Genomic DNA, 57,671 nt, shown 5'->3' on the forward strand with positions numbered 1-57,671 from the left:
ATGTACATATTTTATTATACAATTATTTTAATGACACAGTTCACGGGACACCCTCAACAAAATAAGAACCTTCTTTCGAAGCTATTAATTTCTTTCCTTTAAATAACTCTAATTTTATATATGGTGATTTAACTTTGTTATCAGGATTATTGGAAACTAAAACCTTTATTTGTGTAGAGTGGTGTTTTCTTTGTTTAATTTCTATTTCACTATTACCTTCTATTTCATATCTATTATTACCTCCCACACCTTCATAAGTTAATATTAAATATGTCTCTTTAGGATTTGTTGTTACTTTTAATCTGTAAGTACTAATAGGGTTCAACTCTTCGTCTTTTGAACAAGAATTAAAACTCATAACACACATTAATACTATAAATATAGCTAATAATTTTTTCATGTTTTTGTTTATAATTTCCACAAACATACATTTTAAAAGTCTAAAATATATGTCAAGATATGTCTTGTTTGTTACAAATTGAGAATTTCTATTTCACTTTTAATCTTAAGAAAGCAAAATTGGTAAAGTGAGAGCAATATAAATTATAGGTATACATCTGATATTGTGATACTAGTGACATCTATATTTTCTAGAATCATTATTAATCTAATAGAGAAACTGAATCAATAACATACTGGACTGAACTATAACTAAACGAATAAAAATAGGTCTCTTAAAAAAACAAAAGGCGAGTCAAAATATTGACTCGCCTTTATTGGATTTAAAAACTGTTGTTTCCTATTTCAGTTTCTTGATACCCATATTGTATAATGTAAATGCTTGTAAGTCTACGTGCTCTTGTATTTGTTGAGCAATAGATTTACCAGCACCATGTCCTGCATTCGTTTCAATACGAATTAACATAGGGTTATTACCTGTATTTTTAGCTTGTAACTCAGCTGCAAACTTAAAGCTGTGCGCTGGTACTACTCTATCATCATGGTCTCCAGTAGTTACCATTGTAGCAGGGTATGCTACAGCTTTCACATTGTGTAGAGGAGAATATCCTTTTAAGTACTCGAACATCTCTTTACTATCTTCTGAAGTACCATAGTCATACGCCCATCCTGCACCTGCTGTGAATGTGTGGTAACGCAACATATCTAATACTCCTACTGCTGGTAAAGCTACTTTCATAAGATCAGGACGTTGAGTCATAGTAGCTCCTACTAATAACCCTCCATTAGATCCACCTTTAATAGCTAAGAAATCAGATGAAGTATATTTATTGTCAATTAAGTACTGACCTGCAGCGATAAAGTCATCAAATACATTTTGTTTTTGTAATTGAGTACCTGCTACGTGCCATTCTTTACCATACTCTCCACCACCTCTAAGGTTTGGTACAGCATATACACCACCATTCTCTAACCAAATAGCATTAGCAATGCTAAATGAAGGAGTCAAGCTAATATTAAACCCTCCGTAAGCATATAGCATAGTAGGATTCTTACCATCTAACTTAAGACCTTTTTTATGTGTAATGATCATCGGTACTTTAGTTCCGTCTTTAGAAGTATAGAATACTTGTTTAGACTCATATTGAGAAGAGTCAAACTTCACTTTAGGTTGCTCATATACTTTAGACGTACCATCTACTGGATTGAAAGCATAGATACTTCCTGCAGTGATATAGTTCGTGAAAGAATAGTACAATGTAGTGTCTGATTTTTTACCACCAAAACCACCAACAGTTCCAACTCCTGGTAATTCTACTACTCTCACTTTCTTACCTGTATAGTCATACTGCTCTACATACGCTACAGCATCTTTTAGGTAGTTAGCGAAGATATATCCAGCTCCTGTTGAAGGTGTCAATACATTCTTCGTTTCTGCGATAAAGTCAACCCAATTCGCTTGTCCTGGGTTCTTAGCATCTACAGTTACTACTCTTGTGTTAGGTGCTTTATAATCTGTTACGATATATAATTTACCATCTTTACTATCTAATACTCCATTACTACTGTCGAAGTTATTTACTACAGTAACAATAGGGCTATTCGCTACAGTTAGATCTTTCACATAAAGCTCATTTCCATAAGTAGAATTAGCAGCTGTAATAATTAAATATTTATTATCACTAGTCACTCCTCCACCTACGTAACGTCTCTTCTGATCTTTTCCGAAGATTAGAGCATCCTCTTTCTGAGCCGTACCTAATTTGTGGTAATATAATTTATGTTGATCTGTCTTCGCAGATAATTCACTACCTGTTGGTTTATCATAACTAGAGTAATAGAACCCTTCATTACCAAACCAAGAAACGCCACTAAACTTCACATCTACTAATGTATCACCTATCACTTGTTTTGTTTCTGCATCTAGAACGATAATCTTTCTCCAGTCACTTCCACCTTCAGAGATAGCGTAAGCTACTTTAGAACCATCCTCAGAGAAATCAATACTTCCTAATGATGTAGTACCATCTTTAGAGAATGTGTTAGGATCTAAGAATACTTCTTCTTTACCAGCTTCATCTTTGCGGTATAAAATAGACTGATTCTGTAACCCGTCATTTTTAAAGAAATAAGTGTATTTACCTTCTTTAAATGGAGCACCGATCTTCTCGTAGTTCCATGCCTCTTCCATTTGTTTCTTTAGGTCATCTCTAAAAGGAATCTGAGCTAAATAATCAAAAGTAACTTGGTTCTCTGCTTTTACCCAAGCAGCAGTTTCTTCTGATCTATCATCTTCTAACCATCTATATGGGTCAGCTACTTCTACACCGAAGTAAGTATCTACTACCTCACCTTTTTTCGTGTCTGGGTACTTTAGTTCTACATTTGCTTCTTCCGTAGCTCCTTGCTTACAAGAAACTATGATTGTAGCAACTAGTAAAGTCATAAGTGTTTTTCTCATAAATGTTTAAGTTAGTTATTGTTTTCTTAAATAATAAGTTAGTAAATATATCCATAAATATATAAAGAGCAAGGAGGAATCCTCCTTACTCTCTATATATTAACATTATTTCCTATTATTAATGCTTGTGTTCATGGTCGTGATCATGATCTCCCTCTCCTGGGTTTACAATATTCACAGTTCTAAATTCCATAGCTTGGTTACCTGCCTTATCTAATACTTTTACTACAAAGTGGTATTCACCTCTCTTTGCCTCTTTGTCTATTAAGATTTCGTGGTGATGTATATGTGCATTTCGCTGTCCATAGATATCATCCCAGCTATTTTTATATTTAAACGATTTGCGGTGTGCGTTCTCTTCATCATCGTGATCATGGTCATGATCGTGGTCAGCATGTCGTACAGATACACTGTGTGTATGCGTATGCCCCTCAGCTGAGTGAATGTCAATATCATAAGACCCTAAGGCGATATTATCTGATACATCCATATCAAAGTGGATAGTCTCTCCTGCTTCTAATTTAGCTCCTTCTTCTGGTGCGTTTAACACGATCACAGGTTTTTGAGTATCTACATCTGAATCACTCTTCAGACATGATGTAAATAATATACTACTTAATAAAGTTACGCTTGCTATATATTTTAATTGTTTCATTTTTTTAATGTTTAAAAATCCAGATTGTGACTTTATACTTAACCTAGCACAATCTGGAGAATGAGTTAAATGTCTTTGTTCTTACCTAGTGCAAAATTAGTTAACTCTTCTGCAGGTGGTCCTCTTAACCAATAAAAAGGAAACAGACACTCTTTATAGCTGACTACTACCTCGATTACTAATTCATCGTGTACTCTCTCGACCCATAACACTAGTGTGGAGACTATGTGTTCTATAGCAGGTGAGAGCTTACATATATACTGCTCACAGTAGTGAATCGTATTACTATCTACATATTCTAATTTAGCTGACTTCTGCCCAAAGTGATGATCAATGATGACATAGTGAAGAGTATTGTTCAGTATAGGTACTAAGAATAAAGTACACCATAGCGAACATACTATAGCACGTATGTTCTTATCAGTCATATCAGAATGGTACTTGTATCATCAATTGTATTGAACGTCCTAACTCAGGTATACCTAATGGTCTGTAGAAACTCGTATGATTTAATATCTTCGTATCGAACATATTTGAGATAGACAGTGTAGTACGCGCCTTAAACTTACCGAACTGTACTGTAGAAGACACCCCTGCACCGAAGCTCTGACTACTAGGTGTCACTTCTTCTCCCTGTGCAATACGTTCTTGCTCAGCATACCACTTCCCGTTAAAGTACACTTCTGACTCTTTAAACATATCCGTATCTCTAAAGCTATATCTAACCTCTCCGAATACATTCATCGGAGGAGTGAATGGCAATGGATAAGCTCCGTTCTGCCCATTAGACACTTGCTGATTATAGATATACTCAAGTACTGCTGATATATTTAGACGATCAAAAAAGCGTTTCTCTACTTTCCATTCAAAACCGCTAATGATAGCTTCTGACTGGGTATATTCATAAATCTGCCCACTATCTGGTAGTATAGAGAACTTACCTGATGGCTTTAGGTAGATATAATTAGAAAAGTAATATAAATAAGGGCTAAACGTCGTATTAAACGTAGGAGTCTTAAACTCTGCTCTAAAGTCTAATGCAATCCCCTTCTCTGGATCAAGATCAGGATTCCCTTTCTCATGTCTAAAAGCTCCGTGGTGAACACCATTAGATGCTAACTCAATAGCAGTGGGGAATCTAAAGTTAGTACCCACGGTAGCTCCAAAATTAAAGTTGTCGTTTAGCGTATACTTTGCACCTACCATTCCATTCACACTATTGAAGTCTCTATCTGTAGTCGTACTTCTCTGTGCATATTTATTAGCTAGCTGATCTGCATAGCCCTGTTCTTTTAAATAGTCAAATAAGAATTGATCATAAAACGGCTTAACATGTACACTTGCATAGTCAAAGCGTGCTCCTCCTTCTAAAGTCAATTTATCATTCACGAAATACTCATACATCCCGAATACACCTGTACTCTGTCTATTAAACTTGGGTAATAAGAATCCGTATCCATCAATGGTATTATTCTGAAAATTCTGTTGTACTCCTAATGTCAACTTATGGTTGTTATTAAATAGATGTTCATACTTCACAGAAGCATCTACTGTATTTAATACAAACTGTAACTCTAGATTAGGGTTAGAACTTGGTGGTGTTTGATCATCAAAGTGAGAGTGAAACAAGCTGTGCTCTTGTCTTCTATTATTTTGATAAGCGACCATAAAAGTCCACTTATCTTGTAATGAACTATCCCATGTAGTCGTATTCACTACCTTAAAGTGATTGACGTTCTGACGTGGGTATTCTATATTGCGGTGATTCCCGTCATCTGCTACAGATGCCACATTAGGCAATCCGTGAGATCCTGGAAAGAATCCACTCTTGTCATAAACATTACTAATGCTCAGGATATTTTTAAAGTTATTATCCACATATCCTATTTGTCCATATAGTGCAAAGTTCTTAGAAGCAGTATTCTTCATTCTATTGCCATAGATAGGAATCACAGTATTTAAATAGTTTATCTCAGACACAGGTACACGATAGTCCCCTGCATCTTGACCTGTTGCTTTAAACTTATAGAAGAACTTCTCATCTCTTCCCTTTACCTGTACGGAAGCACCATACGAATCGTTAACTGTCTTGCCAAACATAGTAGCACTTCCACTAAATGAGTGTACCTCTGGTACCTTCTCATTATTAATCTTAATCACACCTCCGATTGCATCACTCCCATACTCAATAGTACCTACCCCCTTTATCACTTCTACTTCTTCAGTACTGAAGGCATCTATCTCTAATCCATGGTCTGCTCCCCACTGTTGACCTTCTTGTTTGGCCCCATTCTCAGCGACAGCTACACGGTTAAATCCAAGTCCTCGAATAATAGGTTTAGAAGCTCCTGCCCCTATCTCCATAGCATTAACCCCTGGTACTGATGTCAAGGTTTTAGCAAATGAGCCTGAAAAACTCTCTACTAATTGCTTATTACTAACTACCTCAGTATTCGCAATCGTCTTTAGCCCATGTGTCGATACAACTACTTGGTCTAGCAGTGTATTGTCCTCCTTAAGGTGCAAATCTAAATACATATCAGACTTCACTGTAAGCAAGGTATCAACAGTCTTATAACCAAGATATTCAACTAATAAACGGTGTTGACCTGCAGATACAGGTGTAGATATAAATTGTCCCTTCAGGTCAGTTCCAGACTGTAATCCCGAAAAAGTTATATTACTCCCTACTAATGCTTCTCCATATATGTCTGATACCTTACCCTTTACAACATATTGTTGTGCGTAAGTACCAATAGAAGCCACTAGTGAAAGCATAAGAATAGATATTCTCATTTAATCGCTAATAATTTAATTGTACATAAATAATCTATCCCTTTGCAAAGATTGCAAAAGACTTAAACAATAATTTATGCTGATACAGGGGGTGCCCTAAGGGAAAAGAATACCTGAGAAAGAGGTATAATAGATAGTGATACAATATCCTGAACTGATCTGGCTACATCATAAGTAATGAACTCTACAGACAATACATCTGAAGTGATAGCAGGGTTAAGTATAGTATCACAGACAAAACACTTGTCTAGCTGACTATGTGCTTCCTTAAAAGTAAGTTGATCCGATAGATCTCCTCTACTTTCATTAAAATGAGCATGTGTACTGTGTTCTTTTTCATACTCTACTGAAGAAACAATATGCTCAAAACTATGCATAAACTGAAAAACGATGGTAAACATAATGGCTACCACCAACAATATTCTTGATATGTTTTTCTTTGCTTGCATACTGCAAATATAGACAAGAATGCTAGAAATAGACAATATGAATGATAATATTTAATAATTAGTTCATATTGAGAGTCAATATGAACTAATTATTATTCGATTAATCTCTTTTATAAACAAGGTATTTATTCATTTTTCTACTCTAAAACAATACTTCTTACAATTCTAGCTTTCTCAATACATAACATATTTTAAATCAGAATCATAAACTAAAATCAAATATTCTAACAACAATAAAACAACCTCCTTCCTAAAACACTGTAATCAATATTAAACCACTTCAGTCCTTCGATAGTATAATAAGGTAACACTAGTATACTGATTCCATAGTGATCGCATACTTTTAGCCCTTTTTTATGCGAGCAGTATCCAATAACTATGCGACCACTATGCGATAAGTCCAATTAGGGTTTGTCTCGTCCTACTATAGCTGTACAGTTATTGTTTACCCCATATCTCTAACTGTGCAAATGTGTTCAGCTTAAAGCAAAAATTATTGTTTGTGTTTTGTTACCTTTGTTTTTCATAAAAAATCATTAATAATGAATAGCAGACTATTAGGTAGTATATTAATCATCGCAGGTTCTTCTATCGGTGGAGGAATGTTAGCTATGCCTATCACATCAGCAGGAGTAGGCTTTATAGGGGCTACTTTACTGTTATTTATCATTTGGTTTGCGATGTGTTATACAGCATTGTTGATGGTTCGTATTTATGATTTTAATAGTCCTAAAGATGGCTTTGATACCTTGACTAGAAAGTATGCAGGATTCACTGTGAACAGAATAGCAGGGCTAAGTCTTATGTTCCTAATCTATGGGCTAACAGCTGCATATATGTCTGGCGGAGGGACAATCCTAAAGACGAATATAGACCTTCTACTAGACACTAATCTAGACGACCGCTTAGCTGTGCTTATCTTCTCAGCTATATTCAGTACTATTGTGATTATTGGGACGAGATGGGTAGATTGGTTTACTCGTATTCTTTTTACAGGTAAGCTTATCTTCTTAGCACTATTAGTGATCGTTATGACTCCTCTGATAGAAGGAGCAAATCTACTGCACATGCCCTTGTCACAAGGTCTAGTGATTATGTCTATCCCTGCGATATTCACCTCTTTTGGCTTTCATGGAAGTATCCCGAGTATCGTTGATTATCTAGAGGGGAATAAGAAACTATTAAAAAGAGCCTTTATACTAGGAAGCTTACTACCCTTAGTGATTTACTTAGTTTGGCAGATCGTTATATTAGGGACTTTAGATCAGACAGTTTTTATGCAGATATTGCAAGAACACTCTGAGGTAAAAGGATTATTACTTAGCATACGAGAATTATCTAATTCTACCTATATAGAGACTTTATTTAGTTTCTTCGCTGCTACAGCATTAGGTACCTCTTTCTTAGGAGTAAGTATTGGATTATTAGATTACTATAAAGATTTGTTTAAAAACAAGTCTAAAAACCTAATCAAGCCTCTAGCCGCTATCTGTACATTCATACCGCCACTACTATTTGCACTCTTCTACCCAGAAGGTTTTATCTTGGCATTAGGGTATGCAGCGATAGCAGGTGTTATACTTGCATTAGTCATTCCTGTGGTACTATATTTAAAGGCAATGAAATTTCACAAAATCAAAATTTCGTTGTTACAATATTTCATTATCGGTTTTATATTAATACTTTCTTTAGTAATAGTATTTGCACAACTATTAGTCGTTAGCAAAAGCTAAAACCTAAATGTTTTATAAACTTTCTAAAAGTTAGTTAAGAAACGTTTTGTATCATTTTAATTTAGGACTTTACGAGATTCAAAGACCTAGAAATTGCGTAAATTTGCAAGCTTAAATTATTTTATGATAAACAAATACTTACTAACAACAATATTCGTTATCACACTGATAACGAACACCGTATCTTTTGCACAACAAAGTGCAGATGTAATCTCTAATGAAGAACAACGGGATAGCACGGCAGCTAAAAAGAAATTTTTTGAACGTGTAGTTTCTTATTTTGAAGAAGCTAAGAAAGATAAATCACAGAGCAAATTTGACCTTTCATTCATAGGGGGTCCGAGCTACTCTGTAGATACTAAACTAGGACTAGGGATAGTCGCTTCTGGACTATACAGAGTAGATAAAGAGAACCTAGACTTACCCCCATCAGATGTCGCTATTTATACTAACTTTACTACAAGTGGATTCTTTGCTATCGGAGTAGAGAACACAACAATATTTCCTAATGATAACTACCGATTTAACTACGATATGGCATTTAAATATATGCCTAGTAAATACTATGGTATAGGATACGAGGCAGGTAGCCAAGGAGACTATGTGAAATACGATGAATATCACTTAGGCTTGAAATTTGATGTATTGAGAAAAGTGTTGCCGAATACATATGTAGGATTAGTCTTTTCTGCTCAGAATATTCAGAGTAGAAACTTCAGAGATAGTGAGGTGAGACCTGATACAGACTCTAAAGATACGGCTATCGGAGGAGGATTTATCGCGTCATACGATAGTAGAGACTTTATCCCTAACCCGAGTAAAGGAATCTTTATCCAATATGAACAGACTTTTTTCCCGAAAACACTGGGAAGTAATAAACACTTCGGAAAGATTAACTTTACAGCACGTGCATACCAACAGGTGTGGAAGGATGGGCTAATAGCCTTCGACTTAAATGGAGAGTTTAACAATGGTGAAGTGCCATGGACAATGCTCTCTAAACTAGGAGGAGCTAGACAGATGAGAGGGTACTACAGTGGGCAGTATCGAGATAGAAAACAGATCAATACACAGGTAGAACTAAGACAAAAAATACATAACCGACATGGTGTAGCAGTATGGGGTGGTGCAGGTAATGTGTTCGAGAATATGGACAAGTTTGACTGGAGCCACACCTTACCAACCTATGGTATAGGATATAGATGGGAGTTTAAAAATAGAGTGAACGTACGTCTTGACTATGGTTTTGGTAAAGGACAGAGTGGATTCTATTTTAATATCTATGAATCGTTTTAAGGGATAAAATGACTGAACAATTAAATAAAAAAGGATTCTTTAGTAGAATCATAAATAACCCGATCGCCTTGTTTTGGTTCTATATTGCTGTCAATATGGTTCCGAGCATTTATTTTGTCTTTACACAACCCGTGAATCTAATTGGGAAAATCGTAGTCATACTGTTTCCTTTAGGGTTATTCATGACAATATTCTCTGCGTTTAAAAATTCGGGAGCCTGGTTATTACTATGTTTTCCATTCCTGTTTTTGCACGCTTTCCAGATCGTGTTATTCTACCTATTCGGAGAAGATGTGATAGCCGCAGATATGTTTCTAAACGTAGCAACTACGAATACTTCAGAAATAAATGAACTACTAGGTAGTCTATTGCCTTCTATCGCCTTTGTGTGTTTCTTATACATTCCACCTATCGTATTCGCTATACTTCAGTGGAAGAGAAAGAACTTCTTAGACTGGAGCTTTAGAAGACAGACTCTATTACCTGCAGTACTGTTATTAATAGCATCACTAGTATTATCATTCTTCAGTGCGAATAAGAACACTGGTACATTTGCCTTTAACCAAGATGTGTATCCTATCAATGCGTTACACAACTTAGGGTTCGCAGTGAATAAATGGGATAAGGTCAATCGATACCCTGAGACCTCTAAAGACTTTACCTTTAAAGCTACTAGAGACAGCATCTCTACTGATAAAAGACAAATATATGTACTGATCATAGGTGAGACGAGTAGAGCTGATAACTGGTCTCTGTATGGATATGATCGCGAGACCAATCCGAAGCTAAAGAATGAGAAGAACTTGGTCGTGTTTAAAGATGCATTAACGCAATCGAATACGACACATAAGAGTGTTTCAATCATCTTATCAGAAGCAGAGGCAGAAAACTATAATTCTATCTATGTCAAAAAAGGTATTGTACACGCGTTTAAAGAAGCTGGCTTTACCACGATATCGCTGTCTAATCAGGCAGAGAACTCTTCGTTTATAGAATACTTCACTAAAGAAGCAGATATCTATAAGACAATACGTACTACTGATAGCCATACCCGTATGACGGAGAATCACTATGATGAAGAGTTAGTGGACTTAATGCAAAAACATATACAGGAGACTACTGGAGATCTATTTATCTTATTACATACCTATGGGTCACACTTTAAGTATATGGAGCGCTACCCTGAGAACTTCAGACAGTTCACTCCTGATGAGATAGGTGGTGTAAAGAAGTCTGAGAAAGAACACCTAGTCAATGCGTATGACAACTCTATCTTATACACAGATCACTTCTTAGCTAAAACGATAGAAGCCCTGAAACAGACGAATGAGGAAGTAGCTATGCTATATACTTCTGACCATGGAGAGGACTTATTCGACGATGATAGAAATAGGTTCTTACACGCTTCGCCAAGCCCAACCTACTATCAGCTAAGAATACCATTCTTAATGTGGTTCTCGGATGAGTATATCACCCATAATGAAAAGAGAATGACTGCAGTACAAGAGAATAAAAACAAGCCTATCTCTACGAATGCAGTATTCCATACGATGATCAATGCAGCACATATTCGCACTTCTTATCTAGAAAAGGACTTATCATTAGTCAATAGAGCTTTTAATGCAGAAGCTCGTATGTACTTAAATGACCATGATATCGCTGTTCCTTATACTAAAATGAACTTGAAGAAAGAAGATTTCGAAATGCTGAAAAAGAATAATATTAAAGAATAAACAACAAAACAATGATACACAAAACTAAACTAAAGATACTAGCACTAGCCATGTGTGCTATGCCGCTGCTAGCTACGGCGCAAAGCGAAAAAGTAGAACCTATAAAACTAGGTAATATGGATCACTGGATGGTACGTGAGATTAAAGAATCGTTTATCATCGGGGGTAATACACAATACCTATACGAGATCACTGAAACAAAAGATACACTAAAGGACAATACGCCTTATAAGAATAAAAAGTCTCCATGGGCGACCTCATCTGTACTAGCTACTGTAAGCGGTATAACGAAAGGGAGTGTAACTGTATTTCCAGAAAAAAGAGATAATGGGTATGCAGCTCGTCTAGAGACACGTATAGAGAAGGTGAAAGTGTTAGGAGTAATTAATATCAATGTACTCGCTAGTGGAACAATCTTCTTAGGGGAAATGATAGAACCTATCACAGATACTAAAAACCCTCAAAGTAAACTAGTAACAGGTATTCCTTTTACTAAAAAGCCTAAAGCACTACAGTTCGACTATAAAGTAACTACTGGTGGTCCTTCTAAACGCGTGAATGGTATGGGAAGCGGAACTGATGCTAAGCGAAATGACAAGGCTGAGATACAGATTCTACTACAAAAGAGATGGGAAGACAAAGATGGGAATGTGTATGCTAAACGTATAGGTACGGGATGGGAACTGATGGATAAATCTGTAAAAACATGGCAGAACAAACACCGCCTGACTGTAAACTATGGCGATATCACGAAGCAGAGTTACTATGGTGCACATATGGCACTTAGAACAGGTAGCAATGCATACTACACTAGAAATAGCAAAGGTAAGATGGTGCCGATCATAGAAGAAGGTTGGGGTACTGCAGATGATGAAGTAACTCACCTAATCGTACAATTCTCTTCTAGTAATGGTGGTGCGTATATCGGTAATACGGATAGTCGTTTATGGATAGATAACGTAGGATTGGTTTATTAAAAATATTCGGTACAAAAAAAAAGAGGTAGTTTAATCTGGATTTAAACTACCTCTTTTTTTATCTTATTACTTCACTCTAGTACTATCGTGGCTATGAGTTTCTATTCCTCCATTCCACAAAGTCAGAATATCTGTAGCTACAGCAGCTCCACTACCAGCAGCTATCGCTAGCTGACTCCTATGTCCTGCTAATGTTCCTGCCACATAAACTCCTTCTGTTACTAAGTGATCTTCGTTTCTCAACTGGATTCTATTCTTAGCAGCTAGTGACTTCTTATGTGGTATCACATATTCCATTAATCCTTCTACTTCAAAGGTAGGACTAGAATTAATAGCTACTACAACAAGTGAAGTATAATATACTTCCTTATTCGTCTTGACTTCAAATACTCCATCTTTCTTCTGTACAGAAATAACCTTCTCACCTGCGATCTGGTCAATGTGGTTGTAGTATTTTAAGTCTTCTATAGACTGTTCTAATAGGTCTTTTCCTAAAGTCCCTTGTTTTATACCATAAGCATTATAGAAGATAGCATCTTGAAGCATTGAGCTCTTCTGATGCATAATAATACCTACTTTCTTATCTGTTACAAAAGGTTTCTTTACAGCACTACCAATAACTTGCGCACAAGAAACTCCTGATACACCTCCCCCTATGATTAGTACATCGAATACTTCCATAGGTCTTATTTTGTTTTATCGTTTATCATTTTAGATGTACGGTAAATCAATAAGATGCATACTGCACAAAGCAATGCTACAATACCAATTAATGCGATTAGACTATCCCCTTGGAATAGGTTATTAAAATCTAACATTGTGATATTTAATACAATCAATGCCACAACAAATGCTATAACTATGTAACTAAAAATTTTCATTTCGAATGATAAAGAATTTGATTTTACCATCCGAAAGTACAAAAAAACCACCACTCGGACAATCCTTTAACATTACCACTATATATTTTAACAACGAGATATAAAAGTCATAAAACGTGGTTTTTCACTATTTTTATCAAGAACTCATCACTATTCTTGAATCACACATCATAGATATAAGCGCTACAATGAAATAATCTAAAAAACATTAACATGTAAAATAATAGCGTAATTAACACTATTCTACTGATCTGGTACAACTATCTTATATTATGAACTTTATATTCATCCTAAATTACTTAGTGAAAAAGGTTAATCTAAAGGGTGTTACTCTTTATTACATAAAGATTTGTAATTTTGCAGCCAATTAATTATTATATTCAGATGTTTCAAATAGGAAAAACAATCGTATCAGAAGAAGTTCTAGAAAAAGAATTCGTATGTAACCTTTCGGCTTGTAAAGGGGAATGCTGTATAGACGGAGATGCAGGAGCGCCTGTAGAAGATGATGAAGTAGAGATACTTAGAGCTGTATATGATAAAGTAAAACCTTTCTTACGTCCTGAAGGTATTAAGGCAATAGAAGAACAAGGTACATCTGTATATGGTGATGATGATGAGTATGAAACTCCTCTAATAGAAGGGGGAGAATGTGCTTATGTAATCTACGAAAATGAAATGGCACTATGTGGAATAGAGAAAGCGTATAACGAAGGTCTAATCGACTGGAAAAAGCCAATCTCATGTCACTTATATCCTATACGTATCAAAGAGTTCTCTTCTTTCTCTGCTGTGAACTATCACAAATGGCATATATGTAGTGATGCTTGTACCCTAGGTCAAGAGTTAAGCGTACCTGTATATAAATTCTTAAAAGCCCCTCTAATCAGAAAATATGGTGAAGATTGGTATAAAGAATTGGAACTAGTAGCAGAAGAGTGGAGCAAATCAAGACAATAGATTTATTGTATATAGAGCACTTGCTCTTTATAATCAATAATTGCATTCCCTTGTAGTAATACATCTGAGCCAATAATCCCGTGTACAGTCTTTACTTTATACTCTATTAAGGCAACATTGACATGAGTCAAATCTATAATTACTAGGTTAAAACTCTTGTTATGCCAACGGCTCATTTGTAAATGATTATGATAGGCTACTTGGGTATGCATTCCATTAGCTCCTGCACCTGAGGCTTTAGTAGATGAGTTCTCAGGAATAATATTAAAATGGTCTATATGACTAAAATCAATACAGCTATTAGATGCTCCTGTATCTAGGATAAAGTCTCCTAGGACACCATTGATTTTAGCTTTGACAAAAAGGTGGTTCGTTTTAGATATTTTAAACTTAATTTTCTTATATCCTCCCTTTTTTAATATATCTTTCATGTTTTCCATCAATCAAATGTAGTTTAAATTCTTTTTAAAAGGTACTTTTGTAGCATTAATCTAACATTATAGAAAAATACAATATTAGAATGATATTTACTGACACGCATACACATTTATACTCAGATGCTTTTGCAGAAGATCGTAAAGAAACAATAAATCGTGCAATATCTAGTGGAGTTACGCGTTTTTTTATACCAGCGATAGATTCAAGCTATAGCAATGCAATGTTTGAACTAGAGCAAGAGTTCCCTAATAATGTATTTCTTATGATGGGACTACATCCTACTGATGTAAAACCAGAGACGTATAAAGAAGAGTTGGCTTATGTAGAGCGTGAACTCGAACGACGTACTTATTACGCTGTAGGAGAGATAGGCATTGACCTGTATTGGGATAAAAGTACTTTAGCCATACAGCAAGAAGCCTTTCAATATCAAATTCAATTGGCAAAGAAATATAAATTGCCTATTAATATACACTGTCGAGATGCTTTTGACGAAGTGTTCGAAGTACTAGAACGAGAAAAAGGAGAAGGCCTTAGAGGGATATTCCACTGCTTCACAGGTACAGAAGAACAAGCGCTAAAAGCTATTTCTTATAACCTAAAGCTAGGTATAGGTGGGGTAGCAACGTTTAAAAATGGTAAAATAGATCAGTTTTTAAACAAAATACCACTGGAGCATATCGTATTAGAAACTGATTCTCCGTACCTTGCACCTGTTCCTTTTAGAGGAAAAAGAAATGAAAGTGCATATATCGTGAATATTGCAGAAAAATTAGCCGATATTTACGCGCTGCCTCTAGAAGAGATAGCAAAACAAACTACAGCAAATTCAATAGCTGTGTTTGGAATTTAAAACACGAAAACAACATAACTTGTTTATAATAATACATTACACTAATGTCTAAGTTTGATTCTATACGCCACTACCACGATCACGAGGTACACGAAGTCTTACAACAGATTTCTAAACACCCAATGATAAAAGCGTTAATGGGATATACTTTTCCTAATAAAACGGAAGAGGAATGGATGAATGCCTTAAAGGAAGTAAAGTCTATTCAACAATTTCAAGATGATTTTGCTTACCACTCTATTCAACGAATCCTAGAGAAAAGCTCTAATGGTTTGACCACTTCGGGGTTTGACAAATTAGATAAAGACACAGCTTATCTATACGTATCTAACCATAGAGATATCCTTATGGATACTTCTCTTCTCAATGTTGCTCTTAAAGACAATAAATTAGTTATGACAGCCTCTGCTATAGGAGATAACCTAGTGCAGAAATCATTTTTACTAGCGCTAGCTAAAGTAAATAGAAACTTCTTAGTTAAACGTGGATTACCTCCTAGGGAACTATTGGAAAGTTCTAAACTAATGTCTGAATATATACAACATCTTTTATTCGAAGAGAACAGATCTGTGTGGATAGCGCAGAGAGAAGGACGTACCAAAGATGGAAATGATGCAACTCACCAAGGAGTTCTGAAGATGATAGGAATGGCTTCTGATGAGGCTAACTTAATGGACTACTTCAAAAAAGTGAAGATAGTACCTGTATCTATCTCGTATGAATATGATCCTACGGATGCACTTAAGATGCCTCAGCTATTGGCTAAAGCGAATGATGAAGTATATATCAAAGATAAGAATGAAGACTTTATCAACTTATATAGTGGAATCATCGGTCAAAAGCGTGGTATTCATATCCATGTAGGAGATGTTCTAGACCAAGAATTAGATAATATTAAAAACACTGTAGATAAGACTAATAAGCAAATGCAAGCTGTAGCTACAGAAATAGATAAGTCTATTATCGCTAACTATTTCTTATGGCCTACTAACTATATTGCTTATGATATCATGCATAACAGCAATAAGTTCGCGGATAAATACACAGAAAAGGAGAGGCAATTATTTGAAAGACGTCTTGAACTACGTGTAGATAAAGAGAACAAAATAATCGTAGATGGCTTCTTAGCTATGTATGCTAATCCTGTTATTAATAAACTAAAATTGAGTGATGAACAATAGTCCTGCTATTCTTTTAATCTATACTGGTGGAACTATCGGTATGGTAAAAGACTTTAAGACAGGTGCTTTACGTGCGTTCAATTTTGATCAGTTAGTAGAGCGTATACCTGAGTTACACATGTTAGAGTGTTCGATAGAGACCTATTCATTCGAAACACCGATAGACTCTTCTGATATGAGCCCTGCCTTATGGGTGAAGATGGCAAGTGTAGTAGAAGAGAACTATGATAAGTTTGACGGATTCGTTATTCTACACGGATCGGATACGATGTCATACTCAGCATCTGCACTGAGCTTTATGCTTGAGAACTTGCGCAAACCTGTTATATTAACAGGTTCTCAGCTTCCTATTGGAGACTTGCGTACAGATGCTAAAGAAAACCTTATCACAGCTATTCAGGTAGCTGCTGTACAAGAGAACAACACTCCTGTCATTCAGGAGGTATGTTTATACTTTGAATACAAATTATATAGAGGAAATAGAACTTCTAAAGTAAGTGCTGAATTATTTAATGCGTTTACCTCTCCTAATATTGCCCATTTAGCAGAATCAGGAGTAAACCTGCGTATCAATAAACCTCTACTCAACTATACACATACTCAAGAACCATTACTTGTACACAAAGAGATGTCTAGTAATGTAATGATTCTAAAGATATTCCCTGGCATACAGCAGAATGTCTTAGAGGCTATCCTAAACATTAAAGATCTAGAAGGAATCGTACTTGAGACTTATGGCGCTGGTAATGCACCTACGGAAGCATGGTTCTTAACAACATTAGGACAGGCTATTAAAAAAGGACTTAAAGTAATCAATGTTACTCAGTGTTCTAGTGGTAGTGTACATATGGGTAAATATGAGACAAGTACAGAGCTAAAAGAAATAGGTGTTATCTCTGGTAAAGATATTACGACAGAGGCTGCTATCACTAAGCTGATGTTCTTACTCAAACAAAAAGACTTAACAGACTTTAAAACTGCTTTCGAGACTCCTATCTGTGGAGAAATGGAAGAAGATTAAAATATAGTAAAAGCTCTTAGAGAATCTCTAAGAGCTTTTATTTTATCATATTATTGTAGTTCAGAGATACTCTCTAGCATACGTAGGTTAAGCATTGCTTTTCCTTTCTTCATCCAAAATAAAGCACTGCTTTTTACTTTGTCACTCATCACTAGAACTTCCTTTCCTCCTAATACTGTCTTACTCAAAAAAACATAACTAATTTGCGGACTTGTTTCTGACACATAAGATAATACAACATAATTTTTATCCTTCTCATTCATAAAAACCTCTATCTTATCGCCATTAATATGCCCTTCGAGTCCACGATTTTTTAATATAGAAGTATCCAAAACTAACTTCTCATAAAGATTGTGTTTACCTAATTCTTCCCAAAAACTTCTTAAAGCGTTATCTAAGGGAATTGCAATAATCTCTTTACCTTCTACTATTCCATTTTTAGGGTTTTTGAGATCATTTTGTATGATACTTCTAACACCTTTAATCAGATTATATTCTCTATCTGTTAATACTTCTTCATATTGCTTCAAAGTATTCAGTGAAACCTGACTATCACTATTGACAAATGCTTTTGGAATTCGCAAACTTTCAATTATAAAATCAAACTTAGAATCCTTATTCATCATTCCTTTTGATGCAGTATCATCATAATAGAAAACATAATCTTTTGTATTCTTTTGAAGCTTTAAAAAAACACAATAATAATTCTCCCCATCAGAATAAACTATACTTTCGGCATCACTGTAAGTCACTTGATATCTCTGCTTTAGATCTTCTCTTATTTTTTCTATCGTAAACACTTGTAAATCTTCTATCGGAAGAAAAAAAAGGTATCCTCTAGCTAATTTACTATAATTAGAAAATAGCAAATCACTAAATTTAATATGTACCTTTTCATTATTTCTTACAACAAAATCAGCTAGTTTAAGTTCAAAAAAAGGATCAGGGTCCAATCTTACTTCATAATCAATTAGAAATGGTACTTGCTTAACACCCCCATAAAACCTAAATGAATAGGTAGGATATAGCTGTTTTATTTTTTTTGCTATGACAATAGAATCCTTATTCTCGACAAAACTATAATTTCTCTTCAAATCAAGATCCTTACCAATAAGTATATTACTACTAAACATCAATACCATCCCAAAAAACAAGGATATACACACTCTTAAATTCATACTTTACTGTTAGTTTTACTTACTAATTCACTACAGCACCATTCTTGTATGTTTCTTCTTTCTTCACATCTCCTCTAGAAGTCCATTCAGTCCATTTACCATCCTTCTGTCCATTCAGATATTTTCCTTTAGCTTTTGGCTTTTTAGAATCAGCCCATTCTTCACTATAGTCACCATCCTTATTCCCTTTGTCATTATAATTACAGGTAATAAAGAAATCACCACTGTTAGAAGAGATTAATGAACGCTCTTTACCAATCTGTTTTCCGTTGACGAATGTACGTTCATACTTCATCTTTCCTTCATTAGTAAATGCCTTAGACACACCATCTTCTTTACCTTGTTTAAAGTTTCGCTCTTGCTCTACCTGACCACTAGTATAGTAAGTAACACGCTTTGTCATACTATTATCCGCATATACCTCCATCTCACGTTTATTTCCATTACTACTGAAGTATATCCACTCTCCGTGTTTCTTCCCCATCTTCATATTCCCTTCATATTCCGGCTTACCAGTTGCAACAAAGAAAGCTTGTTGCTTGCCATCCATATAGCCATTCTTAAAATTAAGTAATTCTTTCAACTTACTTTTATCGTAGTACTCCCATTTACCGTTTAACAGACCATCCTTTAAGTCCACATCTATATACTGTTCGGTTACTCCGTTTATGATTCGTTTCTTCCCATTAAGTGGAGTAGATGACTTAACTTCTTTTATATAGCGTTGTCCATCTCCTAGATTGACAATTTCTATATCTGTAAAATCTATTTTAGTCTGTGCTGTAACCGTTAATATAGGCAACATTAAACACAATAATGACAGAGCTATTCTTTTCATATAACATTTTAATTAATTACTATTTTAAGTTAAATTTAAACATAAAATATCAATAAAAAACTAAAAAAAACACACATTAAGTCTTTAACCCTATTATTTACACCAATAAAAAAAGCAGCTTATCACATTGGACAAACTGCTTTTAAACTAAAATCGATAACTAAATAACTAACTTTTTATACAAAAAAAGCTGTACTATTATACATTACTAGTAGTCTATGGCTACTCTCTCTGTTACTACTGATTTAATAAAATCAACTACTTTTAGATGCTCAGGGTGTTTTGCATAAATATCTAAGTCTTGAAGGTTCTTAAATGTTGTATGTAAAATCACTTCAAAGTTTTTAGGGTCTGCTTGAGGATCATTAAATGATACAGCGATAGACTCTAGTACCTCTATCTTTCCTTTTAAATCTTCTAATAGTCGTTTTATTTCTAATTTATTGGCTTCCTTATTTTCATCTTTCAGCCTCCACATCACTATATGTGTAATCATAATCTCTATTTTTTATTGAACTAACAAGTTAATCAAAACTGCTTTATATCAAGCACTATCTACTTATTTTTTCAATTTAGCCTTTATGCGATTAGCCTCAGCTATAAAACCAGCTAACCCCTTAGTATCACCTGCTTCTAAATATGTCTTGAACTGAGTTAACTTCTCTAGATATGTATCTAAAATCGGCAATACATGTTCTGCATTCTGTTCAAAGATAGGCAACCACATATCTACAGAACTCTTCGCTAATCTAACTGTAGAAGCAAATCCTCCTGCAGCTAAATTAAAGATAGCTGTGTCATCTTTCTCTTTGTCTAAGACCGCTACTGCTAGCGCATAAGATATCGCATGAGATAGATGAGACACATACCCCACATGTTCATCGTGCGAGTCAGCATCCATTAAGATCATGCGCATCTCTAAGTGATAATACAGTTCAGATATCGCATTTAATGCTTTAGGATTAGACTTCTCAGGATTACAGATGATCGCTACCCTATCTTTAAACAACCCTTTAAACGCAGCTTCAGGCCCACTAAACTCTGTACCAGCCATCGGATGTGTAGCTACGAATTGTCCTCTTCTGTTATGTCCTTCTATCTCTTTTTCTAATAAAGACTTCGTAGATCCCACGTCCATTACATATTGCCCATCTCCTATTCTGTCTAACACATACGACACCAGTTTTACACTCGCATTCACCGGTGTCGCTATAATGATAATATCTGATTTTTCTATTAAAGTATCTAGTTCTACGATCTCATCTGCGATACGTAGTTCTAATGCCTTACTAGCATTGCGCTCAGATAAATCTGAAGCCAATACCTTCGTTACAAAACCTTTTTCTTTTAGATCTAAAACAATAGATCCTCCGATTAGTCCTACACCTACTAATCCTACTATTTTTGCCATATTACGTCTATTATGATAAACAAAGCTATAAATACCTACTTTGTTTCAGCATAATTTCTTCTCTTTTTTTTAACTTTTTTAACTTTTGTTCTCGTTTGTGTTTGATCAACACCTAAACTAACTAACCTTTATAACCGATATTGAGAACAATGTTACTACAGTTATAACATAGATGTAGGACACACAAAGTCTGTATGGTCTAGTGTACTCTCCTTACTTATTGCGTTGTATCCCCCTAACACATCCACTAGATTCGTAATTCCATACTTATATAATATCGATGCAGCCATCATACTTCTATACCCTCCAGCACAGTAGATGATATATTTCTTCTCTTTTGACATCACATCTATTTTATCTTCTAATTCATTCAGAGGAAGACTCACCGAATCTTCTAAATGCTCTGATCTAAACTCATTTATCTTACGTACGTCTAACAATACTCCTTTATCCTCTAGATACAGTCTATCCATCTCTTGAGGCGTTACACGAGTAATAGTATGAATAGGCTCACCTGCATTCTTCCAAGCTTCTATTCCGCCTTCCAGGTACCCTATCGTATTATCATACCCCACACGTGATAGACGAATCATACTCTCCTCTTCTTTCCCTGGCTCCGTGATTAAAACAATAGGTGCTTTTATATCTTTTATCAACTCACCTACCCAAACAGCGAACTGACCGTTTAATCCGATATTAATACTACTAGGTACAAAGCCCTCTGAGAACGCCTGTGGCATACGTGTATCTAACAGAATCACTTCTTTCTTCTTCATCTGTTCCTTCACAGCCTCTATACTCATCGGTGTTTTACCTCTATCTAAGATTGTATCTAGCTGCTCGTACCCTGTGATATTCATCAACACATTTTTCGGGAAATACTGAGGTGGTGTTGCTAATCCTGTTAATAACTCTACTACGAACTCATCTTCTGTCATATCAGCACGTAGCGCATAGTTAGTCTTCTTCTGATTACCTAAGGTATCTACAGTTTCCTTACTCATATTCTTACCACAGGCAGACCCTGCACCATGATTAGGATACACGATTACCTCATCTGGTAGTACCATGATTTTATTGCGAAGTGATTGGAATAAATGCCTAGCCAAAATTTCTTCTGTAATCTCAGATTTGACTAATTGCACTAGGTCAGGACGACCTACATCTCCGATGAATAGTGTATCTCCACTAATGATAGCGTGCTCTTTGCCCTCTTCATCTATAATAAGATAAGTACTACTCTCCATCGTATGCCCCGGAGTATGTAATACTTTTATCTGAATATCCCCTAGCTTAAACACTTGATTATCTTCTGCTATAACAGCCTCATAACTAGGAGCTGCAGTAGGTCCGAAGACAATCTTAGCTCCTGTCTTCTCCATAATATCAAGGTGTCCACTCACAAAGTCTGCATGAAAGTGTGTTTCGAATACATACTTAATTACTGCATCATCACTTTTAGCTCTTTCTAGATAAGGCTCTACATCTCGAAGAGGGTCAAATATAGCCGCCTCACCATTACTCTCTACATAATAAGCAGCATGTGCAATACAGCCTGTATATATCTGTTCTATTTTCATATCTTACTTTTTTTTTCGAGATTAAAAGTACTATTGATCACTTAGTAAAAAAATGACAAATATCATAGATCCAAATAATTACAGTTAAAAATAAAAGAACGATACCCTTTAATAAACAAAAAGCACTCCATACAGAGTGCTTTTTTATTTCTTATACGAAACCTTCTTTTAGTACCAGTTGTATTAGATTAGCGGTATCTGACACTTCGAATACATGCTTCATCTTTGCTAATCTTTTTTTGATAGCAGGATTAGAGAGAGGAATATGATTTTCTAATTCTTGTAATTTATATCCTTTAGATAACAATACTAGAATCTCTCTATTGTAATCATCATACATCACTTCCTTTCTTACTATTTCATTTAAGCAGTGCTTCACGATATCACTCTGATAACGATCACCTGTTAATACGCGTTTAACGATATCTAATAAGTTATCAGGTGTAATCTCATGCTTGCTTACTAACCCATCAGGCCTAATGTTTTTAACGATATTGTAAATCGTTATCACTTCTGTATGACCAGTCAAGATGATGGTCTTACAGTAAGGCATTTCTTTCTTTATATAGGCTACTATATCTCCTCCATCTCTTAGTAGTGCTCCTTCCTTACTTGGTAAAGAAAAGTCAACAATAGCAAGATCAAATAAATCACCTCGTTCAACGGCAGCATCTATAGTTTCTTTAGCAGTCAAACAGTCAAATGACTTTTCAAAGACAACCTCTCCGAGTCCTAATTTATCTTTAGAGAGAGCCAACACATATCCTTCTACGATAAGAGGATGGTCATCTACTAACAGTATTCTGCACATAATAATCTAGTTTTGAGAATCATACTACAAATTTAAACATTAAACTAGTATAAAAATACTTATTTGTGATAAGTTACAACTTTTTATACACAAAATATCAACAATCTACATAAAAGTACAAAATGATAAGATTCAATATACAAAAAAAGCACCAAGTAATACACTTGATGCTTTATATATCTTTATTTTAATGGATTATACTAGCTTATTAGCCACTAGGTACTCCGCAATCTGTACTGTATTTGTTGCAGCTCCTTTTCTAAGGTTATCTGCTACGATCCACATATTCACAGTGTTTTTTTGGCTCTCATCTCTTCTGATACGTCCTACGAACACATCGTCTTTCCCCTCTGCATATAGTGGCATTGGATATGTATTTGTATCTGTATTATCTTGTACAGTGATACCAGGAGTCTGGTGAAGAATCTGTCTAATATCTCCTAAATCAAAGTCTTTTTCAAACTCTATATTCACAGTCTCACTATGGCCTCCCACTACAGGGATACGCACAGCTGTAGCCGTTACTAATACAGTATCATCTCTAAGAATCTTCTTCGTTTCTTTGACTAACTTCATCTCCTCTTTAGTGTATCCATTATCTTCGAACACATCACAGTGAGGGATAGCGTTGCGGTGAATAGGATAATTATAAGCCATATCCCCTTTTACATCCTTATACTCATTCTCTAACTGTTTTACAGCTTTCACACCTGTACCAGTAATAGACTGATACGTTGATACTACCACTCTCTTAATCCCGTATTGCTTGTGTAAAGGAGATAATGCCATCACTAACTGAATAGTAGAACAGTTAGGGTTAGCAATAATTTTATCTTCTTTAGTCAATGAATCAGCATTAATCTCTGGTACGATTAACTTCTTCGTTGGATCCATTCTCCATGCCGACGAATTATCTATAACTGTAGTACCTACCTCAGCGAACTTCGGTGCACACTCTAGAGAAATACTTCCTCCTGCTGAAAATAAAGCAATATCCGGCTTCATCATAACAGCTTCTTCCATGGACTTTATGGTATACTTCTTACCCTTAAATTCCACTTCCTTACCTACAGACTTCTCAGAAGCCACAGGAATTAATTCTGTTACAGGAAAATTTCTCTCCGCTAATACTTTTAGCATGATTTCACCTACCATACCGGTAGCGCCTACTACTGCGATTTTCATTTTTTATAAAATTAGGATTGATAAATAGTTTTAATCAAGGATAAAAATAACACTTTATTCAATTACCAAGACAACTGTAGGTCTTTTATTTGCAACTGAATAGTAGTTTTATTTCTCCAGTTGTTCTCCTCGATAGAATAAATGATGTCTACGTGCTGCTTATCCTTCACATTCTCATACTGAGCACCTAGGTTAAAACCTATTGCACTAAACTTATATCCAGGATTTCTTCTCTGCTTAAAGCTTACTTTTAGATGTTCTCCTCTTGCTCCTGCTAATTTTGCATATCCTGTATCGAAGACCTCTTTCGTCAAGAAACAAGGACTAGGATTACCAGGGCCAAAAGGTTCAAACTGCTTTAAAATACGCAGAAATTTATCTGTAATCTCTGAGAACTGAATCTTAGCATCTATTTCGATCTCAGGTATAAGGTCAGTCTCCTCAATCGTACTTGCTACTACTTCTTCAAACTTTTGTCTAAAAGCCTCTAGATTCTCTTTCTTTATTGTCAACCCAGCAGCATACATATGCCCCCCGAACTGAATAAGATGTTCAGAGCACTTCTCAAGAGCCTGATAGATATCAAAGTTCTTAACAGAGCGCGCTGATGCAGCTAGGTAATCCCCACTATCTGTAAACACAATAGTCGGTCTATAATACGTATCGATAAGACGAGAAGCCACGATACCGATCACCCCCTTATGCCAAGATGGGCTATACACTACGGTACTCTTTGAGTTAATTAATTTTTGATCGATGATCTGTTTAAGCGCTTCTTCCGTTATACCTTGGTCTAGCGACTTGCGCTCTTCATTGATATTTACGATTTTCTCGACAGTCATATTTGCCCCTTCTTCAGTAGCTTCTGTCAATAGATCTACAGTAAAGTTACCATGTTCTATTCTTCCAGCCGCATTGATTTTAGGAGCTAACTTAAATACTATATCTGTCATCGTATATGTAGTTAAGTCATATAACTTCATCAATGCTTTTATACCAGGACGTGGGCTTTCATTAATCACCTTAAGTCCATAGTACGCCAATACTCTATTCTCTCCTGTGATCGGCACTACATCTGCTGCGATAGCAGTAGCTACTAGATCTAGATAGTGTTCTATAGAGGCGAAAGGAAGTCCCTGAATCGTATTTAATGCCTGAATCAACTTAAATCCTACACCACATCCACATAACTCCTTATAGGGATATAAGCAGTCTACGCGTTTAGGATCTAACACGGCTACTGCATCAGGAATAATCTCTCCAGGTAAGTGATGATCACATATTATAAAATCAACACCTTTCTCTTTAGCATACTGTATGTGCTCTATAGACTTTATACCACAGTCTAGAGCTATGATTAGATGGATACCTTGCGTTATAGCATAATCTATCCCTTGATACGATATACCATATCCTTCATTATATCGATCTGGAATATACGTATCTACCTGAGCACCTAAGCTCTTTAAATAGGAATACATTAAGGCGACAGACGTAGTTCCATCCACATCGTAATCACCGAAAACCAAGATAGATTCTCGATTCTTAATCGCGTTTAGAATGCGATGGACAGCCTCTGTCATATCTGCCATCAGAAAGGGGTCGTGCAAATCTTCTAAAGAAGGTCTAAAGAATTTCTTAGCAGCTTCGAAGGTCTCTATCCCACGCTGTGCTAATAACCTCCCTACTATAGGATCTACACCTAAAACTTCTTGTAAATGAGCAACTATTTTTTCATCTGGATCTTGTTTTAAATACCAGCGCATTAATTACTCTTTATGATAATGAATACTAGTTTTAACTTCAGCAAATTCTTTAAACATATCCATTACACCACAATACTTCTCGATCGATAAATCAACTGCTTTTTTTAGCTTCGCCTCATCTAGATTAGCACCATAGAAGTGATACTCTACTATCACAGTATGATAAGTAGCTGGGTCTGCATCTGTAAGTAATCCTTCTGTCTCTATTTTAAAATCAGCAACATCTAATCTCATTTTCTTAATCAGTGATGCTACGTCTAATCCTGAACATCCTGCTAGAGCAGATAGCATTAATGCTTTAGGTCTTAGACCTTTATTATCTCCTCCATTTTCAGGGCCTGCATCTATTCTAATCGTTCCTCCACTTGGATTAGTTGATTCGAATTGCATGTTTTCTATCCAACTTGTAGTTACTTTATGTGACATAATGTTCTGTTTTTATCAAATGTATCAAAAAAAAATCAATGTTCACTAGTTAAAGAAGACGCAAAAAGAGAATCTAATGCTCAACCCTGCTCTCACTATCTTATATAGTCTAACTATTTATCCTTGTAACAAAATTATTCGCTAAACAGACAAGCTCTATACTGCACTTCACTCTATACAAGACAATATGTACATAACAAGATAAAGTACAACGATATAAACAGTCCTTTATATGCATATTCTTTTTTTTAGTCTAAAACTCTTTATTTGGCTAAATATCCTCTTTTATTACCTCAAAAGAAGCTCTTTTACTTAATAGAATGTCTTTTATGGGTAATTTTAAATCAAAATACTAACTAAAAAACCGTATCCTAGCAAAAAAACATAAAAAAAGCTCACTTTTTTACACCTCATACTGTGAACAAAATCGAATATCAACTTAAAAATCAATACATTAACAAATAATCAGATTATAAAACAATCTAACGTCTATTACTACTCAAGTCACTGAATACAAGCATTACTAGCATTCTCTTCAACACTTCTTCAACATTTCCCCAAGATTGCTCTAGTTAGAAGCCTCTTTCTTGAAGAACTGTTGAAGAAATCTTGTAGCGGTATTGAAGAGGTTGCTCTTTCTTATCAGAAACTAAACTATTAGACTAAGTTCACCACAAAACACATCACTCGTTTTTAAACAAAAAAATTGCCCATAGCAATCTGCTACGGGCAATTCTCTATACTGTAATAACCTATCTGCTAAGGCAGGTGGTTATTTATTATTTACTTTTTCCAGCTACGATCACTACAATCTCTCCTTTAGGAGGCTTCGCTTCGAAGTGCGCTAACACTTCTACCACTGTACCTCTTACAGTCTCTTCGTGTAATTTAGACAATTCTCTAGAGACAGATACTTGTCTATCTTCACCGAAGTATTCTTTAAATTCTCCTAAGGTCTTTACTAACTTATGAGGAGATACATAAAGGATCATCGTTCTAGTCTCTTCTGCTAGGATTAGATATCTCGTCTGTCTTCCTTTCTTGTCAGGTAAAAACCCTTCAAAGACAAACTTATCATTCGGCAAACCACTATTCACTAATGCAGGTACGAATGCTGTAGCCCCTGGTAGACACTCTACTTCTACACCCTGCTCTACACACGCACGTGTCAATAAAAATCCTGGATCAGAGATAGCTGGTGTACCTGCATCTGATACCAGTGCGAAGGTCTCTCCTGCTTGCATTCTCTTTACTAATCCTTCTACAGTTTTATGCTCATTATGCATGTGATGACTAAACATCGGTGTAGAGATTTCAAAATGTTTTAATAGTTTTCCACTATTACGTGTGTCTTCTGCTAAGATATAATCTACCTCTTGCAATACTTTTATTGCACGATACGTCATATCTTCTAAATTTCCAATTGGTGTAGGTACCAAGTAAAGTTTCCCCATAATTATATAAAACGTTTTTCTACTAACGTCATAAAGCGTTCTTCGTATTCTTCTTTTCCTTCCCAGTTATTGTATTCTGGTTTTACTAAATGATCGATTAGACTATTCGCTTCGTCAAAAGAACTCACTGTATTTAACTGTGACAATACTCTATTAAAGTCTTCTGCACTTCCATTAAACAAATGTCTCTCGAAAGCAATACGGTCATTCAAGCCTACTACGATAGTAGAACTATATATATCATTAATAGATTTAGGCTTATTGATCTTTGGCTCGCGTACAGAAGTGTGCTCTACATTAAATAGTGTACTCTGCGGTACAGGAGTTTCTACAGTTGGCTCGATGTGTTGTTCTACAGGAGCGATAGGTTCTGGTTGTGTAAAGCTAGCTTCTACAACAGGTTCTTTAGGTACAAAATCTGTCTCAAACTTCTGTACCTCTTGCTTATCTACATCCTCTACTCTTACAAACTCTACATCACTGAAGTCGAATCCAAAGAAAGGATCATCCGTATTCGGTTTATTCTCTGTTATTGTTTTTACTTCTTCTTCTACTTTATAGGTAGAAGTAATCGTCGTCTCTTCTATTGTTTCTTCTATTTTAGCAGGAGCGAAATGTTGGTTTATATTTACTAATGCCTCCTCAATGCTCTCCTCTTTAGTCGCTTCTACAATAGGTGGTACTGGTGTTTCTATCACCTCCTCCTTTACCACAACTTCTTCTTCATAGAAAGTAGTTACTTCGATATCATCGTTGTCTTCTTCTACCTCTACTTTTACTTCTTGTTCTACTACAGGGTTTTCTACTGCGAAATTAGCGATTACTTCACGTTCGTCTAGCTGTTTTAGCATCGCTTCGTGTTGATCTAGATAATGATGAAGTTGAGCATCATCCGCTTCATTAGCACTATCATCTATATACACCTCTGTAATAAATGGTTCGTCATAGACTACAGCTTTCTGAATAATAGAAGGTTCTTCTACCACTTCAGGTGCTATTTTATTCACTTTATCCGCAAGAAGGCTATCATCTATAGTATTAATTGCCTCTTTTTCAGTTTCTGCAACGATAGGATATTCTTCTTCCACCAGATCTATAGGCATCTGGTGACGTACTACCTCATCTACAGTATTTGAATTCGAATCATTAATCGCCATGGCTTTTAGCGCATCGTCCAATTGCTCAGGAGAAACTTCTTTGATTAATCCTGCTTCAAAATGATCTTGATAGAATTTTAAGATGGTAAGCTTCTCATATAATTCTTTAGCTTCTCTATATAAACTATCTACTTCCTTGTCTTTCAATTGTAATACACGATGAGCCAGACTTAACAACTCTCCTTCTAAGACTTTCTTCATAACTTTTATTTTGCATTAGTAAATTGACGAGCTTTTTTTGATAAATTTGCTCCATACAAAAATAACAGAAAAAACCGCTGGTTTCAGCTTGAAATTTACAAAATGTTTCTCGAAAATCCCGTTAATAACAAAGAACAATTTGGTTGGATCGAAGTTATCTGTGGTTCTATGTTCTCTGGTAAGACTGAAGAACTGATTCGCAGACTGAAAAGAGCCAAATTTGCCAAACAAAAAGTCGAAATTTTTAAACCTGCTATCGATACAAGATATCACGATGAATTCGTCGTATCTCATGATTCTAATGAGATTAGGTCTACGCCTGTACCCTCTGCAGCACATATCAGATTATTAGCTGATGGATGTGATGTGGTAGGAATAGATGAAGCCCAATTCTTCGATGAAGAGATTGTCAGAGTATGTAATGACCTTGCGAACTCGGGCATCAGAGTGATCGTAGCGGGGCTAGATATGGACTTTAAAGGAAATCCCTTTGGACCAATGCCTTACCTAATGGCTACTGCAGAGTATGTGACTAAGGTACATGCTATCTGTACTAGATCAGGAAATCTAGCTAATTATAGCTTCAGAAAGGCTGCTAGTGAGGATATCGTCATGCTAGGAGAAACACAAGAATACGAGCCGCTGAGTAGAGCAGCTTATTTTAATGCACTGAGAGGTGTAGATATATCAAAATCAGAAAAACAAAATACAATACCACCAGAACAAATAGAATAATACTTTAACGACTACCACACCTATGAAAAAAATAGCTCAAATCTATATCGACTCTTACAAAGGTCTATCATCAGCATCGTGGATGCTAGCAATTGTAATGTTAATCAATAGATCGGGGTCCATGGTATTGCCATTCTTAGGTGTATATATGACGAAAGAACTCCACTTTAGTCAAGAACAGACAGGATATGTATTAGCTTGTTTTGGGGTAGGTTCTATTATAGGAACTACAGTAGGCGGATGGGTAACTGATAAAATAGGTAACTATAAAGTACAGTACTTGAGCTTAATAGGTAGTATTCCAGTATTTATCATGTTACCACACTTCACGTCTGTAGTCAGTCTAGCACTGATGATGTTATTACAGAGTGCAGTCAGTGAAATGTTTAGACCGGCGAACTCTGTAGCCATAACCATGTATGCTAAACCAGAGAATATCACCCGTGCCTTCTCTCTAAATAGAATGGCAGTGAACTTAGGGTTCTCTATAGGTCCTGCTATGGGAGGTATTCTAGCTGCGATATCGTATGCGCTATTATTCTACGTGAATGCTACTGCGGCGTTTCTAGCAGCTGTCGTATTTATCTACTTCTTTAGAAATAGAAAGACGAACAAAGAATTATTATTAGAACAAGAAGATATCACCGAGCTGAATGAGATAGAAGATGTCTCTAATAAATCTCCATATAAGGATAAGATGTTCTTAATATACAGTGTATTCTGTACGTTATACTCTATTGCCTTCTTACAACTATTAAGTACACTACCTATATTCTATGAGAAAGCTGTAGGACTGGATGAAGTAGAGATAGGGCTTATCTTAGGGTACAGTGGACTATTAATCTTTTTAACAGAGATGTTATTAGTGCATGTCGCAGAAAAATTCTTTACGATCAGACAGACTATCTTCTACGGGGTTATGATTAGTGCCTTAGGATACGGAATGTTAGCTTTTGACCACAGTTATATCTCTATCTATATATCTATGACGATCTTATGTGTCTCTGAGATGCTAGCAATGCCATTTACCTCTACGGTGACAGCGATGCGTGCTGGTAGTAAGAATAAAGGTGCTTATATGGGCGTGAATGGGTTGACCTTCGCTATCGGATTTATTATTTCACCTATCCTAGGGACAAAGGTAGCTTCTACACTAGGATATGATGTCTTATGGTTAGGTACAGCTGCATTAGTAATCATAGCTGCTCTAGGGCTAAACTATTCTGTCAAAAAAATGGCAGAAGAATAAACATTATAGTTTCTTCTCCATTTTTAAGAATGTATACAGCCCACCATTAGTATAATTCTCAAATTTACCTACGCTAGCGTATCCAAGGTTTTGATAGAAGTCAACTCCTAAAGTATTAAACTTCGCTACAGCAACAGTTATTTTCTCCACAGCTTTTCGCTTGTGTAGAGCTTCTTCTGCATACTGTATAATCTCCCTTCCATATCCTTTATGAAGGTGGATCGGGTTGATACCTAATATGACTTCTGCTGTATTATGATCTACTAAGTCATAATAAAAGTAGGCTATAATATCCTTCTCTCGTGGAGTACGTACACTGAAGGTATTCTGTCCTCTTACATTCTCGTCTAAAAAATCGTGTAAGTCCTCTAAATCTGAGGTCATATTATAAAAGCTCAATATTCCTTCATACTTCCAATTATAAGCTATTTCTACTGCCTCCTCTTGTGTTAAGACTTCAAAAAATAAAACTTTCTCTTTCATTATTCAAAATATGTTAAAAAACCTTTCTTATTTAACAACTGCTCTATAAAGTTCTATAGAAACAAATATATTTGTGACTAGATGAATCTTTATAACAGACATATAGCCTGGCTACTCATTATCATTTTTGCCTTATTCGGCGCAGAGAAGATAAACTTCGCTGTGGAGCAGACTTGTGACAAAAAATTAATGTACTGTCCTACTGCTAATATGTATGTGTACACTGTGTATAAAAACACATCACACTCATCTAATCCTGATACAAAGGATACTGATACACATAAAGTAACTACAATAGCCTGCGAAACTTTCTTTATTAATCAATTAGAATTAGCAGTCTATACAAAACAAAAAGTTACTTATCACTACAGTCCCTTCTATTATAAACATGTCATCCATTCAACACCACATATACCCTTAGTAGATCCTCCTCCTATAGTATAGTGTTCTTTATTCTTATATAACGACCACATTTCTATTATATACTATACAAAGATAAGCTTAGGCACATAGATTAAAAAGATACTTTTTCTTAACAATTTAGTATAATAATCAAATATTTAACATACAGTATCCTTTCTGATATTATTTGTTTTACTACATTATCGCATTCTTCTGTATTCTACAACAAAAAAAAGAGCCAAAACACAATGTCTTAGCTCTCTCTAACTACGGTAAGGTAATATAAAAAATCTCAACAATATTTCTATTCATTGAATTAGTTTATTTCTAAGTGGAGGTATCCCGTTTTCTTAATCATACTAGATCCTCTATCATCTTTATACTCATAAGAGACAATATAAAAATAGGTACCTGTCGGCAATAGTTCATTCTTCTTTATCGTCACTCGACCATCAGAATAGCCTCTAAACACGTTACCATTACTGTTATAATTTGCAGTCTCGTATACCTTAACACCCCATCGATTAAATATTTCGACACGGTTATTTGGATATCGTTGGATATTGTCTATTCTGAAGTAATCATTGTCTCCATCACCATTCGCACTGACGAAGTTATAGATCACTACATCTCCCTTCAACATCTTATCTGTTCTCACTGTCCCTAGTGTAAAGAAACCGTACTTCTCTAATGACGTAGGTGTAGTCACAGTCTTATTCTCTAAGTCTACTATCCCCCCTTCATCTACCCATAACTGCTCTATGGCATCCCATCTCAAAATATGCAAATTATCAGTTGCATGCTCATAAATCTCTTTAGGGGTGGTACGCTCATCCCAAGTCAGCGTAAGCACAATATTACTCGCTGTGGTCTGTGAATGTTCTATCAGCCAATATTCTCTCGTATTAATCTTATCAACTATACCAGAACCTGCCTTACGGACTTTGAAGAACTGCTTGTCGTCTAAGCTATATTTTCCCACGAAGATATCTTTCTGATGCTTAGGAGCTGATATTATTGCTTGTCTATAGAATCCTTTATCCCCTTTAGGATAGATGAACTCCTCGTTTCCTTCTTTCTCTACTTCTCCTTCGATATGAGAGGCATCACTGACCTGAAGAACCTTAGATTTATTTAAGAAGGTAAAAGCTCCTTGAAGAGAATCTACCTTAGCGATACCCTGAGTAAACTCTACTGCTCCTGCAATACTTACAGCAGTCTTGATATCAAAAGCTCTATCCCTTACAGGATTATTTAGAATCAAGGTATTAAAATGAGTTCCTGTCTGTCCTTCTATAGTTTGTTTCGCAGTTCCGATAAGAAAGGTCTTCCCCTGAGGGGTATTTCCTTTATAGTCAAATATTTTACCGTTATTCACAAGGTCACGATGTAAGTAAAGTTCACCGTTATTTTTAAAATCTCCTTCTCCTTGGTTCTCCAGCGTATAATATACAGAGACCATAGAACCCGGTTTAATATAAAACATACCTTTATTCACTGCCTGACTATAAATTATAGTCGGTAGCATCACCATACACAGTAATAATCTCAAATATATCTTCATTTCTTCTATAGCTAGTATTAGTCTTTCACTACGAATATGATATTCATAATCGTACAGTCTGTAGCTGCTGCCTTTACATCATAAGTCATCACACCTTCTTTAGATATTGACTTTATCGTAAACACATCTGTATCATAACTCGTCACATAATAGTATAAGTCTGTCGGCTTCTCAAAATAAGGGATACCTGTAGTAGGAGCTCCTTCACTGACAAAGTGATTACTGTTCTGTAAAGAGAATTGCTTCTTATATTCTTCAAATAAGTTCATCGTTTGTCCTACTCTGTCTTCTGAAGTATCAAATACAATAGAAGGCATATAGAAGAACTTCACAGCTTTATAATCTTTGGTTACCATTTGTTGCCATTTCGTTCCATCATTATAATAGAACCCCACGACTACATCATTAACTGCCTTCGTATTATACACAGTCATACCCGCTACGTGGGCACTTAAAGGATTCGCTAGTGTAGTGGATGTAAGCTCTACTCTAGGTAGTAATAACCCCTTATCAGTAGACTCTACTTCTAGCATGGCATCCTTATTTATATCAGGTGATGTACCAATCTTAGTTTGTGCAAAACTTAGAGCGCTGAATAGCACAGCAAGCATTGCGAAATATAATTGCTTCATCATTTATCTTTAAGTAATTGAAAAAAAAGTGCGAGTCTCAATACAAGACTCGCACAGTGTGGTGTGAGTTGTTTGATTATTGTTTGTTTGCTTGTCTATATTGTATATAACTATTCTGTAAACTCTACGATCACATTATAGTTACCTTCTCCTATCATGATATACTGGTTACCAGATCCGATATTAAAGTTTAAGGTACTACCACTCACTTTAATATCTGTAGTAGCTGTAGTCTTCAACATTTCTCCTTGTAATACTTGGATGCTTACTACTGACCCTACTGTAGCACCTGCAGGAATAGCCACTCCTGATGTTCTAGCTGAGTTAGCTTTAGCGATATTAGTAGTCCCTATGAACTTGTAAACCTTCTTATTATTAATCGTATTCCCAGTGAAGATTACTTTACTATTATGAACATCGATATGATCTCCTAAGATATTCTTGATCTTATCCACATTATTCGTAATATAGTTCGTGATAAAGTCAAAGCTGATTTCTTTCTTCGCTCCGTTATCTTCAATCGTATAGAACACTTCTTCTTTATCGTCTGCTATCTTTCCGTAGTACACATTCCCCCCTTTATTAATAAACTTAGAGATTAGATCCCCTACCTTATAAGTAACATCACCCTCTTTTACCTCTTGGTTTAGAATATCACTAAAGTTATTTACGATATCACCTACTACATTTACTTCTGTACCTCCTGTAGTATCTCCGGTAATATCAGCAACAGTCTTACCTTCATTACTAGCCAAGAATGCCTTTACAGCTTCTTCATTGAAATATTTATACCCTACAGTCTTTCCATTTTTCACTACTGGTACTACTACTGTAGTCGTCTCTGTATCTGCTACTAAATCTTTAAGGTTAATAGTCTCATACTTGCCATTGTTATAAAATTGGAACTCCCAATTAGTATTTGTACCATCCCCAGTATTCTTATAGATTACGTTACCATCTACCTTCGTAGAGATACTCTTAATTAACTCTTCAATTGTATAATACTCACTAGCGCTTCCTTCTTTTAGGACAGTCGTTTTACTATTAAAGAAGTTCGATACATTAGAAGCGATTTCTCCTACTACATCTATTGTAACTACTCCATATGCGTCATTAGGCACATCGTTCTCAGTCTTTCCTTCATTTCCTTTCTGAGCTAACCAATTCTGAATAGTTGTCTCTGAGAAGAAAAGGAATTTCTTTGTCTTATCAGTATCAGATACTGCTACTTCACGGAAAAATGTTTTAGTCTCTTCTTTTAATACTAGATCTTCAAAGTCTACATTCGCTGTCTCATACTTATTATCAACTGTGTTATAAACCACATATTTAAACTCATTCTTCACTGGGTCAAACACAATAGTAGAATGTCCTTCTTTAGCAGCATCTTTATTGTCAGGATTAGTCGGTACGATATAGTTGATTACATTCTGGATGTTCTTAACGTCTCCTTCTAATTTAGTTACATTATTATCTAATCCATTGATAACTGTAGTTAGTTCCGCTTTACTCACTATTCTATTCCACTGTCCTCCATCTTCTGTTGTCCAGTAATAGAATCCTTTTGATATCTCTTTAGAAGTATCTTCATTAAGGTTATAAATCAATAAACTCTCTACTTGGGTTCCATCTATTGGTGCAAAAACCTTTAAGTCTGATAAACTTACACGTGGAATCAATACCCCTCTGTGGCTAGAAAGAATTTCAAGTTCAGCTGATGTTTCAGGATCTGGTGTACCAATACCTACCTGTGCTGATGCTGTATAAAACGTTCCTAAGAAAGCGGCTAAAATGATAATTTTCTTCATGATTATAAATTCTATTTAATATCTGTATTGTTTTGTTATTTTGTCTTTTTACTTGGTAACATCGGGTTAGAGAATATTCCTTCTCTAAATCCTCTAAGAAAAGTCAGGTCATAGATCACAGATGTACTGCACCCTGTCAAATTAGTTATGATTAATCTCACTTTTCCTTTTTTATTATGCCAGTTCTCTCCATTGACTTTGGCATCTTTAGGAAAGGTTATCGTCAGCGCCCCTGTTCCTGGTTTAGTAATAAATACTCCTCCTTGTTGTTTAACGATAGGCTTATCGTTCTGATCGAATATTACCTTGTTATCCTTATCTCTTTCTAATATTGTTACTCTAATCTCTACTTCTGGATTATCTACTGTAGCAAAAGGAAACGCCTTCCACTCATTCTCTGTATCTAATAGATACTCCCAGTCATATCGCTGTATCTCTCCTGTCACTACAGGGCTAAGCTGTAATGGCTGTCCCCCTTTAATGTTTACTTGATCTACTACTGTAGTCTGTTTCCCTTTGTGATCCTTAGCGACTACACGTTCTATAGAAGGCAGACTGTTTATCTTAATCTTAATCGGAGTTCTAGAGCCAATGGTACAGCCATTTCGAACAGCCTGCACATATACTATAAACTCATCACCTACTTTATAATGCTTAGACAGGTCTATCGTGAACATATCTCCTAATGCTGGCAACCTAGTCGTCCCTTTCTCAGAAGTGTACACTTCATAACTCGTACAGTGACTATTCTGTGGTTGTATTCTCAACGGTTCTCCTTCACATAACTGGAGAATCTGTTCTAATTCATAACCGTACTGATCTGTCTCTATCTCCATACCTACTTCTACCCTAGGAACTAGATCTACATTATAGATATGAGTAAAATCTCCTAATACTCCTACAACTGAGCCATACGATATCTTCACTCTATCAAAAGGTTCTGTAGAAGGAGCTACTATAATTCTGTATCTATCTCTACCTCCTATACCTAGTAATCTCAAGCGAAGCGCTCCATTAGACTCTGTAAGTGGTTCGCCCACTTTCTTATCTCCTAAATAGCGTTGAATCTTAAAGCCCTTGACTAGTTCTAAACTCAGTACTCCAGGGTTCTTATTCTCTGCTGTAATATGCAACTCATCTCCTGGTAGAGCAGTCTGTTTAAACACGACTGTTAGACTCGCCATATTCGCTACTGCTACTCCTCTTGCTATTACTGCATAACTGTTAGGATCATCATCAACCGCATTCCAAGGATGACTAACAGACGCTGTGGCACTCGCTACTCCTAATCCTATATCTTCTACTCCATGGAGTACGTCTAAGACATTGGGATTAATATTAGGTAATACCGCTGCACAACTAGGGTTATCTACAGTCTTAGTCACATAAACTCCATAAACCTTGGCGTTCTGAGCTACACCTACTGTAGATCCTAAGACAACCTGTACTCCTCTATATTTCTGTGGTCCTTTCTTATTCGATGGTACGAATGTATACTCCAACACATTATCTGCTGCTAATAGATCTACTAGTCCTCCATCTACTCCTTGTAACGTTCCTATCTTCTTCCCATTTGCATCAAGTCCTACTACTGTAATACCGCCTAGGGCAACTAAACCACTGTATTCTTTACCTAACTTCACTGTCACAGGAGTTCCTGGGGCTTGGTCTTCTTTGAAGTAAATATTCTGCCATGTAGTACCTAATCCTAATAGTCCTAGTCCTACCGTGATTGTAGAATAAGTATCTGGTCGTCCATCAATAGCATTACTCTTATTAGATACCCCTCCCGTTAGAGCAGAATACCACGCTGTATAATCTGTTGCCCAGTATCTCTCGTAAGTCGGTGGACAGTCTTCGTTATTAAATACATTGACTTGAATATTCTTGATATCCGAACATCCATTAGTATTCTCAGCAACTACCGTATAGTTATATACGCCTGCTTGATTAAACACCTTAGGGCTCGTTCTATCTATAATCTCTTCTCCATTTATGTCGTACCAAGTGATTATATCTCTAGCATTATCAGTTATCATGATTGGCAATACAAAAGAATCTCCTACATTCAAAGTATAGCTTAGAACATCAGAATTATTCTTAAGTTTTAGCTTAGGTATAGGATTTACATTAATCTTCACTATAGCAGATTCTTCTGAGCTCACACCATTGATAACATATACTACACTGTACTCTCCAGGCTCTGTAACTCTAATGCTCTCTATAGGCAATAACTCCTCGATTATTCTATCTTCTAAGTCCTCTCCTACTTCGCGTACCTTAAATAAATTACCGTCTTTAAACCAGCGGTAAGACTCTACAGTACCAATAGTAGTCAATGGCTTTTTAGCAGTTAATATCGCTTCATCTCCTTCACAGATTACGCTTACGTCTGATGAGATAGAAGGCTTAGGATGTGGTTTGCCTACAATATTCGTATGCGCTATAGAACGAATCTTCGTGGGATCTACATACGGCAATTTTAGATTACTTACATCTAGATAAGCTTCATTAGATAACACTCCTAAACCAGGATAGCCTATCACTGTTCCATTAATAATGACTCTAGATGAAGAGTGAGCATCTAAGTTCACTTTCCAATTCTCAATACTCTTCGCACTATATATACTAGGAACATTAGAAGGAGGTGTCAAGGTGTTTTTATAATTACCTCTATTATCAAAGAAGATCTCATCTACTCTAAAAAATTCTTTTATCGTGGATAAATAATCATTTAGTTTGAAGTCTTTATACAAATCAGATGAGTGGTTAGACATTTCTAAAGTGTAACTTAACTTATCTCCTTTTTTTGCTTCTAGTAAGTTGACAGATTTATTAATCATTAATCCTTCAGGAGTTGTAACATTTAAATCTCTTATATCGTGAATATTGACAGCTGCACCCGTAGAAGCCGCAAAACCAATCTTCAGTGTTTCGTAAGGCAACTCATCATATTTATAATCTAATACTTCTGCAAATCCTCCACTATATTCTGGCTGTACACGTACTTTAATATGGAACTTCTTTTTAAGAGCGTAAGTTCCATCAGATCTCTTCTTGCTTCTATCTTCTTCTAAGATAGGTTTCATCTCTATCTGTACTCTTCTATAAAAGTTATAGTCATCAGGTCTAGAGTATATAAATTCAGAATAATCAATATTTTTACCTCCCGGTTTCTTTATATGTGTCAGATACCTAGCAGTTGTTCTGAGGTCATTTGTAACCTTACCTCTTAATACAACACTTTGGGCAAACGAGCCATTCGTATTTGGCCTTCCAACAGCTTCATGAGTAAAATTACCATACTCATCAAGTCCTACAGCGATATATCCCCCCGTTACACCATATGTATTATTGCCAGACCCATAACCCAATGAACCACCATAACTACCTAATTTAAACCTTCCCTTAGGAATACTCCCATCGTATAGAAATACAGAAATACCATCTGCTCCTCCTCTTATAGTTCCATTTCTTGTACGCCAAGATTTATATTCAAAGTCAATTAATACTCCTCTATCTGAAGGAAAGCTCTCTTCTATAATAGCATACCCCTTCTGATTCATTCCATCAGAAGTAAGTCTTAGCCATCCTTCTCCAGAACGATCTTGTCCTCGTGAAGCTGTTAGTATAGCATGATCCCCTAATACTACTTTGCTATTCACTGTTTGATGGGTAAAACTTTCTTGTATTGTAAACTGTGCATATAAAGGAGATAACTGCCCTAATAAAACACATAGTACAAACGCTAAAACATATCTATACTTCTCTAACATATTACCAATAACAATCACATTTACAATAACATAATAAACAAAACACTATTTTTTTTAGACAAAGATTCCCTTGCTGATACTCTACATGACATCAGATATTTAGAAAATAGAAGTCCACACCTTATACAAAGTGTTTAAAATCCCATTAAACTTGATTGTGATTTACAACTGAGAAATAGTTGTTGTTTTTATGATACTATTATTCTTTTTCCTTTTCTACTCTTTTTATTTGAGAATACATACTCAAATCAATTATTTAAATCTTAAATTAATAATATAAAAAACAAATATTACTAACCGTCACTATAGTTAAAAACAAATATTAAGCCATAATTGTTTTTTAAACAAAAAAAATCACCGATTGTGACACGACCTCCGTAAAAAACTACTCAACTAACTGTAAAATTGCTTATTACATATTGTGAGAAACGAACTATTTTTGTGCAAATTTACTCAAAACAGTTCAGTATCCTAACATTTATTACAACACAAAGCGGAACACAATTACTTAAATTCAAGTGAAAAATTATTATTTTTTGATAAAATATGATTTAATAATTAAATAATAAGAAAGTGAACAAGGTATCATTATCCATAAGCTATTTTTACTGCTAAATTAAAACACCTAATCTTCACATTATGTGACTGTTAAAATTATATTAAAGAAAGGAAACTCAGAAAAACAAGGCTTTCTAATCTTTATTTACTATTTTTAAAATAAAATTATTAACCATGAACCAAGACCATAATATACCTTTTATAACTGAATCTATTCAAGACAAAGTAGCAACTATATCATTCTATAGCCCAGCCAGTAACTCGTTTCCGAGTTCACAATTAGAAAAGCTAACTAGTATTATTACTAAAATTAGTAGCAATACTCATATTAATACAATCATTCTAAAAAGTGAAGGAACAGGAGCCTTCTGTGCAGGGGCGTCTTTTGATGAATTACTTTCTATTAAAGATACTACTACAGGACAGGCTTTCTTCTCAGGTTTTGCTAATGTAATCAATGCAATGCGCAAAAGTCCGAAGATATTTATCGGTCGTGTCCATGGCAAAACTGTAGGAGGAGGAGTAGGACTAGCTGCTGCATGTGATTACTGTTTTGCAACAACGAATGCTTCTATTAAACTATCAGAACTAGCCATTGGGATAGGCCCTTTTGTAATCGAGCCTGCGGTCTCACGTAAAATAGGTAAAACAGCCTTCACAGAAATGTCTCTTGCAGCACACGAATGGAAAACGGCTACTTGGGCACAAAATCACGGATTGTATAGTGAGGTGTATGATACTGTAGACAGACTTGACTTAGAAGTAGAGACTTTCGCTACTAAGATAAGTTCATATAACCCAGAAGCTCTATATGAAATGAAGAAAATATTCTGGGAAGGAACAGACCATTGGACAGAATTATTACATCAACGTGCTGAAATATCAGGCAGACTAGTATTGTCAGAATTTACAATAAATGCGCTTAACCAATTTAAGGCTAAATAACATATCTCATCCTTCTAGAACAATATCTCTAGAAGGATTTTTTATATATAAACACCATTATTCTTAAAAATAAAACGCAATACATCAAAATTAAATAAAAACACGTCAATATAAAAGCTTTTTACTTACAATAATCATCTCTTTATCAATAATGTTAATTTTAATTAACTCATTGTACTATATTTGCTAAAAAATATAAAACTATGAAATCACTAAAGTACTTACTTCCAATACTTTTAATCGCTTGCAAAGCTGTTGCTTCAGAACCGCTAAAGCTAGATGATTACAGAGATAAAGGGAGGTACAGTACCTCACATTATGAAGGAGGTTTTCTAAGTCATTTAAATATTGCTGCCGGAGTTTCTACATTAGGATTTACCATAGAAGCAGCGACTCCTATTAATTCAAGTTTAAAACTTAGAGCAGGATTAGATTATTTTGAGTTCAATTCTAAAAAGTACGATGTAAACTTTGATGATCAAGAAGGAATACTACACGAAGCCTTTGGTTATACACCTACTTATGAAATGCATGGTAGTATAAAAGCTATTCATGGACACGCACTAGTAGATTATTACCCTTTTAGAAAAGGAATATTTCATCTTACTGCGGGTTTCTATTTAGGAAGTACTAAACTTAAAGCGGATGGACTATTAACAGATGGTAATGGTACCCCAGCTGAACTAAAACCTGGTCATGACTGGCCTATAATAGAGTTCGATGGCAAAGAACTAGCAGTAATAGATGGTAAGATAAACGCAGAGCTAACATTAGGTCAAGTAATCAAACCATATATAGGTATTGGATTAGGAAGAGCTGTTTCTAAAAAACGTTTAGGAGTTAAGTTTGAACTAGGAGTATTATACCAAGGAGACTATACTTTAAAACAAAACGGTAGAACAGTTGCTTCTACAAGCGACCTTAATGCTTCAATAGAAGATGCAGACAAAGTAACCAAATGGCTAAAACTATGGCCAATGGTAAACTTTCAAATTAATTACCGAATATTCTAAAATATCATGAAATTAAAGCATATCACAACAGTCATCTTATCTTGCTTATTCATCTACTCTACAAACTCTTACGCACAAGAAGAACCCACTGAGAATACAGCAGTTAATCTTGTAGAAGAAGTAAGTCAAGAGAAAACAACAGATCAACAACAACCTAAAGAAGACAAAAAGAAGAAAAAGAAGTCAGGATCTCCTACCTTACCTCCCAATAATTCTACAGCTTACTTACTACATGTAGGTGAAGACGAATTCGTGAGAGATAATATAGCGAAGCACTACTCTGACCAACGCTTCTATGAATGGACATTAAGTGCAGGAGTATCTACGATGGGGCTAACGCTTGAAGCATTGACTCCTATCAACAGCTATTTAAAACTTAGAGGAGGTATAAACTTATTCTTCTTTAACTCTAAGCACTATGACGTTGGTATTGATGATCCTCAAGGGGATTTAGTTCGTCTTTTTGGTTATAAACCAAATCTTGCTATCAAAGGTAAAAATCATATGATACATGCTCACACCTTAGTTGACTTTTATCCTGTACCTGATGGTCTATTCTTCCTTTCAGGTGGTTTCTACTTTGGTCAAAATAAAACAGCCTTAGATGGATATCTAATCAATCATCAAGGAGATAGAGCAAAACCTCTATATGGAGAATGGCCAGAATACTTAGATTTTCAAGGGAACCAAATCAAGTTAAATGAAGGGAATATGGAAGCTGATGTTACACTCGGTAGTATTATCAAGCCTTATCTAGGGATAGGAATAGGAAGAGTGGTAACGAATAAAAAGCTAGGTTTCTCATTTGAGTTAGGGATGATGTACCAAGGAGACTATGAGCTAAAACAGGATGGAAGCAAAGTACTTTTCAATCTCGAAGACAGTTTTGAATACAATGAAAAAGGAGAGAAATGGTTAAATCGTATTAAATGGTGGCCTAAAGTATCCTTCCAAGTTAGATATAGATTATTCTAAACTCAGTCATCTCTTTAAGGATAAAGAGAAAAGGCTACGCTAAATATAGGAGGTCAACTATATTTTTGTGTACCTTTGCCAAAATTTTTAGTTATGCCTAAGATTAGAATTACAAAACAATTCACATTTGAAACAGGACATGCCTTATATGGCTATGATGGTAAATGTCGTAACGTACACGGTCATAGTTATAAGCTAGCTGTTACAGTTATTGGTACTCCGATAGAGGATACTAATAATGTGAAGTATGGTATGGTTATAGATTTTGGAGACTTAAAAAAAATAGTGAAAGGAGATATCGTAGATGTATTCGATCACGCTACTGTTTTCAATAAAAATACCCCTCATATAGAATTAGCAAAAGAACTAGAAGAACGCGGACACCACGTTATTCTTGTCGATTATCAACCAACTAGCGAAAACATGGTTATTGACTTCGCTCAGAAGATAAAAAGCAAATTACCTGAAGGGATAGAACTATACTCATTAAGATTACAAGAAACAGAATCATCATACGCTGAATGGCATCAATCAGATAATTTATAGGACTTGAGTTTTACAATTAATACAGATAAGAGTATATACTTCGCTTCTGATCAGCACTTCGGAGCACCTAGTCGAGAGAAAAGCCTTCCTAGAGAAGAGTTATTCTTACAGTGGCTACGCGAGAAAGAAGATGATATGGGCGCCTTATTCATACTAGGAGATTTATTTGACTTCTGGTTTGAGTACAAGACTGTAGTACCTAAAGGTTTTGTAAGAATACTTGGTAAATTGGCTGAAATCAAAGATAGAGGCATTCCTGTTTTCTTCTTTGTAGGAAACCACGACTTATGGATGGATGATTACTTCCAGACAGAGCTAGGAATACCAGTATATCACGAGCCTAAAGTGTTTGACATTAATGGTAAGAAGTTCTTTATCGGACATGGAGATGGATTAGGACCTGGAGATATGGGCTATAAGAGAATGAAGAAAATCTTTACCAATCCTTTCTCTAAATGGTTATTTAGATGGTTACATCCAGACATCGGAGTTAGACTTGGTTCTTACCTATCAGTTAAGAATAAACTAATTTCAGGAGATGAAGATATTAAATTCTTAGGTGAAGATAACGAATGGTTAATCCTATATGCTAAACGCAAATTAGAAACCACTCATTACGACTACTTCGTTTTTGGGCACCGTCATTTACCAATGATTATTGACTTAAATAACCAGTCTAAATACATTAACCTGGGAGATTGGATTAACTACTTCACCTATGGTAAGTACGATACTAGTCTACATCTAATAGAATATAAGAAAGAGCTTGCTGAAGCTAAACAATAACAAAAAACGCATACTGATCAGTATGCGTTTTTTGTTATCTCTTTTATTCTAAAAAGGCTTCTCTAATATCCACTCACAGTGCGTAAAGTAATTCCAACCCACAGCTCCTAAGTCTACTTTAGGATCTACGAATTGGCTTAAATCACGTTGATTGATGGACACATAACTTTCAGCATATACTGCCACGTCCTCTCCTTTTGCTTCAAATTCTTTTTTGATATATTGTGCCATCTGCCAGATCATATCTGGAGAAGACAGGCGAGCCATCTGTTTATTAGTTAGCACATCTTCTATATCGTAATACTTTCTATCCCCTGTCTTTTTATTTTCTACTATATAATTCGTATAACCACTCCTTGATCTAAGCATCATACGCCAGCTAAGACGATGAGCTTCATCAGTCCATAACACATCTCCCTTGATAAAATAATGTCTTAGAGGAAGCACTAATTGTACAAACATAAATGCCAATAAGAAATACTTCACTTGAGGAGAGAAATGCCTTGCCACAGCTTGTTCCTCTTTTAAAGTATCCTCATCTAAAGGAGTTTTCTTCTTAAAGAACCAACTTCTTACTTGCTCTGGTTCATAAAAGAACACAGCAAAGCTCAATGCAAAATAAGGGAATATACCGATATGTAAGGTGATAGAATTAAACAAGTGAAATACCAATGAGGCTATAACGGCTAAAGTACGCGTGCGTTTATACAACAATAAGAACACTACTAGTCCATCAAATATAATCCCTAAATAAGCAATAGAGACATAGAACCAATCCTGTGTAAATACTTGCTTAAACACATCAGGAATATTAGCTCCTTGATACATCAACTTTGTAAACGTACCATCTAACCAATCTGGATAGAACTTAGCCACAGTACCATAGATATAAAGCATGAATACCTGAAAGATAAATAGCCAAGAGATGTAATAAGGCATGGAGTATTCTTCTGTTACTCTATTGCTTTTTACATCAAGAGAAGCATATCGATTAGCGGGTACGAAGCACATATACACACAAATCACTAATAGCATATAGTAGTGATTATTATAAGATGTCTTCTGTATAAAATAAGCACCTGCCCATAATATCGTTAGTAGTGGCATAGTCCACTTATATCGATACCCAAGCATAACAGCCACTGACACACAGCCCATCACAAAAAAGTAGGCATACATCTGAGGTCCTACTAGCACCTGCAGAAAGTCCATATAGATATGGGAGAATGTAATCTTTACATCGACTAGGTTATCTCTTACCCAACCTGTAGCAATCGCACCGAATGACTCACAAGCGAATAAGAAACCAAAGAATATTCGAAAGATAATTAACGGAGAATTATCTATCTGACGGTACAGTTTTTCCTTCATAACGACTGAAGAACTCTCGAGTCACGCGTTCGTCATCTTTTAACTTCGCGATTAACTCATCAAGTCCACTAAATTTTAATTCATCTCTTATTCTGTCTAAGATACGAACTTTTAACTTTTGGTCGTATAAATCACCGTCCCAATCTAAGTAATTTACTTCTATCGTATAAGGGTGGTCTGCAAAGGTAGGGTTAATACCCACACTCATCATTCCCATTACTTTCACTCCATTTAACTCAGATTCTACCACATACACACCGTTCTCAGGAATCAATTTATAATCTTCGTCCACAACGATATTCGCTGTAGGAAAACCTAACTTACGACCTAATTTCTTACCGTGTACTACTGTACCAGAGAAATAGTACTCATACCCTAAGAACTCATTCGCCAACATCATATTACCGTCTTCTTCTAGAGCAACGCGTATCTTAGTAGAACTAATAGATACATGATCTATCTCTTGAGCAGAGATTTCTTCTACTTCAAAGCCATATTTCTCACCGAATGCCTTTAAATCATGAATATCAGCAGTTCTATTTTTTCCGAAGCGATGATCATAGCCTATAATAATTTTAGAGATATTAAATTTATCTACTAACACCTGCTTTACGAACTCTTCTGCTGATAACTGAGCGAACTCTAAGTCAAACTTTTGAATGACTAGATTATCTAGTCCTAATCCTTTTAAAAGCTCTTTCTTCTCTTCTATAGTATTCAGTAATCGAATACTGTTATCCTGCTTTAAAACCATGCGAGGATGAGGAAAGAAGGTCAACACCAAACTCTCGCCACCATTAGCTTTAGCAGAATCAACAAGCTTTTTGATAATCATCTGATGTCCTACGTGTACTCCATCAAAAGTACCTAATGTAGCAACTACTTTTTTATCGCAATTAAAATCAGCTATAGAAGAAAATGTTTTCAATTTTTAAAGTTTATATCAGTTACATTACTATTTTTGTGCCCCTTTATTCCCAATGACTGGGTAGAGAACAAAACTGCGTAAAAATACGTCATTTTTATAAATGCCTCTTTATAAAATGACTATAATCTAACGCCTTTTAACAAAATTCAATATGCCTAACACTAGATTTTTAAAAGCCTTAACTTTATTTATTATCACTCTTATTGTTTCTTTTTCAGTTAATGCCCAAGTTAAAATAATGACTTGGAATTTACTTAACGTCGGAAAGAATAAATCACAAGAGAATATAGAATACATCGCCAAAACGATTAAACAAACAGACATCATAGCTATACAAGAGGTTGTTACTAACCCTACAGGCGCACAAACTATTGCTAAGATACACGAAGAACTAAACAGATCCTCAGGGGCCAAATGGGACTATGCGATAAGCGATCCTACTGTTAGTTCACCATATCGCTCAGAACGCTATGCTTACCTATGGAGAACTAGTAAAGTCAAGCTAAAAGGCAAACCTTTTCTTGAACCTACTTATCAAGAGGAAATAGAGAGAGAGCCTTATATGGCTACATTTATTTATAAAGGAAAAGAAATAACGATAAGTAGTTTACACGCACTACCAACTAAACATCAGCCTGAGAAAGAAATCAAGTACCTCAAATTCTTTCCCGAACACTATCCTGAACACAACCTTATCTTCTTAGGTGATTTTAACTTAAGTGAAAGCCACAGCGTATTTAATCCCTTAAAGAAACAAGGGTATCTACCTAGCTTCTCTACACAGAAGACGAGCCTTAGACAGAAATGCCTTAAAGGTGACTGTCTAGCATCAGAGTATGATAATATCTTTTATCACCCTGATAAGAATGAACTTATCAGTGCTAAGCCTATCTACTTCTTTGAAGACTTTGAAGAAATTAGCATAGCAAGAAAAGTATCTGATCACATCCCATTACTCATCACGTTGAATATATTATAACCCAAAAGACCTCTTTAGCAGAGGTCTTTTTTATTATCTTCTATTCATATAGATCATTACATAGTACAGTAGCGTACCTAGTGAACTTATCGCAGCCACTACATACGTACGAGCTGCCCATTTCAACGAATCTTTAGCTCCTGCATATTCTCCTTGAGTCACTATATTCTTCGCTTGTAACCACTTTAACGCACGATTACTCGCATCGTACTCTACAGGTAACGTTACAAAAGAGAATATCGTCGTCATCGCAAACAAAATAATCCCGATTAATAACAACTGCGGAAATGTATTAATCATTAACACACCTCCTAATAATACCCACGTCACTATATTAGACGAAAAGCTAACAATAGGAACTAACTTAGAGCGCATAGTCAGCCAGTGATATGCCTCAGCATGCTGTACAGCGTGTCCTACCTCATGGGCAGCAACAGCAGCCGCAGCGGCATTGCGCTCATTATACACAGCCTCACTTAAGTTGACTGTTTTATCCATTGGATTATAGTGGTCAGTCAGCCTACCTGGAGTAGAAATAACTCTTACGTCTCTGATCCCATGATCAAACAACATCTTCTGTGCTATCTCTGCACCACTCATCCCATTCTGAAGTTGTACTTTAGAATATTTCTCAAATTTACTTTTTAAGCGATAACCTACTAACCAACTAGCACCCATTATCGCAATCATAAAAATCCAAATCATACTTAGACGTTTTTTTTTTTTAATTAAATCTACAAATTATAAGCCAAACTAAAAATAAGACATTTTGACATAAAAAAAGGGTTACATCCCTGTAACCCTCTCTTATTAACTATATTTTATACTATTTAAGTTTCTTTTTAACCTCTACTTCTTGGAAAGCTTCGATTACGTCATACTCCTTAATGTCGTTGTAGTTTTTAATCTGAATACCACAATCATATCCTTTAGAAACTTCTTTAACGTCATCTTTGAAACGTTTAAGAGCAGTTAACTCTCCAGTGTAGATTACTACACCTTCACGGATTAAGCGGATTCTAGAGCTACGGAATATCTTACCATCTGTAACCATACATCCAGCGATAGTTCCCACTTTAGAAATTTTGAACAACTCACGGATCTCAGCAGTACCAGTAACCTCTTCTTTAAGCTCTGGAGATAACATACCTTCCATTGCATCTTTAAGGTCATCGATAGCAGCATAGATGATAGAGTAGTTACGGATATCGATCTCTTCTTTATCAGCTAATACTTTAGCAGATGCCATAGGACGAACGTTAAATCCGATAATGATCGCGTCAGAAGCAGATGCTAACAATACGTCAGATTCTGTAATCGCACCAACTCCTTTATGGATAATGTTGATTTGAATTTCTTCTGTAGATAATTTAGAGAATGAATCAGATAATGCCTCAACAGAACCATCCACGTCTCCTTTTAAGATAATGTTCAACTCTTTGAAATCTCCTAATGCGATACGACGTCCAATCTCTGCTAATGTAATATGACGTTGAGCACGTACAGATTGTTCGCGAATCAGCTGAGTACGTTTAGATGCAATTTGTTTTGCTTCTTTTTCTTCTTCGAATACGTTGAATTTATCACCCGCAGTTGGCGCACCATCAAGACCTAATACAGAGATTGGAGTTGAAGGACCAGCTACTTTAATAGACTTACCACGCTCATCATGCATAGCACGTACTTTACCATGGTTACATCCTGCTAATAAATAATCTCCTACACGAAGAGTACCAGCTTGTACTAATACAGTAGATACATATCCTCTACCTTTATCTAAGAATGCCTCTACTACAGTACCTACTGCTAACTTATCTGGGTTAGCTTTCAGCTCTAACATTTCAGCTTCTAATAATACTTTTTCAAGTAATTCAGTCATACCAATACCTTGTTTAGCAGAGATATCTTGAGATTGGTAAGTACCACCCCATTCTTCTACTAGCAAGTTCATTGATGCTAACTTTTCTTTAATCTTATCAGGGTTAGCCGTTGGCTTATCTACCTTATTGATCGCGAAGATAATAGGTACACCTGCCGCCTGAGCGTGGCTAATAGCCTCTTTCGTTTGTGGCATGATGTCATCATCCGCAGCGATTACGATAATAACAATATCTGTTACTTGCGCACCACGTGCACGCATCGCTGTAAACGCCTCGTGACCTGGTGTATCTAAGAAAGTAATCTTTTGACCATTTTCTAAAGTTACCCCATACGCACCGATGTGCTGCGTAATACCTCCTGACTCACCAGCGATAACGTTAGCTTTACGAACGTAGTCAAGTAACGATGTCTTACCGTGGTCAACGTGTCCCATTACAGTAACGATAGGAGCACGAGATTTTAAATCTTCTGGTCTATCTGGAGCCTCTTCGATAGCCTCTTCAATAGCTGCAGTAGTAAAGTCTACTTCGTATCCGAACTCATCAGCCACGATAGTCAATGTCTCAGCATCTAGACGTTGATTCATTGTTACCATGATACCTAATGACATACATGTACCGATAACTTTAGTAATAGGCACATCCATCATAGTAGCGATCTCACCTACAGTAACGAACTCAGTAACTTTTAATATTTTACTTCCAGCTTCTAATGCTTTTTGTTCGTCATCCGTTTTCTTACGGTGTACATCACGTTTATCACGACGGTATTTAGCAGATTTAGACTTATTACCTTTACCTTGAAGACGTTCTAGCGTCTCCTTGATTTGGTTTTTAACTTCTTCTTCTGTTGGCTCAGCCTTAACTACAGGAGCTTGTTGGTTACGTCTTTGGTTTCTATTACCAAATTTGTTTCCACCAGCATTGTTATTATTGTTGTTATTTCTTTGCCCGCCACCTTGGTTTCTGTTATTGTTGTTGTTATTACCACCATTAGCATTATTGCTATTGTTATTAGTAGTATTACCACCTTCAGCAGTACCTGGTTTAGCTATACGTTTTCTCTTATTCTTATTAGCGGCATTACCAGCACCTGGTTTCGCATTGTTACCAGCGTTGTTACCACCTTTTTTAGGCTCTTCTTTTTTCTTTTTAGGCTTATCGAATTGAGATAAATCGATAGTCTGTCCAGTAAAAGTAGTACCAGAAAGTTTTTGATAATTAGTTTTAATCATCTCCTCTCCTGCGTTTTCTTCTGTCTTAGCAGCCTCTTCCGCTTTGTTAGACTCTGCTTTTTTAGAATCCACTTTGTTAGATGAAGCATCCTTACTTCCTGCTACAGATTCTTTCTGTTTTGGTTTTTCCACCTCTTTTTTAGCTTCCACTTGTTTATTTGAGTTCGTTACTTTAGATGCTTCCTTATCAACTACAGGTTTAGCGACAGTCTCTTTCTTATCCTCTATAACCTCATTAGCTTGTTTTTGCTTACTCTCTTTAGCAGGAGCTTTGGCATCTTTTTCAAAAGATTTATTTTCTTTATTAGAATCGTCTGAAGAAGCTTTAGTTTTTTTAGGCTCAAGATCGATTTTACCCACAGTTTTGATAGCTGCAATTTCTTCAGCTTTAGCTCGGATAATTTCTTGTTCACGCTTAATACGTACTTCCTCTTGTTTTTTCTTCTCCTCTAATTCTTTATCACGCTCAATTTTCAAGGCCTCTTTCTCTTTCTTTTTCTCTTCACTTACTTCAATAGATGCCTCTTTCTTACCTTTATCAGCAGAAAATTGTTTACACAAAACACTATATTCTTGATCAGAAATTTTAGCATTAGGTGTTGCGTCGATATCGAAACCTTTTCCTTTTAAAAAGTCAACGGCTCTATCGAGAGAAATATTCAATTCCCTTAAAACTTTATTAATTCTTATTGCTCTTTCTTCAGACATATTATCCTTTTAGTGTATTAAATGTGTTGTGTTGTTAACTTGTAATTAATCCTCGAATTCTTCTTTCAAGATTCTAAGTACATTCTCAATTGTTTCATCTTCAAGATCAGTACGTTTCATTAACTCTTCAACACTTAGGCTTAAAACGCTCTTAGCCGTATCTAAACCGATTCTTGCAAATTCTTCAATTACCCACTCATCGATTTCGTCTTTGAACTCTTTTAATTCTACGTCATCGTCTTCTGGGTTTAATTCACGCATAACATCAATATCATATCCAGTTAACATACCAGCTAATTTGATGTTTTGTCCACCACGTCCTATCGCACGTGATACCTCTTCTAGAGCTAAATAAACATTTGCTTTTTTAGTCTCTTCATTCAGAACTACTTTATTTACGTTAGCAGGTGCTAAGGCACGCTTAACGAATAATTCTGTATTATTAGTAAAATTAATTACGTCTATATTCTCATTTCCTAATTCGCGAACGATACCATGGATACGAGATCCTTTCATACCTACACACGCTCCTACTGGATCGATACGATCATCAAAAGTATCTACTGCCACTTTTGCTTTTTCTCCAGGGATACGTACCACTTTCTTAATCGTGATATGTCCATCAGCGATCTCAGGAATTTCTTGCTCAAATAATCTTTCTAAGAACTCAGTAGCAGTTCTAGACATGATGATTTGAGGTTTAGATCCTTTTAATTCTACTGCTTCGATGATTCCTTTTACAGTATCACCTTTTCTAAAGAAGTCAGATGGAATCTGTTTATCTTTTGGTAAAACGATTTCATTTCCTTCCTCATCCATCAAAATTACAACTTTTGGACGGATGTGGTGCACTTCTGCTGAATAAACTTCTCCAATAATATCTTTGAACTGTTTGTATAAAGTAGTATTATCGTGCTCAGTCACTTTAGAGTTTAAGTTTTGGCGCAATGCTAAAATAGCACGTCTTCCTAACTCCTCTAATTTAACCTCTTCTGAAACTTCTTCTCCTACTTCAAAATCTGGTTCGATCTTGCGTGCTTGAGATAATGAAATTTCATAGTTATCATTCTCTACTTCCCCATCATTTACTACTACACGGTTTCTGAATATCTGACAATCTCCTTTATCTGGGTTAACAATGATATCAAAGTTATCATCGTTACCAAATCTTTTTTTCAATGCATTTCTAAATACATCTTCTAAGATGGCCATCAGCGTTACACGCTCAATATCTTTTTCGTCTTTAAATTCTGAGAATGAATCTACTAAATCTCTATTCTCCATGTGCTTTTTTTATTTTAAAATGAAATTATAACATTCGCTTCTTTAATATTCTCAAAAGGAATCACAGCTTCTTTCTCTACTGTCACCTTCCCTTTTCCAACAGGTTTAGGCTCTCTAGCCTTCCATGTTAGGACAATCTGGTTATCGATCACATTCTCTAGAGTAGCCTCATATTTCTCTTGATCTAGCGTCACTACTTTCAGCTTTCTACCAATGTTCTTATGGTATTGACGTAATAGTTTTAGAGGTGCTGTTGCACCTGCTGATGCTACCTCTAGTGAGAAATCCTGCTCTTCTCTATCTAAATTATGCTCTATAGCTCTACTAAAATTTATACAATCTTGTAATGTCACACCTTCATCACCATCTATAGTTAGAGTGATTTTATTGTCAGCAGACACCGTAAAATCTATAATAAATATAGATGTATGCTCTTCTAAAGCCTTATCTATTAATTCTTGTACTTTACTTTTTAATGTCATATGCTATAAAAAGAGGGGACTACTTTGTCCCCTCATTATTTAACTTTTTTAATAAATAACTGTGCAAAGATATTAATTTTTTTATTACAAATAAAACTTTTGCCTATTGATAATTATATTCTTAACTTTAAATCATGTAATTAAATCGAAATAAAACAACAAATATCACTATGAAAAAAATACTAGTCCCAACAGATTTTTCTACGCAAGCTTATAACGCTATCAAGGTAGCTGCTTGTATAGCTAAAAAAGGAGATGCAGAAATACTACTATTACACATCTTGGACTTGCCACAACAAGGAAATGATAGTATCAATAAAGGTACTCCTGCTCCTGAAGTAATGTTCTTCAAGAACGCTGCTGAAGAGAAACTTAGAGAATTAGCCCTATCTGACCTATTCGAAGGCATTAAGGTATCTACTAGTCTTATCCTAGACAGAACGGCTTATGGCGTGACTAAGACAGCAGAGACGAATAAAGCAGACCTTATCGTAATGGGATCTCATGGAGCGAGCGGAGCGAAAGAATACTTCGTAGGTTCTAATACTCAGAAAGTAGTAAGAACATCTGACGCACCTGTATTAGTAATTAAAGGAGAAGGGGATGACTTCAACGTGAATGATCTTGTATTCGCTTCTGACTTTACTGATAATATGAAAGAACCTTTTAAAAAGATTCTACGTCTACACCAGATGTTCGACACGAAATTACACCTACTGATGGTAAACACCCCTAATAGCTTTAAACCTACTCATGTAGCAGAACAAGTATTAGAAGACTTCTTAGAAGACATCACAGATACAGAATACGACTTATCTATCTATAATGATCTAACAGTAGAAAAAGGAATCCTTAACTTCTCTAAGAAAACGAATGCAGACCTAATCACGATCGCTACACACGGACGTACAGGGTTAGCTCATTTCTTCAACGGAAGTATCAGTGAAGATTTAGTAAATCACTCACCTATCTCAGTATTGACTATCAAGATAGACTAAGTACTATCCTTATATAATATAAAAAGCTGATTGCTATTCGCAATCAGCTTTTTTATTTCTCCTATTTTATTCATTTACTCTCTTCTTTGCTTTTAGTTCCTAGCAGATTCCTTCGACTATCCTTGCACATTTCTTCGAGAAAACCCCTCTCTGGGCAAGCAAACTCGAAGAAAACCCCTAGAATACCCGAAGAACCCCAAGCCCAAACACAATATACCTCTATAAATCAATACTCTGTAAAAAACTCAGTCCTTCATAATAAAACAAAAAGAGCAACCAAAGTCATAAACTCCATATCTAGTCAAAAAGAGCGGAAAGAAAATAAAAAAACAGCCTTATTCAACAACTGTAACCTTAGAGAACAACTCTTAATCCAAGATACTAATACTAAAAAAGGCGAATATCATGAGAACATTCGCCTTTTATTATATGCTAATAGCTACTGCTATATAAATAATCTATTTTATTATCTCGATATGACTTTCTGATACTTTAGCTATCGGTAGATAGTGTTTCTTCCCTTCTACTAACAGACATAGGTAGATATTATCTATAGAGATCACATATCCTTCTAGACCATCGATACGCACTAGCTGTCCTAACTCTAGATTCTTACGAGCGTAAAAAGAGAACAATAATCTAGTCACAACATCTTTAGCCCCTAATCCTAATGATAAAGCTACAGTCAATAGGATAGCCCCTACGATAATAGAGATATTATTAGTAATAATATCTGTGTTTATACCCATCTGATTCAATGTAGTAATAAACACAAAAACCAAGATTAGATAGAATAATATATTACCTATCATACGTGCTCCACTAAAGTCAACAGCCTTTAGCACTTCCACAATAGCTTTCTTTACCCATGTAGCAAAATACAATCCTCCTACGAAGATCAGTAGTGCTACAAACACTTTAGGAATATACAACATCAGGTTTCCAATCTCTCGAGAGACAATAGCTAGACCAAATAACTCAGCTCCTACTACTACCATTAAGAAGATTAAAAACACCTTTACAAAGAATATTAAGATATCAGACACACTGATCTTAATATTCACCTTATTCAAAAAGTCATTTTCGCTTAATAGATTTTGTATTTTCTCTAAGCGAATAACCTTAAACAGCTTCTTTAAGACATAAGAACATACCTTAATTATTAACCAAGAAATTAAAATATAGCCTACTAAAAAAACAAATCCTATCAATCCTTGTAATAACGAGCTCATTACAGAGTTAATCATTTGACTAGGATACTCAAAGTTATAACGTTCCATCATCCTTACTATTTTTAATTTTATTGATTATTTCATTTTCTTTTTTCACATCTTTTTCTCCTATCAGGCTACCTAATGCCTGAGGAACCTTAACAGTATAAAGTTCTGACACATCTAGTGATAACTTAATAAAGTTGAGATTATCTATTACCCTATCTTTTAAGTAATCTGGTAATTTTTCGTCCTGAAGAATTTTTTTAAACGGATTATCCATAATTACAACGAGTTATAAATTTCAACAATTTTTTTCTTAGCCCTGTGGAGTCGCATTTTCACCGCACTCTCTCCTAAATCCAACAGGGTGGAAATCTCCTTAATAGACTTGTCATCCTGATATTTCATCAACAAAACAATCTTGTCCTCCGGATCCAACCTTACTAATGACTCTTGTAACCTATCGACACTCAATGAGAATATCTCCTCATCCGAAATCTCGTCTTCTACAGATAATGCGTATTGATTCTCATCATCCAATGTTTCTTCATTTCTCTTCTTCTTAAGAACTAACCTGGAATAATTAACACAATGATTATACGCAAAAGAATACAACCACGTAGAAAATTTAGAATCACCTCTAAAGTTCTTCAGGTTTAAATACAACTTCACAAAAATATCTTGTGTAAGGTCTTCTGCTACATCCCTAGACTCAGCAAAACCAATACACTTCGCATAAACTTTCTGTGCGTACCGATCATAAAGTATCCCAAATAAGTTAGTATTGCTACTATGAACAATGAATTGTACTAACTCTTCATCCGTCATCGCAGCAAAATTACTATTTTGCGAATTAAACTTCATATACTTTTTTTTCAGGTGCAAAGTAAAGTCTTTTACACCAATAGTCCCATAAAAATACTAAATATTTACTACAAACTTCTCAATTGCACCAACTTAGCAACATACTTCCCAACAACATCAAACTCAAGATTAACCACGGTTCCGACTTGATAATGTTTAAAAATAGTATGCTCTAAAGTATATGGAATAATCGCAACTTTAAAAGTATTGATACCAGAGTCTACAACAGTCAGACTCGTGCCATCTATAGTAATAGACCCTTTCTCTATCGTCACATGCTGTGACGTCTTTTTATATTCAAACCCAAAATATGTACTACCTCCCACTTCTTCGATACTCACACAGGTAGCGATATGATCTACGTGTCCCTGTACGATATGCCCATCTAAGCGACCATTCATCAGCATAGCTCTTTC

53 protein-coding genes (1 of these 53 running past the window's edge) are annotated in these 57,671 nt (G+C 35.5%); 18 read left to right on the top strand and 35 right to left on the bottom strand.

Features of this window, described 5'->3' with window-relative positions:
- Positions 1 to 40 precede the first annotated feature (40 nt).
- From RT228_RS09530 to RT228_RS09555, 6 genes are all read right to left on the bottom strand, one after another.
- Positions 41 to 400 (bottom strand): hypothetical protein, encoded by a 360-nt coding sequence (locus tag RT228_RS09530; RefSeq protein WP_313138613.1) that lies wholly within the window; start codon positions 398 to 400, stop codon positions 41 to 43.
- Positions 401 to 739: 339 nt separating this feature from the next.
- On the bottom strand, positions 740 to 2,845 hold the full coding sequence (locus RT228_RS09535) for a prolyl oligopeptidase family serine peptidase (protein WP_006257626.1): 2,106 nt from the start codon (positions 2,843 to 2,845) through the stop codon (positions 740 to 742).
- 133 nt (positions 2,846 to 2,978) lie between these two features.
- Positions 2,979 to 3,515, bottom strand: coding sequence for a DUF4625 domain-containing protein (locus RT228_RS09540; RefSeq protein ID WP_006257627.1), 537 nt, complete (start codon positions 3,513 to 3,515; stop codon positions 2,979 to 2,981).
- Between the two features lie 65 nt (positions 3,516 to 3,580).
- Positions 3,581 to 3,943, bottom strand: coding sequence for a hypothetical protein (locus RT228_RS09545; RefSeq protein WP_313138614.1), 363 nt, complete (start codon positions 3,941 to 3,943; stop codon positions 3,581 to 3,583).
- A gap of 1 nt (position 3,944) precedes the next feature.
- A complete protein-coding gene (locus RT228_RS09550) occupies positions 3,945 to 6,293 on the bottom strand; it encodes a TonB-dependent receptor (protein ID WP_313138615.1) in 2,349 nt (782 codons plus the stop codon).
- A gap of 92 nt (positions 6,294 to 6,385) precedes the next feature.
- The gene (locus tag RT228_RS09555; protein WP_071307130.1) at positions 6,386 to 6,760 is read right to left on the bottom strand and encodes a hypothetical protein; all 375 of its coding nucleotides are present in this window, start codon (positions 6,758 to 6,760) and stop codon (positions 6,386 to 6,388) included.
- A 542-nt stretch (positions 6,761 to 7,302) separates the two neighbouring features.
- Between RT228_RS09555 and RT228_RS09560 the strand changes: the two genes are divergently transcribed.
- The 4 genes from RT228_RS09560 to RT228_RS09575 all read left to right on the top strand — a co-directional run bounded on the left by RT228_RS09560 (position 7,303) and on the right by RT228_RS09575 (position 12,499).
- Positions 7,303 to 8,493 (top strand): aromatic amino acid transporter, encoded by a 1,191-nt coding sequence (locus tag RT228_RS09560; RefSeq protein ID WP_313138616.1) that lies wholly within the window; start codon positions 7,303 to 7,305, stop codon positions 8,491 to 8,493.
- A gap of 123 nt (positions 8,494 to 8,616) precedes the next feature.
- Entirely contained in the window at positions 8,617 to 9,789 is a 1,173-nt protein-coding gene (locus tag RT228_RS09565; protein WP_313138617.1) for a BamA/TamA family outer membrane protein, read from the top strand.
- A gap of 8 nt (positions 9,790 to 9,797) precedes the next feature.
- Entirely contained in the window at positions 9,798 to 11,522 is a 1,725-nt protein-coding gene (locus RT228_RS09570) for a sulfatase-like hydrolase/transferase (RefSeq protein WP_313138618.1), read from the top strand.
- 11 nt (positions 11,523 to 11,533) lie between these two features.
- Positions 11,534 to 12,499, top strand: coding sequence for a PCMD domain-containing protein (locus RT228_RS09575; RefSeq protein WP_313138619.1), 966 nt, complete (start codon positions 11,534 to 11,536; stop codon positions 12,497 to 12,499).
- Between the two features lie 66 nt (positions 12,500 to 12,565).
- Here RT228_RS09575 and RT228_RS09580 read toward each other — a convergent pair whose 3' ends face one another.
- The gene (locus RT228_RS09580; protein WP_006257635.1) at positions 12,566 to 13,180 is read right to left on the bottom strand and encodes an FAD-dependent oxidoreductase; all 615 of its coding nucleotides are present in this window, start codon (positions 13,178 to 13,180) and stop codon (positions 12,566 to 12,568) included.
- Between the two features lie 5 nt (positions 13,181 to 13,185).
- Positions 13,186 to 13,380 (bottom strand): hypothetical protein, encoded by a 195-nt coding sequence (locus RT228_RS09585; protein WP_041895094.1) that lies wholly within the window; start codon positions 13,378 to 13,380, stop codon positions 13,186 to 13,188.
- 384 nt (positions 13,381 to 13,764) lie between these two features.
- Between RT228_RS09585 and RT228_RS09590 the strand changes: the two genes are divergently transcribed.
- Positions 13,765 to 14,340: a DUF3109 family protein gene (locus RT228_RS09590; protein ID WP_036471107.1), complete on the top strand. Its 576-nt coding sequence runs from the start codon at positions 13,765 to 13,767 to the stop codon at positions 14,338 to 14,340.
- 2 nt (positions 14,341 to 14,342) lie between these two features.
- Here the strand turns inward: RT228_RS09590 and RT228_RS09595 are convergent, their stop codons facing one another.
- A complete protein-coding gene (locus tag RT228_RS09595) occupies positions 14,343 to 14,780 on the bottom strand; it encodes a retropepsin-like aspartic protease (RefSeq protein WP_259637998.1) in 438 nt (145 codons plus the stop codon).
- 80 nt (positions 14,781 to 14,860) lie between these two features.
- Here RT228_RS09595 and RT228_RS09600 point away from each other — a divergent pair, with 80 nt between their 5' ends.
- From RT228_RS09600 to RT228_RS09610, 3 genes are read left to right on the top strand one after another with little or no spacing between them, the layout of a single operon-like run.
- Positions 14,861 to 15,631: a TatD family hydrolase gene (locus tag RT228_RS09600; protein WP_006257638.1), complete on the top strand. Its 771-nt coding sequence runs from the start codon at positions 14,861 to 14,863 to the stop codon at positions 15,629 to 15,631.
- Between the two features lie 44 nt (positions 15,632 to 15,675).
- Positions 15,676 to 16,812 carry a 1-acyl-sn-glycerol-3-phosphate acyltransferase gene (locus RT228_RS09605; protein ID WP_006262621.1) on the top strand — a complete coding sequence of 379 codons (1,137 nt, stop codon included), beginning with the start codon at positions 15,676 to 15,678 and terminating at the stop codon, positions 16,810 to 16,812.
- Positions 16,802 to 17,833, top strand: a complete 1,032-nt coding sequence (locus RT228_RS09610) for an asparaginase (protein ID WP_016650043.1) — start codon at positions 16,802 to 16,804, stop codon at positions 17,831 to 17,833. Before RT228_RS09605 ends, RT228_RS09610 begins: the two co-directional genes overlap by 11 nt.
- Before the next feature lie 50 nt (positions 17,834 to 17,883).
- Here RT228_RS09610 and RT228_RS09615 read toward each other — a convergent pair whose 3' ends face one another.
- The 11 genes from RT228_RS09615 to RT228_RS09665 all read right to left on the bottom strand — a co-directional run bounded on the left by RT228_RS09615 (position 17,884) and on the right by RT228_RS09665 (position 29,840).
- Positions 17,884 to 18,927, bottom strand: coding sequence for a hypothetical protein (locus RT228_RS09615; protein WP_313138620.1), 1,044 nt, complete (start codon positions 18,925 to 18,927; stop codon positions 17,884 to 17,886).
- A gap of 106 nt (positions 18,928 to 19,033) precedes the next feature.
- A complete protein-coding gene (locus tag RT228_RS09620; protein ID WP_313138621.1) occupies positions 19,034 to 19,849 on the bottom strand; it encodes a hypothetical protein in 816 nt (271 codons plus the stop codon).
- Between the two features lie 208 nt (positions 19,850 to 20,057).
- Positions 20,058 to 20,345 carry a Dabb family protein gene (locus RT228_RS09625; protein ID WP_071307121.1) on the bottom strand — a complete coding sequence of 96 codons (288 nt, stop codon included), beginning with the start codon at positions 20,343 to 20,345 and terminating at the stop codon, positions 20,058 to 20,060.
- A 63-nt stretch (positions 20,346 to 20,408) separates the two neighbouring features.
- On the bottom strand, positions 20,409 to 21,260 hold the full coding sequence (locus RT228_RS09630) for a prephenate dehydrogenase (protein WP_313138622.1): 852 nt from the start codon (positions 21,258 to 21,260) through the stop codon (positions 20,409 to 20,411).
- Positions 21,261 to 21,421: 161 nt separating this feature from the next.
- Entirely contained in the window at positions 21,422 to 22,840 is a 1,419-nt protein-coding gene (locus RT228_RS09635; RefSeq protein WP_071307119.1) for an MBL fold metallo-hydrolase, read from the bottom strand.
- Between the two features lie 151 nt (positions 22,841 to 22,991).
- Positions 22,992 to 23,651: a response regulator gene (locus RT228_RS09640; protein WP_006262614.1), complete on the bottom strand. Its 660-nt coding sequence runs from the start codon at positions 23,649 to 23,651 to the stop codon at positions 22,992 to 22,994.
- 195 nt (positions 23,652 to 23,846) lie between these two features.
- Entirely contained in the window at positions 23,847 to 24,836 is a 990-nt protein-coding gene (locus RT228_RS09645; protein WP_006257647.1) for an aspartate-semialdehyde dehydrogenase, read from the bottom strand.
- 62 nt (positions 24,837 to 24,898) lie between these two features.
- Positions 24,899 to 26,602 carry a single-stranded-DNA-specific exonuclease RecJ gene (gene recJ, locus RT228_RS09650; protein ID WP_259637995.1) on the bottom strand — a complete coding sequence of 568 codons (1,704 nt, stop codon included), beginning with the start codon at positions 26,600 to 26,602 and terminating at the stop codon, positions 24,899 to 24,901.
- Between the two features lie 3 nt (positions 26,603 to 26,605).
- The gene (locus RT228_RS09655) at positions 26,606 to 27,028 is read right to left on the bottom strand and encodes an OsmC family protein (protein ID WP_006257649.1); all 423 of its coding nucleotides are present in this window, start codon (positions 27,026 to 27,028) and stop codon (positions 26,606 to 26,608) included.
- 779 nt (positions 27,029 to 27,807) lie between these two features.
- Positions 27,808 to 28,482 (bottom strand): 16S rRNA (cytidine(1402)-2'-O)-methyltransferase, encoded by a 675-nt coding sequence (gene rsmI, locus RT228_RS09660; RefSeq protein WP_313138623.1) that lies wholly within the window; start codon positions 28,480 to 28,482, stop codon positions 27,808 to 27,810.
- A gap of 2 nt (positions 28,483 to 28,484) precedes the next feature.
- Complete coding sequence (locus RT228_RS09665; RefSeq protein WP_313138624.1) at positions 28,485 to 29,840, bottom strand: hypothetical protein; 1,356 nt, start codon at positions 29,838 to 29,840, stop codon at positions 28,485 to 28,487.
- A 102-nt stretch (positions 29,841 to 29,942) separates the two neighbouring features.
- Here RT228_RS09665 and RT228_RS09670 point away from each other — a divergent pair, with 102 nt between their 5' ends.
- On the top strand, positions 29,943 to 30,575 hold the full coding sequence (locus RT228_RS09670) for a thymidine kinase (protein WP_006266156.1): 633 nt from the start codon (positions 29,943 to 29,945) through the stop codon (positions 30,573 to 30,575).
- A gap of 22 nt (positions 30,576 to 30,597) precedes the next feature.
- A complete protein-coding gene (locus RT228_RS09675; protein WP_006262609.1) occupies positions 30,598 to 31,824 on the top strand; it encodes an MDR family MFS transporter in 1,227 nt (408 codons plus the stop codon).
- A gap of 3 nt (positions 31,825 to 31,827) precedes the next feature.
- Here the strand turns inward: RT228_RS09675 and RT228_RS09680 are convergent, their stop codons facing one another.
- Complete coding sequence (locus tag RT228_RS09680; RefSeq protein WP_006257655.1) at positions 31,828 to 32,307, bottom strand: GNAT family N-acetyltransferase; 480 nt, start codon at positions 32,305 to 32,307, stop codon at positions 31,828 to 31,830.
- Positions 32,308 to 32,388: 81 nt separating this feature from the next.
- Here RT228_RS09680 and RT228_RS09685 point away from each other — a divergent pair, with 81 nt between their 5' ends.
- Positions 32,389 to 32,751, top strand: a complete 363-nt coding sequence (locus RT228_RS09685; protein WP_313138625.1) for a hypothetical protein — start codon at positions 32,389 to 32,391, stop codon at positions 32,749 to 32,751.
- Positions 32,752 to 33,025: 274 nt separating this feature from the next.
- Here RT228_RS09685 and RT228_RS09690 read toward each other — a convergent pair whose 3' ends face one another.
- From RT228_RS09690 to RT228_RS09705, 4 genes are all read right to left on the bottom strand, one after another.
- Complete coding sequence (locus RT228_RS09690) at positions 33,026 to 34,273, bottom strand: gliding motility-associated C-terminal domain-containing protein (protein WP_313138626.1); 1,248 nt, start codon at positions 34,271 to 34,273, stop codon at positions 33,026 to 33,028.
- A gap of 17 nt (positions 34,274 to 34,290) precedes the next feature.
- Entirely contained in the window at positions 34,291 to 34,908 is a 618-nt protein-coding gene (locus RT228_RS09695) for a hypothetical protein (RefSeq protein ID WP_313138627.1), read from the bottom strand.
- A 107-nt stretch (positions 34,909 to 35,015) separates the two neighbouring features.
- Positions 35,016 to 36,713 carry a hypothetical protein gene (locus tag RT228_RS09700; protein WP_313138628.1) on the bottom strand — a complete coding sequence of 566 codons (1,698 nt, stop codon included), beginning with the start codon at positions 36,711 to 36,713 and terminating at the stop codon, positions 35,016 to 35,018.
- A gap of 35 nt (positions 36,714 to 36,748) precedes the next feature.
- A complete protein-coding gene (locus RT228_RS09705) occupies positions 36,749 to 40,489 on the bottom strand; it encodes a lectin-like domain-containing protein (RefSeq protein WP_313138629.1) in 3,741 nt (1,246 codons plus the stop codon).
- Positions 40,490 to 41,221: 732 nt separating this feature from the next.
- Between RT228_RS09705 and RT228_RS09710 the strand changes: the two genes are divergently transcribed.
- The 5 genes from RT228_RS09710 to RT228_RS09730 all read left to right on the top strand — a co-directional run bounded on the left by RT228_RS09710 (position 41,222) and on the right by RT228_RS09730 (position 45,312).
- The gene (locus tag RT228_RS09710) at positions 41,222 to 41,992 is read left to right on the top strand and encodes an enoyl-CoA hydratase/isomerase family protein (protein ID WP_313138630.1); all 771 of its coding nucleotides are present in this window, start codon (positions 41,222 to 41,224) and stop codon (positions 41,990 to 41,992) included.
- Positions 41,993 to 42,195: 203 nt separating this feature from the next.
- The gene (locus RT228_RS09715; RefSeq protein ID WP_313138631.1) at positions 42,196 to 43,005 is read left to right on the top strand and encodes a hypothetical protein; all 810 of its coding nucleotides are present in this window, start codon (positions 42,196 to 42,198) and stop codon (positions 43,003 to 43,005) included.
- 6 nt (positions 43,006 to 43,011) lie between these two features.
- On the top strand, positions 43,012 to 43,980 hold the full coding sequence (locus tag RT228_RS09720; RefSeq protein ID WP_313138632.1) for a hypothetical protein: 969 nt from the start codon (positions 43,012 to 43,014) through the stop codon (positions 43,978 to 43,980).
- A 93-nt stretch (positions 43,981 to 44,073) separates the two neighbouring features.
- The gene (locus RT228_RS09725; RefSeq protein ID WP_006257664.1) at positions 44,074 to 44,526 is read left to right on the top strand and encodes a 6-pyruvoyl trahydropterin synthase family protein; all 453 of its coding nucleotides are present in this window, start codon (positions 44,074 to 44,076) and stop codon (positions 44,524 to 44,526) included.
- A gap of 3 nt (positions 44,527 to 44,529) precedes the next feature.
- Complete coding sequence (locus RT228_RS09730; RefSeq protein WP_006262599.1) at positions 44,530 to 45,312, top strand: UDP-2,3-diacylglucosamine diphosphatase; 783 nt, start codon at positions 44,530 to 44,532, stop codon at positions 45,310 to 45,312.
- Positions 45,313 to 45,360: 48 nt separating this feature from the next.
- Here RT228_RS09730 and RT228_RS09735 read toward each other — a convergent pair whose 3' ends face one another.
- Positions 45,361 to 46,683, bottom strand: coding sequence for an HTTM domain-containing protein (locus RT228_RS09735; RefSeq protein ID WP_313138633.1), 1,323 nt, complete (start codon positions 46,681 to 46,683; stop codon positions 45,361 to 45,363).
- Positions 46,652 to 47,611: a bifunctional riboflavin kinase/FAD synthetase gene (locus RT228_RS09740; RefSeq protein ID WP_006262597.1), complete on the bottom strand. Its 960-nt coding sequence runs from the start codon at positions 47,609 to 47,611 to the stop codon at positions 46,652 to 46,654. Before RT228_RS09740 ends, RT228_RS09735 begins: the two co-directional genes overlap by 32 nt.
- Positions 47,612 to 47,762: 151 nt before the next feature.
- Between RT228_RS09740 and RT228_RS09745 the strand changes: the two genes are divergently transcribed.
- Entirely contained in the window at positions 47,763 to 48,590 is an 828-nt protein-coding gene (locus RT228_RS09745; RefSeq protein WP_071307108.1) for an endonuclease/exonuclease/phosphatase family protein, read from the top strand.
- A 33-nt stretch (positions 48,591 to 48,623) separates the two neighbouring features.
- Here RT228_RS09745 and RT228_RS09750 read toward each other — a convergent pair whose 3' ends face one another.
- From RT228_RS09750 to rimP, 4 genes are all read right to left on the bottom strand, one after another.
- Positions 48,624 to 49,295 carry a zinc metallopeptidase gene (locus tag RT228_RS09750; RefSeq protein ID WP_006257669.1) on the bottom strand — a complete coding sequence of 224 codons (672 nt, stop codon included), beginning with the start codon at positions 49,293 to 49,295 and terminating at the stop codon, positions 48,624 to 48,626.
- A gap of 121 nt (positions 49,296 to 49,416) precedes the next feature.
- Complete coding sequence (gene infB / locus RT228_RS09755) at positions 49,417 to 52,413, bottom strand: translation initiation factor IF-2 (RefSeq protein WP_313138634.1); 2,997 nt, start codon at positions 52,411 to 52,413, stop codon at positions 49,417 to 49,419.
- Between the two features lie 45 nt (positions 52,414 to 52,458).
- Positions 52,459 to 53,697 (bottom strand): transcription termination factor NusA, encoded by a 1,239-nt coding sequence (gene nusA / locus RT228_RS09760; RefSeq protein ID WP_006257671.1) that lies wholly within the window; start codon positions 53,695 to 53,697, stop codon positions 52,459 to 52,461.
- Positions 53,698 to 53,711: 14 nt separating this feature from the next.
- Entirely contained in the window at positions 53,712 to 54,179 is a 468-nt protein-coding gene (gene rimP, locus RT228_RS09765) for a ribosome assembly cofactor RimP (RefSeq protein WP_025124482.1), read from the bottom strand.
- A gap of 170 nt (positions 54,180 to 54,349) precedes the next feature.
- On the opposite strand from rimP, the gene RT228_RS09770 reads away from it, so the two are divergent.
- The gene (locus RT228_RS09770) at positions 54,350 to 55,177 is read left to right on the top strand and encodes a universal stress protein (RefSeq protein ID WP_006257674.1); all 828 of its coding nucleotides are present in this window, start codon (positions 54,350 to 54,352) and stop codon (positions 55,175 to 55,177) included.
- Between the two features lie 458 nt (positions 55,178 to 55,635).
- Here RT228_RS09770 and RT228_RS09775 read toward each other — a convergent pair whose 3' ends face one another.
- The 4 genes from RT228_RS09775 to RT228_RS09790 form a co-directional block, all read right to left on the bottom strand.
- Positions 55,636 to 56,460, bottom strand: a complete 825-nt coding sequence (locus RT228_RS09775; protein ID WP_006260495.1) for a mechanosensitive ion channel family protein — start codon at positions 56,458 to 56,460, stop codon at positions 55,636 to 55,638.
- Positions 56,444 to 56,671, bottom strand: coding sequence for a hypothetical protein (locus tag RT228_RS09780; protein WP_006257677.1), 228 nt, complete (start codon positions 56,669 to 56,671; stop codon positions 56,444 to 56,446). The genes RT228_RS09775 and RT228_RS09780 overlap by 17 nt, the downstream gene beginning before the upstream one ends.
- Positions 56,672 to 56,673: 2 nt before the next feature.
- The gene (locus RT228_RS09785; RefSeq protein WP_006257678.1) at positions 56,674 to 57,255 is read right to left on the bottom strand and encodes an RNA polymerase sigma factor; all 582 of its coding nucleotides are present in this window, start codon (positions 57,253 to 57,255) and stop codon (positions 56,674 to 56,676) included.
- 68 nt (positions 57,256 to 57,323) lie between these two features.
- Positions 57,324 to 57,671 carry the 3' portion of a riboflavin synthase gene (locus RT228_RS09790; RefSeq protein WP_313138635.1) on the bottom strand. The gene runs 246 nt beyond the window's last position, so 348 of the gene's 594 nt are visible here — the last part of the coding sequence; the start codon falls outside the window, past its right edge; its stop codon occupies positions 57,324 to 57,326.

It is taken from the genome of Myroides sp. (assembly GCF_032073645.1).
GTDB classification, from domain to species: Bacteria; Bacteroidota; Bacteroidia; order Flavobacteriales; family Flavobacteriaceae; genus Flavobacterium; species Flavobacterium odoratimimum.

Bases quoted from the DNA above. Each gene is read 5' to 3' on its own strand.
- rsmI (WP_313138623.1), bottom strand. From the start codon at position 28,482: ATGGGGAAACTTTACTTGGTACCTACACCAATTGGAAATTTAGAAGAT.
- RT228_RS09695 (WP_313138627.1), bottom strand. From the start codon at position 34,908: ATGATGAAGCAATTATATTTCGCAATGCTTGCTGTGCTATTCAGCGCT.
- RT228_RS09675 (WP_006262609.1), top strand. From the start codon at position 30,598: ATGAAAAAAATAGCTCAAATCTATATCGACTCTTACAAAGGTCTATCA.
- RT228_RS09605 (WP_006262621.1), top strand. From the start codon at position 15,676: ATGTCTAAGTTTGATTCTATACGCCACTACCACGATCACGAGGTACAC.
- RT228_RS09535 (WP_006257626.1), bottom strand. From the start codon at position 2,845: ATGACTTTACTAGTTGCTACAATCATAGTTTCTTGTAAGCAAGGAGCT.
- RT228_RS09630 (WP_313138622.1), bottom strand. From the start codon at position 21,260: ATGGCAAAAATAGTAGGATTAGTAGGTGTAGGACTAATCGGAGGATCT.
- RT228_RS09735 (WP_313138633.1), bottom strand. From the start codon at position 46,683: ATGAAGGAAAAACTGTACCGTCAGATAGATAATTCTCCGTTAATTATC.
- RT228_RS09690 (WP_313138626.1), bottom strand. From the start codon at position 34,273: ATGAAGATATATTTGAGATTATTACTGTGTATGGTGATGCTACCGACT.
- RT228_RS09705 (WP_313138629.1), bottom strand. From the start codon at position 40,489: ATGTTAGAGAAGTATAGATATGTTTTAGCGTTTGTACTATGTGTTTTA.
- nusA (WP_006257671.1), bottom strand. From the start codon at position 53,697: ATGGAGAATAGAGATTTAGTAGATTCATTCTCAGAATTTAAAGACGAA.
- RT228_RS09540 (WP_006257627.1), bottom strand. From the start codon at position 3,515: ATGAAACAATTAAAATATATAGCAAGCGTAACTTTATTAAGTAGTATA.
- RT228_RS09665 (WP_313138624.1), bottom strand. From the start codon at position 29,840: ATGAAGAAAGTCTTAGAAGGAGAGTTGTTAAGTCTGGCTCATCGTGTA.
- RT228_RS09565 (WP_313138617.1), top strand. From the start codon at position 8,617: ATGATAAACAAATACTTACTAACAACAATATTCGTTATCACACTGATA.
- RT228_RS09560 (WP_313138616.1), top strand. From the start codon at position 7,303: ATGAATAGCAGACTATTAGGTAGTATATTAATCATCGCAGGTTCTTCT.
- RT228_RS09570 (WP_313138618.1), top strand. From the start codon at position 9,798: ATGACTGAACAATTAAATAAAAAAGGATTCTTTAGTAGAATCATAAAT.
- RT228_RS09580 (WP_006257635.1), bottom strand. From the start codon at position 13,180: ATGGAAGTATTCGATGTACTAATCATAGGGGGAGGTGTATCAGGAGTT.
- RT228_RS09725 (WP_006257664.1), top strand. From the start codon at position 44,074: ATGCCTAAGATTAGAATTACAAAACAATTCACATTTGAAACAGGACAT.
- RT228_RS09640 (WP_006262614.1), bottom strand. From the start codon at position 23,651: ATGTGCAGAATACTGTTAGTAGATGACCATCCTCTTATCGTAGAAGGA.
- RT228_RS09710 (WP_313138630.1), top strand. From the start codon at position 41,222: ATGAACCAAGACCATAATATACCTTTTATAACTGAATCTATTCAAGAC.
- RT228_RS09785 (WP_006257678.1), bottom strand. From the start codon at position 57,255: ATGAAGTTTAATTCGCAAAATAGTAATTTTGCTGCGATGACGGATGAA.
- RT228_RS09680 (WP_006257655.1), bottom strand. From the start codon at position 32,307: ATGAAAGAGAAAGTTTTATTTTTTGAAGTCTTAACACAAGAGGAGGCA.
- RT228_RS09530 (WP_313138613.1), bottom strand. From the start codon at position 400: ATGAAAAAATTATTAGCTATATTTATAGTATTAATGTGTGTTATGAGT.
- RT228_RS09610 (WP_016650043.1), top strand. From the start codon at position 16,802: ATGAACAATAGTCCTGCTATTCTTTTAATCTATACTGGTGGAACTATC.
- RT228_RS09620 (WP_313138621.1), bottom strand. From the start codon at position 19,849: ATGAAAAGAATAGCTCTGTCATTATTGTGTTTAATGTTGCCTATATTA.
- RT228_RS09555 (WP_071307130.1), bottom strand. From the start codon at position 6,760: ATGCAAGCAAAGAAAAACATATCAAGAATATTGTTGGTGGTAGCCATT.
- RT228_RS09775 (WP_006260495.1), bottom strand. From the start codon at position 56,460: ATGATGGAACGTTATAACTTTGAGTATCCTAGTCAAATGATTAACTCT.
- RT228_RS09645 (WP_006257647.1), bottom strand. From the start codon at position 24,836: ATGAAAATCGCAGTAGTAGGCGCTACCGGTATGGTAGGTGAAATCATG.
- RT228_RS09550 (WP_313138615.1), bottom strand. From the start codon at position 6,293: ATGCTTTCACTAGTGGCTTCTATTGGTACTTACGCACAACAATATGTT.
- infB (WP_313138634.1), bottom strand. From the start codon at position 52,413: ATGTCTGAAGAAAGAGCAATAAGAATTAATAAAGTTTTAAGGGAATTG.
- RT228_RS09625 (WP_071307121.1), bottom strand. From the start codon at position 20,345: ATGATTACACATATAGTGATGTGGAGGCTGAAAGATGAAAATAAGGAA.
- RT228_RS09770 (WP_006257674.1), top strand. From the start codon at position 54,350: ATGAAAAAAATACTAGTCCCAACAGATTTTTCTACGCAAGCTTATAAC.
- RT228_RS09750 (WP_006257669.1), bottom strand. From the start codon at position 49,295: ATGATTTGGATTTTTATGATTGCGATAATGGGTGCTAGTTGGTTAGTA.
- RT228_RS09590 (WP_036471107.1), top strand. From the start codon at position 13,765: ATGTTTCAAATAGGAAAAACAATCGTATCAGAAGAAGTTCTAGAAAAA.
- RT228_RS09655 (WP_006257649.1), bottom strand. From the start codon at position 27,028: ATGTCACATAAAGTAACTACAAGTTGGATAGAAAACATGCAATTCGAA.
- RT228_RS09685 (WP_313138625.1), top strand. From the start codon at position 32,389: ATGAATCTTTATAACAGACATATAGCCTGGCTACTCATTATCATTTTT.
- RT228_RS09670 (WP_006266156.1), top strand. From the start codon at position 29,943: ATGTTTCTCGAAAATCCCGTTAATAACAAAGAACAATTTGGTTGGATC.
- RT228_RS09635 (WP_071307119.1), bottom strand. From the start codon at position 22,840: ATGAAAATAGAACAGATATATACAGGCTGTATTGCACATGCTGCTTAT.
- RT228_RS09780 (WP_006257677.1), bottom strand. From the start codon at position 56,671: ATGGATAATCCGTTTAAAAAAATTCTTCAGGACGAAAAATTACCAGAT.
- RT228_RS09700 (WP_313138628.1), bottom strand. From the start codon at position 36,713: ATGAAGAAAATTATCATTTTAGCCGCTTTCTTAGGAACGTTTTATACA.
- RT228_RS09715 (WP_313138631.1), top strand. From the start codon at position 42,196: ATGAAATCACTAAAGTACTTACTTCCAATACTTTTAATCGCTTGCAAA.
- RT228_RS09720 (WP_313138632.1), top strand. From the start codon at position 43,012: ATGAAATTAAAGCATATCACAACAGTCATCTTATCTTGCTTATTCATC.
- RT228_RS09600 (WP_006257638.1), top strand. From the start codon at position 14,861: ATGATATTTACTGACACGCATACACATTTATACTCAGATGCTTTTGCA.
- RT228_RS09545 (WP_313138614.1), bottom strand. From the start codon at position 3,943: ATGACTGATAAGAACATACGTGCTATAGTATGTTCGCTATGGTGTACT.
- recJ (WP_259637995.1), bottom strand. From the start codon at position 26,602: ATGCGCTGGTATTTAAAACAAGATCCAGATGAAAAAATAGTTGCTCAT.
- rimP (WP_025124482.1), bottom strand. From the start codon at position 54,179: ATGACATTAAAAAGTAAAGTACAAGAATTAATAGATAAGGCTTTAGAA.
- RT228_RS09595 (WP_259637998.1), bottom strand. From the start codon at position 14,780: ATGGAAAACATGAAAGATATATTAAAAAAGGGAGGATATAAGAAAATT.
- RT228_RS09585 (WP_041895094.1), bottom strand. From the start codon at position 13,380: ATGAAAATTTTTAGTTACATAGTTATAGCATTTGTTGTGGCATTGATT.
- RT228_RS09575 (WP_313138619.1), top strand. From the start codon at position 11,534: ATGATACACAAAACTAAACTAAAGATACTAGCACTAGCCATGTGTGCT.
- RT228_RS09745 (WP_071307108.1), top strand. From the start codon at position 47,763: ATGCCTAACACTAGATTTTTAAAAGCCTTAACTTTATTTATTATCACT.